A 48,421-nucleotide genomic window follows, 5' to 3' on the forward strand; every position below is an offset into this window, starting at 1 on the left:
AGTAATCGGTTTTTGGGTTTGCAGGTTCCACAGTTTGATCGTGTTGTCTACGCTTGCAGAAGCTAAAGTTTTACCATTGGGACTAAAGGCGACGCTATTGACCGAATTACTATGCCCGGTGAGGGTAGTAATCGGTTTTTGGGTTTGCAGGTTCCACAGTTTGATCGTGTTGTCTACGCTTGCAGAAGCTAAAGTTTTACCATCGGGACTAAAGGCGACGCTATTGACCAAATTGCTATGCCCGGTGAGGGTAGTAATCGGTTTTTGGGTTTGCAGGCTCCACAGTTTGATCGTGTTGTCCCTACTACCAGAAGCCAATGTCTTGCCATCGGGACTAAAGGCGACGCTATTGACCGAATTGCTATGCCCGGTGAGGGTAGTAATCGGTTTTTGGGTTTGCAGGCTCCACAGTTTGATCGTGTTGTCCCTACTACCAGAAGCCAATGTCTTGCCATCGGGACTAAAGGCGACGCTCCTGACCGAATTGCTATGCCCGGTGAGGGTAGTAATCGGTTTTTGGGTTTGCAGGTTCCACAGTTTCAGCGTGTTGTCTAAGCTAGCAGAAGCTAAAGTTTTACCATCTGGGCTAAAGCCAATGCTCAAGATCGGCTGGCTATGCTCTCCCAATGTTGAAAAGAGTTTCCCGGTTTGCAGGTTCCACAGTTTGAGGGTCTTGTCTAAGCTAGCAGAAACTAATGTCTTGCCATCGGGACTAAAGGCTATACTATTGACCCAATTGGTATGCCCAGTGAGGGTAGCGATCGCTTTTTGGGTTTGCAGGTTCCACAGTTTGATGGTGTTGTCTAAGCTAGCAGAAGCTAATGTCTTGCCATCCAAACTAAAGGCTATGCTATTGACCCAATTGGTATGCCCAGTGAGGGTAGTGATAAGCTTTCTGGTTTTCAGGTTCCACAGTTTGATGGTGTTGTCCCTACTACCAGAAGCCAATGTCTTACCGTCCGAGCTAAAGACAATTGTTCTGACCGTATTGCTATGCCCCGTGAAGGTAGTGATGAGTTTTCTAGTTTGCAGGTTCCACAGTTTGATGGTCTTGTCTAAACTAGTAGAAGCTAAAGTTTTACCATCTGGGCTAAAGCCAATGCTCCAGATCGGTTGGCTATGCTCTCCCAATGTTGAAATGAGTTTCCCGGTTTGCAGGTTCCACAGTTTGATGGTCTTGTCTAAGCTAGCAGAAGCTAATGTCTTGCGATCGGGACTAAAAGCAACGCTGACAACCTGATCGGTATGGCCGGTGAAGGTGGTGATGAGTTTCCCGGTTTGCAGATTCCATAGTTTGATAGTCTTGTCACGGCTAGCAGAAGCCAATGTCTTGCCATCTCGACTAAAAGCCACACTCATAACCCCACTGCTATGCCCGGTGAGGGTGGTGATGAGTTTTCCGGTTTGTAGATTCCACAGTTTGATGGTGGTGTCACTGCTACCAGAAGCCAATGTTTTGCCATCAAGGCTAAAACCGACGGTCACGACAAAACCGCTATGCCCAGTGAACATAGTAATGAGCTTTCTAGTTTGGAGATTCCATAGTTTGATGCTTTTGTCACTGCTACCAGAAGCCAAGGTTTTTTGATCGGGACTAAAAGCGACACTCCAGACCCAACCGTTATGGCCTTCCAAAGTATTGCGCTCTTTTACTTGGGAAACTGCTTGTTGCAGCGCCCCTATCACTTCTCCTTTGATGTCTTCTGTAGTCTCGCCTGAAGAATCTAGTTGTTTGAAGCTTTGTCCTGCCTTCAATGCTTCTAAAAGTGATTTAAAGGTCTGCCCGGAAATAAATAATTGATTGGAAAAAGCACTTTCTTGGATGGCGTTCGCTAAAGTTTGGGCTTGAGCGACTTTCTTGAATTGATAACTAGCAAACACAGATGCACCGGCGGCCACTAACACAGCCACCCCAGCAAAAACAGAAGTCGCGATTGTAATATTTCGTGCCTTTTTCTGTGCTTGAGTGAGTGTCTGATTCGCCTCCGTCAACAGTTGATTTGCTTGTCTCTGTGCATCTAACTCTCGTTCAACTTCTTGTTGTTGGAGCTCCCTGCCGGCATTTAAAAACTGATAATCTAAATCGCTCAAACTTTTACCTGCTGCCCAGGTTTGAGCCTCTTGCAATGCCTGACCCCGCAACAACCGCGATTCATCCTGGCACTCAGACTCTATCCAAATTTTAAAACTTTCGCTATATGGTCGGAGATTTGCTAATTGTTTTTCCACCCAATCTCGGTTAAAAACTGCTTGATAAATGGGGTTGTAAACTTTAATTTTTCCCGCTTGCTTAACCACCAAACCTGTTAAGCGTAGTTCCATTTGTTCAGCCGTATCATCAGCATCTATCTCATTGGGTTGTAATATTTGCTGATATAGTCCCAACAGCCGACTGGTCCGTTGATCACTGCGTAAAATTCGATCTCGAATTGTCTTTAAATGCTCGGGTTCATCCTGTCCTTCCCAATTCTTAATTACCTTTTCTTGAACTAAGTTTCCAAGCCACTCATCAGGATTTTCAATTGAGGCATAATTGACACAATTGAGCAGTAATTTACAAACTTTTTGCGTTAAGAATGGCTGTCCGCCCGTCCAATATAACACCGCTTGTAACAATGATTGCGAATTTTCTGCTTGAGTTTCTAACCCCACTGCCAAAGGTTGCGCTTCTGTTAATTGGAAGCCGGCTAACTCAATCGCCCGTCCAATATTAAACGGAGTGCGAAGGTGATTACTAATCAAATCAGAAGGCGCTGCAACCCCTATTAAAGCAAAGGTTAACCGCTTATAGTCTGGTTTGTCTGCGCGTTGGTTGAAACAGTCTCGAATTAGCGTGAAAAAGTCGTCTATATTAAACGGCAAAGCCAATACACTGTCAATTTCATCCACAAATATCACTATAGATTTATCAACAAATTTCAGCAGTACCTCGCCGATAAACTTGCTAAACCGTTGGACGGGAGACACTAAATTGTGATTCGTCCACCATTCATAGGAATCAAAATTATTGTAAAGTTCAAAACTATTCACCAACGAGTCAATAATTCCAAAATACCACTCTTGAGGAGTAATATCTGAAGTCCCAATTGATGTAATATCAACAGCAGCACAGGCAAATCTTTCCTGCTGCAATCTCGCCATTGTCTGCACCCGCAAGCTAGATTTCCCCATCTGTCGCGAGTTAAGAACGTAACAAAACTCGCCCGCTTTTAGTCCATCATAAAAGTCTCGGTCAGCTTGTCTCCTAACATAAGTAGGCGCATCAACAGGTAGGCTACCACCAACTTGATATTCATAAATTGCATCAGCTTTATTATTCATGAACCAACCCCCAAACGGTCTTTAAAATAAAGGCTGTAGAGATTGCACAGGGGAATCACATCATTTCCCCGCAACTTCACTAAACCCATACTGCGAAGTTTAAACGCTAGATTTGCTTCTAATCGTACCGGATGGGAACTAGCAATCACTTGTTTCATGGCGGTTTCTAAATTAGCATCAGCAAGATTCGATAAATGGCGGCGTAAATGATCGCCGTAAATTCCTTCTTCTGTCGGTGCAATGTGTAAAAATTGTTCTAAATTCAAAGAACCACGAGCAATTTCATAGAGAGCTTTTCTTAACAAGTAAGGATGACCGTCTACCATTTGTATCAGCTTTTTTCTGTCACTATCAGACCAATTTAGTTGATGTTTTTGCAGTAAATCATTAATTTGCAGATGACTAAACTCGGGCAATTCAATTGGTAAACCCACATTAAATGGAGACTGGTTAATATTGAGGGGAATATAAACTTCTTTGGAATGGGAGATTACTAAACGCAGTTTTTTCCAAGCTGGTTCGTTTTTCCCTTTTTCATGCCACGCCCGCAGTAAACCAAAGAATTCCTGGGCGACTCCTGGATGCTGAAAAACTTGATCGACTTCATCCAATCCCAAAGTTAATGGTGAGGTAATTGTTGCCAAGAGGTAGCGCTGAAAATAGTTGCCGCATTTTTGTTTGCTCCCCATGCCTTGTTTCCAGTAGTCTGCTACCCGCTCTTCTAAATTTAATACATTGGTAATATCGCCACAAAACCATTGCAACAACTCATCAAGATTGGTGAGGAAACTGCCATCAGCAGATTGAAAATTCAAATAAGCAGTTTGATGCCCCTGTTCCCCAGCGTGGTGTAAAATGCGCTGCAATAAGGAAGTTTTTCCCATTTGGCGGGGGGCTTTCACTCGGATTAAAGCGCCTGGTTTGACAATAGTTTGGTAGCAGTCTGATTCAATGGGAGGCCGATCAATATACAGGGGACAATCTAAACTAACAGAACCTTCTGGGTTGTTTAAGTTGGAAATCGAAATGGGAGCTGGGGCGATCGTCGATCGCGGATATTTCACCACAGGCGGCGACTCCTCAAAGGGATCGCCAACAGAAGCATCTGGCGATCGCCCTGCTGCATCCAACTCAGAAAAATCCGACTTTTTCTTTAATACCGGAGTCAGCTCTTCTGGAATACCAGCCATGCTGATGCTAACGCAACCCAATTTATAGGCAAATTCGATCGACTCCCCCGCCGCCAACGTATCGTAAAAACCTACAGCAAATTCTCGTGCGGCCTTATCTCCCACCGCTTGGTTCATGCCGATCACATAGGGAATGTGACGTGCGATCGCAGCCGCTTGCACTTCTGAATAGCAAGCGTTGAGTATTACGCACTCCACGTACTCCTTAAACGCCTCAAACAAAGCTGCCAAAGCTTTGGCATTTACCAGCTTAATCTGCCCCATGTCATCTTCTAGGGCTAAACCGCTTTCTCCTGCACCATGCCCCGAGAAATGCACAATCTCTGGTTTAAAATCTAATACGGCTCGCTGCATTTCTCTGGGCGTCACCGCCCACTGTTGCTCGAGTTGAAACTTGTCGCGCTTTTTAGAGCGTTGCAACCCCTCTGCAATTTCCTTCGCCTCTTCACCTAACCGCAGCGGAGTGGAGTTTTTCGGGTTTGCGGCCAAAAACAGGAGCGTTTTTTTCTTTCTTGGGGAACTACTCATCAATGGAACCTTCACTAGAGGAGATGCACGATATTAACGAGACTATCCCAGTCAGGGCGAGATATTTCTAGCCTTTACGGTATTTAAGCACAAACATCTTTATTTTTGTTGGTCAGTCAATTGGCAGAAAGGATCGCCCTGACTGAAGCATCACCAATCGCCAAGGCGAGCGCTACTCTCAACTAATCTTTTTAGCTACGTATTCAACAAGTGCGATCGCCTTCCCCTTTTGCAGTCCTATTTCATAAATATCGAGATTCTTTATAGTTTTATTCTCATGCCAGATCCAGGATTTGTTGATGATTATTATTGCCTAAATTAGTACGTAAAATTTTCTATAATTCCGCATTTGTTTAATCCACGCACTCAGAAAAAAAACGGTTTTTTTATCAACTCTGTGGATAACAACAATGATTTATTTTAGTTTACTTAAACAATCATTCAATTCCCCTACCAACCATTCTTTCTCAGCTTGCGGCAAAAATAAGCCAAAACAATAGTTACGTGACTTGGCGCGAATCCCGCAAAAAGTCATCGATTTTTTGAGCAATGGCAGATGAATTCCGCTCAACTTTACCCGCTGAATATCTTGAGGGCTGATTTGAATTGGTCTTGGTCTAGTGAATAGATAATAATCAATCCAACACAAGCAGATCAAAGCATAAAATACGGTAAATATTATTACAGCTATGATTGATATAAATACAAATAGCGGAAATAATTTACCTACCCAGTCGGCTACAGTGTATTTAAACAAGCTAACTGTCGAGTCCAGCGGTACGGGTATCACCCCTAGTAATAAGTGGAAAATTGGAAGGAGCAAAGAGCAGGGAAGTAAAAATTTACAAGTCAGATGAATGAAGTGGAAAAACCCTTTGAGTCTGCTAGGTGAACGATCGGGGTGTATATGGATGAATAACCACCGTTTCGCGTCAATTAAAGTAATTCGGGATTGTGGCGAGCGCTTAAACATTTTTTCGGGATTAATCCCGCTTGGCTGTTCCCCTCGCAGCGCTAATAAAGCATCTTTTGCTGATTGAAATCGATCTTCAACTGCGGGTTCAATTATCTGATCTAACCACTCGGCAAACTCTGTAGAAATAGAGACGCGATCGCGGAATTTTACCTTCAGCTTTTGTCTGGGTAAATCAGATGGAAATTTCTGGGTTAACAGGAAAAGCAGCGTTGTTCCTAATCCATACAAATCTGTTGATAATACAGCTTTTCCTCGAAATTGTTCTGGTGCCATGTAACAGTAGGTTCCGACAACGGTACTGCCTCCAGTAACGGTATGATGGTAAGTATTTTGAACTGCGCCAAAATCAACTAGGAAGACTCGCCCATTTTTTTGCAGAATAATATTTTGGGGTTTAATATCTCGGTGGATTGCAGGAGGTAAGAGCGATTGCAGATAAGCTAGAATTTCTAGCAATTGATAGGCGATATGACGAACTTGAGCTTCATTTGGTTTCCAGCCATTTTCTATCCACTGTGCGAGAGATTTTCCCGGTGCGAGTTGTTGGGCGATATAAAAACAACGATCTTGGGAAGTATCCACTTGAAAGTAGTCAATGTAGCGAGGAATTCCCGGATGATTCAATCCCGATAAAGTTTTTGCTTCTCGTTCAAATAACTCGATTTTCTTCCATTCAGTTGTCAGGCGCAGGGATAAAGCTTTGAGTGCAACTTTTTGATTGCTGTTTAAATCTACAGCAGCATAGGTGATTCCAACTCCACCCTGTCCTAATTTGCCGATTATGCGATATCTTTCAGCAATGATTTTTTCCGATTGTTCTAGTGTTTCCATATTTTTATGCGTGGGGTTATTTGGGATAATTAGTAGGTTGCGCCGCGAGATTTGAGTATTTTGGCTGCTACTTCTCCGTCGGGGTTCCAGTTGGTTTCTGCTATCTTTAGGGGCGTGTCGCCATAGCAGTTTGTAGCGTTGATTGTTGCACCTTTAGCAATCAGTAATTTTAAGATTTCTACAGTGCCATAATGTGCTGCTTTGTGCAGGGGAGTTGTGTCACACTTATCTCTATTATTAACATCTGCACCGTTTTTAATTAGCAGTGTAGCAATATCATTGTGTCCGATCGCGATCGCTTGATACAATGGAGTTTGACCGTTCGCATTTCTAGGGTTAACCCTTGCGCCATTAGCAATTAGCAGTTCAGCGATATCTTGAGTTCCTTGAGCAACAGCAAGATGCAGGGGAGTTTGAAGCAAGTTATTTTTGGCATTAACGAATGCACCTTTGGCAATGAGTTGTTTGGCTACATCCTCAAGTTTGAAATCGAGAGCGATATGCAGTAAAGTTCTGCCTTCTTTGTCTTCACTATTAACATCTGGGTTTTTACTAATTAGCAGCGCCACTGTATCCTGAAGTTTCAGGTCTACGGCGATATCCAGTGGAGTTTTTCTTTGATTATCCTGGATATTAATTTCTGCACCTTTAGCAATCAGCAATTTTAAGATTTCTACAGTGCCATAATGTGCAGCTTTGTGCAGTGGAGTTGTGCCATATCTATCTATATTATTGACATCTGTACCGTTTTTAATGAGCAGTGCAGCAATATCATTGTGTCCGATCGCGATCGCTCGATACAATGGAGTTTGACCGTTCTCATTTCTAACGTTAACCCTTGCACCATTAGCAATTAGCAGTTCAGCGATATCTTGAGATCCTCGATCGACAGCTAGGTGTAACGGAGTATTTCCAGATTTGTCCCTAGCATTGACATCCAACATTAGCAAAGCAGCAACTTCTTTTGTGGTTGCATAGTGCAGTGGAGTTCTTCGAGCGTCATCGCGGATCGCCACATTTGCACCGTCTTTAATTAGATGTTGTACCAACTCCTTAAAACCTATTTGGGCTGCGTTATGTAATAAAGCTGTACTCTTGCCATTTTGGGCATTGTCTTCTTTGATGTTAATTTTTGCGCCTGCGGCGAGTAGTATCTTTGCGATCGCCTTCGATCGCGCCGTATGTAGAGGAGTCAAGCCATTTTTGTTTTTGGCATTGACATCCGCACCTTTAGCAATCAGCAACTTGGCCATTTCAGGCGATCGGGCAAAGAACAGAGGAGTTCCATCAAAATATTGACTTCCTGTCCAGGCGTTAATATCTGCACCTTTAGCAATTAGCGTCTGTGCTACTTTTATGCGATCGGACATAGCAGCGCTGTGTAATGGGGTACCGCCATGTGTACCCTTAGCGTTGACATCTGCACCTTTGGCAATTAACAATTCTGCCACCTCTTTTGAGCCAGCAAAGTGTAGTAAATTCTGACTGCCTATCCTGCTATTGGCACTAATACCAAGATCCAGATAATGCCTAATAGTGTTAGTATCTCCCTGGCTGGCAGCCTCGACAACTGCATCGGGTGTAAATCCAATCCGGTTGAGGATGGGATATTTAAAGTGATTTAAAACAGCAACAGTAGCAATAGCAGCAATTCCTATTTTGAGGCGTTTTTTCCATTGCATCGATCGATCGGATTTAACGCTAACTATTCGAGGATGGCGCAGCAATTCAAGCGCTTCTTTTGCCGAGTTAAAGCGGTTTTCTAAATCTGGCGCGATCGTTTTTCCTAACCAATCGGCAAATGCTGAAGAAATCTGAATTTGAGAGCGAAAATCTTTCTCTAGTATATTTGTTGGTAATTCGGCGGGGGAACGGTGGGTTAGTAAATACAACAAGGTCGCTCCTAAACCATATAAATCTGTTGCAGGTACGGCTTGTCCGAGAAATTGTTCTGGAGCCATATAACCATAGGTTCCAACTACGGTACTTCCTCGCATTAAAGTATTGTAATAAGTGTTTTGCACGGCTCCAAAATCTACTAAGCAGACTGCCCAGTCTTTTTCTTTGTGGGAATCGAACGGCGATTTGAAAACAATATTTTCTGGTTTAATATCCCGGTGGGTCACAGGTGGTGTCTGTGAATGGAGATAAACTAAAATCTCCAAAATTTGTGTGGCAATGCGTTGAATTTCTGGTTCACTAGCGTGCCAGCCATTTTCGACTAAACTGGCTAGAGATTGCCCTTGGGCCAGTTCTTGTACTATATAAAAACAACGGTTATCGGGAGTATCGACATAAAAATAATCCAAATAACGCGGAATTCCCGGATGATTCAATTTTGATAAAACATTGGCTTCTCGTTCAAATAGTTCCAGGACTTTCCAGTCATTCATCTTCTGTAAAGACAAAGCTTTGAGTGCGACTCGCTGGTGTGTTTGGAGGTCAACGGCTTCATAAGTTGTGCTACTACCGCCTTCTCCGAGTAGCTTTTTAATTTGATAGTGTTTGACTAAGTTATGGGGAATTTGTTCAACAATATCCATAGCATTATCCTGTGTTGATGAGTATCAACAAACATTTTGTATTTGGGTTTTAAAAACCCAAACTTTAAAAAATTTATGCAAAGTAAATTGAGTGTTTGAGTATATTTCAAACAAGTCAATAGAAAAGTCAATGACGGACTCTGTATATTTGCTTAAATTTCAATTACCGTATTTCTATGGAGAGCTTACCCAGAATTTTGGAGTGTCATATCACCTTTGGCGAAAATTTACGTACGGGATATTGATCGTAATCGAGCCGATAATTATAGCCGGCGCGATCGTAAATGCCTGCAAGCAATTCCGGCAAATTAACAATAGGTTTTACATCTTCTTCGCGCAAAGGAAGTTGTCGGTCTTTTTGAGATGCTAGCCAACGTTCGTAGGCTTCTCTATCGCCACTTTCTCCCTCTGCGCCCTCTGCGTCCTCTGCGGTTAATCAAAAAAATTAGTGATTTTGAATACAATTCCCGACTCAAGAGCCGCTCGCACTCCTCAATTTTCGATGCGGATCTAAAATTCACCTAAAGTTCGACGCCCTTTGGCAAAACCCTTCCTAAGATAGAAGTTGGGGGACGATCGGTCTTTTAGCCGATTCAGGAGCAAGAGTCAAGGACTCCATCGAACCCAAATCCAGAGCAGCAAGACAGGGAGGACATCAAAATCATGGTAAACGCGCCGACAGGGGAAGCCCGACTGGGCCCGATGGATCAGGTGCAAGCCTTAGACCGCGATTGCACAACCCTATCTCGTCACGTACTCCAGCAACTTCACAGCTTTTCAGCAGATGCTCAAGATCTCAGCGCCCTGATGAATCGCATCGGACTAGCTGCCAAGCTGATCGCAAGGCGGCTCAGCAGAGCGGGATTAATGGCAGATGCCTTGGGGTTTACAGGGGCTACGAACGTGCAGGGAGAATCCGTCAAAAAGATGGATATCTATGCCAATGAAGTGTTTATCTCGGTATTCCAGCAAAGCGGACTTGTCTGCCGCTTGGCTTCGGAGGAAATGGAAAAACCCTACTACATTCCCGAAAACTGTCCGATCGGGCGTTACAGTCTGCTCTACGACCCTATAGACGGTTCTTCCAATCTTGACATCAATCTCAATGTCGGCTCAATATTCAGCATCCGCAAGCAAGAAGGGGACGATGAAGACGGTTCTGCTTCCGACTTGCTGCAACACGGACACAAACAAATCGCGGCCGGCTACGTGCTCTACGGCCCGAGTACCATGCTGGTTTATTCGATCGGTCAGGGTGTTCATTCCTTTACCCTCGATCCCAGTTTGGGCGAGTTCATTCTAGCTAACGAAAACATTAAGGTTCCCGATCGCGGCCCGATTTACAGCGTTAATGAAGGCAACTTCTGGCAGTGGGAGGAATCTTTGAGAGATTACATTCGCTACGTACACCGCAGCGAAGGCTACAGCGCCCGGTACGGCGGGGCTTTGGTGGGAGATTTCCACCGGATTTTATTCCAGGGAGGCGTGTTTTTGTACCCCGGAACGGTGAAAAAACCGGAAGGCAAATTGCGTTTGCTCTACGAATCGGCTCCCTTGGCGTTTTTGATGGAGCAAGCCGGCGGGCGCGCCAGTACGGGAGTTCAAGACATCTTAGACGTTGTGCCGACCAAACTGCACGAGCGATCGCCCTTGATTATCGGCAGTAAAGAAAATGTAGCGATGGTCGAGTCTTTTATTCAAGATCGATCGCGCAATCCTAGAACAGTCCAAGGGTGAAGGAAGAGCGAAGTTCGGCAACGAGCAATGTACGGGATGTAACGGATGTCAGAAAGAGGGAAGAGGGAAGTTCGGCAACGAGCAATGTACGGGATGTAACGGATGTCAGGAAGAAGGAAGAGGGAAGAGGGTTTTAACTTATAACTTTCGACTCCCAATTACCAATTGCCCATTGCCAATTTTCAATTTTCAATTCCCAATTTCCAAGTCCCAATTAACAGCTATCAAATTGTAGGAGTTACAGTAATGACAGCAACGTCAACGAATCACCTGTTAGAAATCAAAGAAATTGGCCAAAGTATCTGGATGGACAATTTGACTCGCGATCTGATCGAGTCCGGCGAACTCAAACAGATGATTGAAAGTAGGGGACTGCGAGGGATTACATCTAATCCGGCTATTTTTGAGAAAGCGATCGCGGGTAATGTGATTTACGACGCGGATATCGAAGCGGGCATCCGGGCGGGTAAATCTGTAATGGAGATTTACGAATCTCTGGTATTTGAAGATATCCGCAACGCTTGCGACATCTTCGCCCCAGTTTACGCAGAGTCGAAGGGTTTGGACGGTTACATTAGCATTGAAGTGCCACCGACGATCGCCAACGATACAGAAAGCACGATTAGCGAAGCCTTGCGCTATTACCAAGCCCTCGGCAAAGAAAACGTGATGATTAAGATTCCGGGAACCGCTCAAGGTTTGCCCGCAGTCGAGCGAGTCATCAGCGAAGGCATTAACGTTAACGTGACTTTACTGTTCTCGGTTGACAGCTACGTCGAAACCTTCTGGGCTTACATTCGCGGTTTAGAAGCGCGGGCGGCTAAAGGTTTGGATGTGAGCAATATTGCTTCCGTTGCCAGTTTCTTCTTGAGCCGGATCGACATCAATGTCGATGGCAAGATTGACGAGAAACTCAAAAATGTCACAGATATTTCCACAAAAGCTAGACTGGAAGCGGTGAAGGGGAAAGTGGCGATCGCCAATGCGAAGATAGCTTACCAGAAGTATAAAGAGATCGTAGCGAGCGATCGCTGGCAAGCTTTAGCGGCAAAAGGAGCCAAAGTGCAGCGCTTGCTGTGGGCTTCCACCAGCACCAAAAACCCCAACTACAGCGATGTCATGTACGTGGATGAACTAATCGGCCCCGACACCGTTAACACTTTGCCACCGAACACCGTGGAAGCTTGTTTCGACCACTGCGATGTCGCACCCCGGATTGAGAACAACGTTGAAGAAGCTTACACCCTGATCGAAAGTCTCAAAGATCCCGACATAGACATCAACTTGGACCAAGTGATGGCAGACTTGCTCATCGACGGGATTGAGAAATTCGTCAATCCGTTCCAATCCCTGATGGATTCCTTGCAAGAGAAAGTCCAGAAGTTGTCGCCCGTCGCTTAGGCAGATATCTGTATCCTGAAAGGCAGAAGCATTTAGGAATCGGAGTAGATAATTATTTGGGTTCTTAAAGGCTGAGTTTTAAATCCTCTCTAGGAATTTTGAGATTAATTGGTGTCAGAGTTCCTAGAGAGCAAAATCATCTGCCTCCTCTAGCAGTATTAAGAATCGATTAACTCTCTCACCCAGCAACTAGCAGAAATGACCGCAAACTATCATGATGTCTTAGCACTGTTAACAGCACTAGAAAAAGGAAAGTAAATGGTAACGCTACTTGAAAATCCACTGCGGGTCGGTTTGCGAAAAGAACGGGTGCCGGAACCACAAATTCTGGTCATCTTCGGAGCTTCTGGGGATCTCACCCAGCGCAAACTGGTACCTGCAATTTATCAGATGAAGCGCGATCGACGCTTGCCACCAGAAACTACCGTGGTGGGAGTAGCCCGCCGCCCTTGGAGTCACGATTACTTCCGAGAGCAAATGCGCGAAGGCATTGAAGAATTTGGCGGCGGCATTGGCAGTGAAGAATTGTGGCAAGATTTCGCTCAAGGTTTGTACTATTGTCCGGGCGACATTGATAACCCCGAAAGCTATCAAAAACTCAAAGCTTTCTTAGCGGAAATCGACGAAGAAAGGAGAACTCGCGGCAATCACATATTTTATCTATCAGTTTCCCCGAACTTTTTCCCAGAAGCAATTAGGCAACTGGGCGATGCTCAAATGCTGGTTGACCCAGCAAAACACCGCTTGGTAATTGAAAAACCCTTCGGCCGCGACTTGAGTTCGGCAAAAGCTCTCAACCGAGTCGTGCAGCAGGTTTGCCAAGAACAGCAAGTTTACCGGATAGACCACTATTTGGGTAAAGAAACTGTTCAGAATTTAATGGTGTTCCGGTTTGCTAACGCGATTTTTGAACCGCTGTGGAATCGGCAATTTGTCGATCACGTACAAATTACAGTTGCAGAAACAGTAGGCGTAGAAGACCGGGCTGGTTACTACGAATCCTCTGGGGCGTTGCGGGATATGCTGCAAAACCACTTGATGCAGATTTTCTGTCTGACGGCGATGGAACCGCCGAACTCGCTCGACGCTGACAGCATCCGCACCGAAAAGATGAAAGTTCTGCAAGCAACTCGCTTGGCAGATTTGAATAACTTGGAGTTCTCAGCGATTCGGGGTCAATATTCCGCAGGTTGGATGAAGGGGAAACCGGTGCCGGGGTATCACGATGAACCGGGGGTTGCTCCCAATTCGACAACGCCGACTTTTGTGGCGATGAAGTTTATGATTGACAACTGGCGCTGGCAGGGAGTGCCTTTCTACCTGCGAACCGGCAAACGGTTGCCGAAAAAAGTTAGCGAAATTGCAATTCAGTTCCGCGAAGTTCCGCTGCTAATCTTTCAGTCCGCGGCCCAACAAACTACTCCTAACGTTTTGACTATGCGCGTGCATCCGAACGAGGGGATTTCGCTGAGGTTTGAGGCGAAAATGCCGGGGCCGGATTTGCGGACGCGGACGGTGGATATGGATTTCAGTTACGGTTCTTCCTTTGGGGTGACATCTTCGGATGCTTACGATCGCCTGTTAATTGATTGTATGCTGGGCGACCAAACTTTGTTTACCCGTTCTGATGAAGTGGAAGAAGCTTGGCGGGTGGTAACGCCGGCGCTGATGGATTGGGAATCGTCCAACGAACAGGAGTTGGTTCCTAAATACGAAGCGGGTACTTGGGAACCGGCGGAAGCAGAACTGCTAATTAACAGAGACGGCCGCAAGTGGCGCAGACTTTAAGAGTCATTAGTCAGGAGTCTTTAGTTTATTGGTCAGGATTAGCCATTATTGATTAGCTAAAAACCAATGACTAAGAACCAATGACTAATGACTAATAACAAATAACAAAGGAGAAAAGATTTATGACGATGACACCGATGAAAGCTCCGCCTCTGGTTTCGCTGCAAAATCCTAAAGATGTGTCGATCGACCAAATAGAGGCCGAATTGAGTCAAATTTGGGAAAGTTACAGAGAATCTGGTTCAAAGGGCGATTCTCCGATCGCTAGTAGGGCAACAACTTTTACTTTTGTAGTCTATGAACCGGAAGAAACTCAGCGGTTATTAGCGGATCTGGGGTTTTACGACGGGCCGGTGGACGGTATTACCGGGCCGATGACGGCATCTAGCATCAGGGCGGCTCAAAAAGCTTACGGGCTGCCGAGAACTGGCAAACCTAACGCTGAATTGCTGGCGACTTTGCGGGAAGAAGTGGCTCATAAAAATTCAAAAGGCGAGGAGATGGGCTCCAGTGGTTTGGGTTCCGGGGGTTCGGGGGTGGCTGATGCGATCGTGGCTGCCAATCCCTGCCGGATTATTGCTCTGTGCCCGACGGCGGGGGAAGATACGGGCGTACAGGCTCAAGTGGCTGCTTATTGCCCGGTTCACAAGCGCACCACTGGCAATCTGATCTGCTGCGAGTATATTACGCTGCGGGGTACGGAAGCTGCTTTGGAACGGGTGAGCGGCATCGTGACGGCGTTGACTATCGCTGATTTGCCGACGCTGCTGTGGTGGAAGGCGAATCCGGATGCCGATCGAGGTTTGTTCCAGCGGCTGGCGACAATTAGCAGTTCTGTGATTGTTGACTCTAGCAGCTTTGCCGAGTCTGAAGCTGAATTGCTGTTGATGCACAGTCTGATCGAGGAGGGAATTCCGATCGCCGATCTCAATTGGCGCCGGCTGGCCGCGTGGCAGGAGTTGGCTGCTGAGGCTTTTGACGCCCCGGAACGTCGCGCTGCGATTCGGGAAATCGATCGGGTGACGATCGATTACGAACAGGACAATTCTACTCAAGCGCTGATGTATTTGGGTTGGCTGGCGAGCCGGCTTCAGTGGCGTCCGGTTGCTTTCAAACAGGAAGAGGGCGATTACCAAATCAAGCGAATTAAATTCGCGGGGCCGGACGAACGGGTTGTCGAAGCCGAGTTGGCTGCTATTCCTACTGCTGATACGGGCGATGTCCCGGGCGATTTGATTGCTCTGCGTTTGAGTTCTACGAACGAGAAGGCTGACTGCGGTACGGTTCTGTGTTCGGAAGTGGGCGGCTGTATGCGGATGGAAACGAAGGGTGGCGCTCAAACCGATCGGTTTAACCAGGTGAGTCCTCTGTTCGATCAGGTGACGGAACAGTTGCTGGGCCAACACTTGCTGAGTTGGGGCCGGGACGTGCTTTACGAAGAAAGTTTGGCAGTGACGGCTCAAATGCTGAAGTTAGCTAAGCGGTAAAAAGAGGGAAGAAGGAAGAAGGAAGAAGGAAGAAGGATTGAGTTAATAGTCAGTGGGGCAGGCAATGTCTGCCCTACTTTTTTAGGAGTTATGAATTTTAAGTTAGGAGTTTTGAATTAATCCTGTTATTTAACTCAAAACTCTAAATTACTTCCCAAAAGCCACTAAATTACCTCTCTTCTTCTCATTCTTCCTTCGCGCCCTAGCGCTTACGCGCGGCTTCGCCTAACGCGTCTTCGCGGTTCGTTAAATATGTATTTTTTGTAACTAATCTAGAACTATGGCTTTAGTAATTGCTGGCGAACGCAGCGGGGCGGGAAAGACGACTGTAACGATCGCCCTTTTAGCTTATTTAATCCGCCGCGGCTTGAATGTTCAATCTTTTAAGGTAGGCCCGGATTACATCGATCCGATGTTTCATGCTTTTGTCACGGGTCGCCCCTGTCGGAATTTAGACGCAATATTAACCTCTGAATCTTATGTAAAAAAGTGTTTTTCTCGTCATATTCAAGATGTCGATTATGCCTTAGTTGAAGGGGTAATGGGTTTATTTGATGGAGTGAGTCGAAAAACTCAGGAATCACGAAGCCACGACACGGATTTTGACACGGATACACGAATTAACTATCGAAAAGAAGAAGGCAATTATGATTTTTCTTTTGCTTCTACGGCTCATGTTGCTTATTTGCTAAATGTGCCGGTATTGTTTGTGATAGATTGCAGCAGGCTCTCTGGTTCTGTGGCTGCGATCGCCCACGGTTTTCGTTCTTTTAACCCTGACCTTAAATTCGCTGGTTTGGTGCTCAATCGGGTGGCGAGCGACCGACATTTGGAACTGCTTCAAGATGCTCTCAAACCGCTCAATTTACCTGTTTTGGGCGTTTTGCGTAGGGATGAGGCTGTTACTATTCCCGATCGACATTTGGGTTTGATTCCTGCTGAGGAGTTGCCGAATCTTCATGCTGCGATCGATAAATTAGCTGATTTGGCTGCTGTTAGTTTTAACTGGGAGCAACTTTTGCCTTTGTTGGCTGCCACTCGAAATGGGGGGGGTGAGGGGTCTGAGCAACTTCCTGGTAGACACAATCTCCCTTACGAAATAGTAACTAAAAAAGATGATGTTGTCAACAGTTTGGGAAAACAATTTGGAGTGAGGATTGCAGTTGCGCGCGATCGGGCTTTTAATTTTTACTATCAGGATAATCTTGATTTGTTGGAAGAGTTGGGTGCGGAGTTAGTATTTTGGAGCCCGCTTGATGATGCTGTTTTTCCTGACAATGTGCAAGGGTTATATTTTGGTGGTGGTTTTCCCGAAGTGTTTGCTCAAAAATTGAGCGGTAATGTTTTAATTCGGGATGCAGTAAGAAGTGCTATTTTTTCGGGAATGCCGACTTATGCGGAGTGCGGCGGTTTGATGTATTTGTGTGATTCTATTGTAGACTTCGATGGCAATTCTTGGGCAGGGGTGGGTGTGTTGGAAACTGCTGCTGCGATGGGAAAGCGTTTGACGCTGGGATACAGAGAAGCTGTGGCGGTGAGGGATAGTTCGGTGTTAACTGCTCTTGATGAGGTTTGGGGACATGAGTTTCATCGATCGCATTTAACTGTGGAACCGAATAACCCAGTTTATCACAGTTGGAGGTATGGGAAGCGGGGGGAAGTTGAGGCGGTTGCTGAAGGTTGGGGAGTTTGTCAGGTACACGCTTCTTATTTGCATTTGCATTGGGGTGCTCGGCCTGATATTCCGGCTCGTTTTTTGCAGCAGTGTGCTGATTTTGATTGTAAGGGTGTTTTGGGCGATCGAACTTAAATAATATTTTTTTAACGAACCGCGAAGACGCGAAGGTCGCTAAGGAAGAGGAACGGCATGATGGGTTATGTCTGTAGCGATTTGGAAGTAAATCAATTAAGTTTTTTGTGGAACAACTCGAAAAGCCTATTCCTGACTGTTCCTAGAGTATAAATCCTGTGATCTTACTATTTATATTAGAATATTTATGACGGATAAAGCTAGGGATGCTGGGATTTATGAGCGAATCAATTTCGACTAAACAGTTATCCGCACAATGGGTGACACCGGAGAATTTTCGGCGTTACGGTCAAGTTATCTTTGCGGCAATTGATGGCAAGTGTTTCGATGCTGAGGATGCTCAGTTAAGTTTGCAAAATGGTATTCCTAGATTTTACATTATGCGGCTGCACGAGAAAGGTCGCAAGTTTGGCAAAATTACGCGGCACGTTCAATGTACTCAGTGTTTGGGTTCTTTGGAGGGGAAGGATTGGTTGATGGCGGTTGCGCCTCCTGGGGATAGCTATAAACCGAGTTTAGAGGATATGGCTGCTTTTCGGATTCCGGGCAATTGTTTTATTAAGTTAGATGTGGGAACTTGGCACGCTGGGCCTTATTTTGATGCGGATTTTGTTGATTTTTACAATCTGGAATTGAGCAATACTAATGTGGTTGACCATTTTACCTTTGATTTGGTGAAAAATCACAATCTGGAGTTTGAGATTGTCTGAGGTTGGCGATTTGTAGTTGCGCTTGATTCGGGGAGATTCTCGTTACAGGTTGGTTTTTTGAGTAAGATTTGTTAACCGCAGAGGGCGCAGAGGACGCAGAGGAGGAGAAGGAGGGGGTTGGCAAGTGATTGGGGAATTCTTTTGGTCTCACTAGGCTGAGTAGCAACTAGGAAGGATCGCGTTTACAAGTGTTAAATTTAGGTGCAATTGTCATGCCTGAGCAAAAGTATAGCATTGTTCTGCGCCAATGTCGTTTGTTAGGTGCGATCGACACTCAAACAGTGGATATCGCCATAGATGGGGACAAAATAGCCGCCGTATCGCCACAGATTCCCGAATTGGGAGAATCCGAAATTGACGTTGGAGGCAAATTAGTTAGTCCTCCTTTTGTGGAGTCGCACATTCATCTCGATTCGGCTTTGACTGCGGGGGAACCGCGATGGAATCAAAGCGGCACTTTGTTCGAGGGAATTCAAATCTGGGGGGAAAGAAAGCAAAGTTTAACTCTGGATGATGTCAAAAAGCGGGCTGTTGAAACTTTAAGGCTGCAAGTGTCTCAAGGGATTTTGTTTGTCAGGAGTCACGCTGATGTTAGCGAACCGACGCTGACTGCTTTGCAAGGAATTTTGGAAGTTCGAGAACAAGTCAAAGATTGGATGACTCTGCAAGTTGTGGCTTTTCCCCAAGACGGGATTTACGGAAGTCCAGAAAATGACAAACTTTTAGAGAAATCTCTGGATATGGGTGCGGATGCTGTGGGCGGGATTCCGCATTATGAGTTGACGCGGGAAGATGGGGTGAAGTCGGTTGAGCGAATTTTTGAACTTGCTGAAAAATACAATAGATTAATAGATGTTCACTGCGATGAAATCGATGATGAACAGTCGAGATTTTTGGAAGTTGTAGCAGCTTGTTCGATTAGAAGCGGGGCTGGTTCGCGGGTGACGGCTAGCCACACGACGGCTTTCGGTTCTTATAACAATGCTTATGCTTTTAAGCTGATGGGAAGTTTGGCAAAATCGGGAATTAATTTTATTGCCAATCCTTTAATTAATATCACCCTGCAAGGCCGCGCTGATACTTATCCCAAACGCCGTGGGGTGACGCGGGTTAAGGAGTTGTGGCAGCAGGGATTGAATGTGAGTTTTGGTCACGACTGCGTGCAAGATCCTTGGTATAGTTTAGGTACGGGAAATATGTTGGATGTCGCTCATATGGCGGTTCATGTTTGTCAGATGACGGGAATGGCTGAGATTGCAGCTTGTTTTAATATGGTCACTGTCAACGGTGCTAAAACTCTCAATCTGGGAGATAATAATTATGGGATAGATGCGGGTAAACCTGCAAATTTGATTGTCTTAGATGCTGAGGATTGTTATGATGCAATTAGAAGGCGCGCTGCGGTTCGGTATGTGATTTCGCGGGGTAAGTTGCTGGCGCAAACTGCACCTGCTAAGATTAGTTTTTATGGTATTTGACAAACAATATTTGAAGCTGTTAAATTGTGAATCAAGGTGCTATCCCCGATGAGAGTCCGAGAAATTTGCAGGAGCAACTTCTGTTGCAAGATGCTAAGGCTGGTAATTTTAGAGCAATTCACGGCGGGCCTGACGATATACTAGGGGATGTTTCCAGATTGGTTGCCCTCTATGGAGGTAATCCCGAAGACTGGTACAAAATAACCAGCATTCAGTCTTTTGTAATTAATGGAGCTTCCGTACAAGTGCACTGGTTTGAAAACGGGGAAATTTTGCAACAAGTTGAATTAAAGTTTAAACGACAATATCCTAAAATAGCACCTAAGAATTTATAGGTAGACAAGTTATGATTGTTCGCTGTATTGCTAACACTGGGGAAGTTCTACCGAAAAATTATATTGATCCGGCCCGAGGTTATACTAAAAAGGTTGAATTGCCGTTGACAGTTGGCAAGGAATATGTTGTTTATGCAATCCGATCGTGGCAGGGAATAGTTTGGTACTATATTTGTGATGATAATTACAGTTATTATCCCATACAGACTCCGGCACCGCTGTTTGAAGTAGTTGATAACCGAGTTTCTAAGTATTGGCAGTTTATGCTTGACCCGAATGGGGTGTTAAGGTTTGCTTTTGAGCAGTGGTTTACTGACCCTTGTTTTTATGATAAGCTAACTGACCAGGAAGAGGCGGAGGTTGAGATTTTTGAGAAGGTTAAGGAATTGATGAATGCTGAGGATTTTACTTTGCCTCCGCTGGATGTTGCCGTTGTGAAGTTGCGGGAAACTGTCAGTGTTTGAGTGGGAAAAGTGCGATAGCAAATTGTGTCTCTACCATCTTGACTCAGATAGCTTAAAATGCTATAAAAGAGGAATAAACCGAATTTTGTTAAAAAAATGAACGAAGAATTTGAAATAAATAAAAAATATCATATACTAGACGGCGAGGATGATGTTTTGTTATTGGATAAAGCTACTTTTACGGTGGGGAGATTTAAAGAGCTAGTCGCTAAGAAGTTTGATTATATACTAAATTATATCGAGGCAGTAGAAAAGGAATCTCGCAATAAATCTATATCTTATTGGATGCAATCTCTGTCGATTAATGAAGAAACAACTATTCAGGCAGGGGAGATAAACTGGAGTTCGCCTCAAGAAGGAATCGATTGTCAAATTCTCAAGATTGGTGCCAAAGGTTGGCAAAAAGGAAAGCTTAAAATAGAAGTTAATAAAAATTTCCAGTCTGTAAAAACCCAGACATCTATAAAGTTTTGTCCTGATGAACCACCAGAGCAAAAATCGCCTTTAGATGATATCAGACAATCAGAGGAATACAAAAAACTGAGCAATAATAACTGATAGCCCGATCGCGATTACAATACAATAATCGATCGCACCTATATCTGAACCTTAGATTTTCAACCGCAGATGAGGGCAGATGTACGCGGATGAACGCTGATGTTTTTTGGGGATGGACTAATGATAAATATAGAAGAATATGTCGATCGCACGGCTGAACTGATAAACTTACCATTAGACCCGGAACATCGTCCAGGCGTTGTGGTAAACTTCGAGAGGATAGCTGCGATCGCCCGACTCGTTACTGAGTTTCCTTTACCCCCAGAAGTAGAAGCCGCGCCGGTGTTTGAACCTTAGTTTTTTAACCGCAGATGAGGGCAGATGAACGCAGATGAACGCAGATGTTTTTTAGATAAGGCTGATGCGGTTGCTACGGCAGCGGCGGTTAAATGTGGTAAGGTTACGGCTACAGTGGCGGTAAATGCTGCTTTGGAACGGATTGCTGTTAAGGATAAAGCTTTTAATTGCTTTACTGCAATCACTGCATCAAGCGCAATCGCAGCAGCCGAAAAAATAGATAATTCGATCGCAAATAACGAAAACCCAGGCCCTTTAGCAGGCGTTCCCTTCGCAGTCAAAAACCTGTTCGACATCGGCGGAATTACTACTTTAGCAGGGTCAACAATCAACGCTGACAATCCTCCGGCTACCCAGGACGCGGCGGTGGTCGCCAGACTCAAACAAGCCGGGGCTGTCCTCGTAGGTACTCTCAACATGGACGAGTACGCCTACGGTTTCGTTACCGAAAACAGCCACTACGGCCCGACTCGCAATCCCCGCGATACTACGCGCATCGCCGGCGGTTCCAGCGGCGGTTCCGCAGCAGCAGTCGCCGCCGGTTTTGTACCCTTCACTCTCGGTTCTGATACTAACGGTTCCATCCGCGTACCGGCTGCTTTGTGTGGTGTCTTTGGGTTTAAGCCTACTTACGGCCGTTTGTCGAGGGCTGGGGCTTATTTATTTTCGAGTAGTTTGGATTGTGTGGGGCCGTTTGGGCGATCGATCAGAGATATGGCGCTGCTGTACGATATCCTGCAAGGCCCGGATTCTCGCGACCCAGTTTGCACTCAACGCCCGCCAGAACTTTGTTCGCCGCAGTTAAATCAAGGTATCGAAGGATTGCGAATTGCTGTTGCTGACGGGTATTTCGCTACAGGGGCCGAAGCGGAAGCAATGGATGCTGTAGAAATAGTTGCTAAAGCCTTGACAAATGTTTTAAATTGTGATATGTGCGTCGAAAAAACAACAAACCCCCCAAAAATAGGGGGGCTTGCAACTGTCACCATACCGGAATCCGATCGCGCCAGGGCTGCGGCATTTATCATTACCGCTTGCGAGGGGGGAAACTTGCATTTAGACAATTTACGATCGCGCCCTCAAGACTTCGATCCTGCCACGCGCGATCGCTTTTTAGCGGGAACCCTGATCCCTGCGACTTGGTACTTGCAAGCCCAGAGATTCAGACAGTGGTACCGCGATCGAATTCGCGAAATATTCCAACACACAGACATCATCCTCGCACCCGCAACCCCGATAGCTGCCCCTGAAATTGGCGTCGAGAAAATGGTAATAGCCGGACAAGAAATCTTAGTGCGTCCCAATCTCGGACTGTTCACCCAACCCCTATCATTTATTGGCTTGCCCGTTCTTTGCGTGCCCGTACAGCGGCCCGGCGCTTTGCCCTTGGGGGTACAAATTATTGGTGCTCCCTACAGCGAAGCGGTGATTCTCCGAGTCGCTGCGGTACTAGAATCGCAAGGCATTATATCTGCCGAATCAATTTAGTGCTAATAATTCTAGGGCTTGTTATTGCGGTGAAAGCGTCTCTTAGTCCTTCTGGCAATAGCTTTGCGCTTCTGCTTTTCCAACGGGGTTTCAAAGTGGCGGTGCTTTCTCATGTCGGGGAAAATACCCGCTTTAGAAACTTGTCGCTTAAACCGTCGCAGGGCTGACTCAATCCCTTCATTTTCGCCTATTACAACTTGGGTCATTATTTCTCCTTAGTGTTTGTCAGATCAAGTTTTATCATATCAAGGTTTTTGGCCGCGCAACCTGTTGAAGGTCGCGCGATCGGCCAAAACCCCAAAATTATAGCAAATCCGCTGCCATCACCGCTCTTGATTCTTTAGTGGCCGCAGGCCGACTTTGTATGTCAATGCGCCAATTATATTCGCGCGGTTCCATCGGTTTGGGCTATCAACTGATTTTCCTGCCGCAGGTAAGCTTGAATAAACGGGTCTAATTCGCCGTTCATTACATCTGCGATGGCGGTTGTTTCCACCCCAGTACGCAAATCCTTGACCATTTGGTATGGGTGAAAAACATAATTGCGAATTTGGTTGCCCCAAGCCGCCTCCACCATATCGCCGCGAATCTCGGCAATTTCCGAAGCCCGCTGTTCCTTAGCAATCACCAACAGCCTAGCCTTAAGTAGTGCCAAAGCTTTTTCCTTATTTTGCAACTGACTGCGTTCTTCTGTGCAGCGGACGGCCAAACCAGTAGGAAGGTGAACGATGCGGACTGCGGTTTCTACCTTGTTAACGTTTTGCCCGCCCTTGCCGCCCGCGCGGGAAGTCGTGATTTCCAAATCTTTTTCGGGAATGTCCAACTGTACGGATCGATCGAGAATTGGCATCACTTCGACGCCAGCAAAACTGGTTTGACGCTTGTCGTTAGCATTAAAAGGCGAAATTCTGACCAAGCGGTGAGTGCCTTTTTCCGATCGCATATAACCGTAAGCGTAGCGGCCGACAATTTCCAAAGAAGCAGATTTAACACCTGCTTCCTCTCCCTCGGAAATTTCCATTAAATGTACTTTGTAACCTTGACTTTCCCCCCAGCGGGTGTACATCCGCAGCAGCATTTCGGCCCAATCTTGAGCATCTGTACCGCCGGCCCCGGCGTTAATTGTCAAAACAGCGCCGCCTTCATCGTAGGGTCCAGATAGTAATTGTTGCAGTTCCCACTGGTCGAGTTCGCGGGTTAACTGAGAAAGACTCGATGAGGCTTCTTGGAACAGGGACTCGTCGGCTTCTAACTCCAGCAGTTCTAAAATAGCTTTAGCATCTTCTAAGCTAGTTTGCCAATTGCTGTATTGTTCTAAGTGAGATTTGAGGTCATTGAGTTCTTGGAGAGTTTCTTGAGCTCGATCTTGGTCGTCCCAAAATGCTGGTTGGGCGCAGATTTGCTCTAAGTCTTGAATTTTGGCTGTAAGTGCGGGGATGTCAAAGATAGTCCTGGGTTGTACCCAGTCGATCGGACAATGTTTCGATATTGTGTTTGATGTCTAGAACTTCCACTGTGAGTTCTCCTAGTTGTGGGGTGTATTTTTAAGTTTAGCTGAAATTTCGACATTTCAGCAACTAATCAGTGTCTCCCTGTCCAAATCAGTGTCGGGCCTTCCTTCTTATAAAGATCGAGCATGAAAACCCCGTGACTTTAGTCCGGGGATGAAAGGCAGAAGGAGGCTTTAGCCTCCCAGTTTCTTTTGTTGGATTTCAGGATTGCGCTGTAGAGTGCAACTATGTAAATCTTTATGAATTATTTGAGGTGTATTAAGCCGATGTTGTTAGTATAAGAAGTATCGTGATTAGGTCGAAGTCATGCTAGTTTTTGAGTTCAAAGCATACGGAAAAAAGCAGCAATTTGACGCTGTAGACGAAGCAATTAGAACAGTACAATTCATCCGAAACAAAGCATTGCGCTTTTGGATGGAGAACGAAAAAGTCGATAAGTATGACTTAAATAAGTACAGCGCTGTTTTAGCTAAAGAATGGACGTTTTGCGATGACTTGAACAGCATGGCTCGACAATCTAGCTCAGAAAGAGCATGGTCGGCAATCTCCCGATTCTACGATAACTGCAAGAAGAAAGTTCCTGGTAAAAAAGGATTCCCGCAATTTCAGAAAGACAACCGCTCGGTTGAATACAAGACTACGGGATGGCGTCTGGCTGACGATCGGAAATCTATCACTTTTACTGACAAAAAAGGAATCGGGAAACTTAAACTGAAAGGAACTCGCGACTTACATTTCTATCAGCGCAGTCAAATTAAGCGAGTGCGCTTAGTCAAACGAGCCGATGAATATTACGTCCAGTTTTGCGTTCAAGTTGACCGTTCCGAAAAGGTTGAAATTACAGGCAGCGCCATCGGGTTAGACGTTGGTTTAAAAGAGTTCTACACAGACTCTAATGGCGTTGCAGTTGATAATCCGCGCTTCCTGGGCAAAGGAGAACGCCGACTAAAGACAGCCCAAAGGCGGCTTTCAAAGCGAGTCAAAGGTTCAGAAAACAGAAAAAAGCTAGAGTGATTCTAGGGAAACGCCACCTCAAAATAAGTAGACAGCGTAAAGATTTTGCTGTGAAATTAGCAAGATGCGTCATCCAGTCAAACGACTGTGTAGTCTATGAAGATTTGAGAATCAAAAACATGGTGAAGAATCACTGCTTAGCTAAATCAATTAACGACGCATCTTGGTATATGTTTCGAGTGTGGATGGAATATTTCGGTAAAGTATTCGGAAGAATTACAATTGCCGTGCCAGCCAATGGAACAAGTCAAGAATGCTCTAGCTGCGGGACAGTTGTCAAGAAAAGTCTGTCAACGCGAACTCACGCTTGTCGGTGTGGGTGGGTAATTGACAGGGATTGGAACGCAGCCAAAAACATCCTAAGTCGGGGATTGAGTACGGCGGGGCACGTCGGAACTTGGATCTTAGATCCGAACGCTTGTGGAGAATTGACCGCTACCGATGTTGAAGTAATTCTGCATCGGCAAGTCGATTGTGCGAATCAAGAATCCCCTCGGCTTTAGCCAGGGGAGTGTCAAATATACTGCGAACCTGTTGAATTGAAAGTTTTACCGCATTCGTGAGCGCATACGTCCAACCTTTTAGAACAGGAAAAACTTTTTGTGAGGTCTTCGCGAAACCAATCTCTGGCGATCGCATCTTTCACCGATTGAGTTCTGAGAGAATTAAAACCATTGCCGTACTTTTCAATTAAAGCCAGCATTTGCGGTCTGTAAGTGTGGTTATAAATAGCGTATTTAGTATGGCTTACCCAACAGCAAGGCCAGAGTTCCGCTTCAAAACTGATGAAAATCTCTTTGCTGGCTTGAGTTTGGCAGCTAATTTCTACATTTCGGTAGTAATTGTTTAGGCTACCAAATTTTTCTACAGCTTGGATAAATTGGTCTCCCTGTGGATTTTTATATTGTTCCAACGATGGGGGTTGGAGTTCTTCGCTGGCTGGCTTTGATGGGACGACCGGAGTTTGAGCTGGTGCTTGAGAGGTTTCGATAGCTATAGCTTGATACCAAGCATAATTAGCTTTTTCTGCTTGCCCCAACTGCGTCAACACTTTAGCTAAATTGCGATAAGCTCCGGCAAAATTTGGTTTAAGCTCGATCGCCTTTTGGTAATAAGCACTAGCTGGCTGCCACTGTTGCTGTTGAGCATAAAGACTGCCGACATTAGCATAAACTTCTGGAAAATTAGGCTGAATTTTAAGTGCCTTGGCGTAACAATCTGCTGCTGCTTGCATCTTCCCCAAACCTTGAACAGCATTGCCTAAAGTTTTCCATGCTGCTGCAAAATTAGGTTGAATTTTTAGGGCTTGTTGGCTGGCTGCGATCGCCTCTGAGAGCTGTCCTTGTTTCAAACATTGCTCAGCTTGTTGCTGCAACCCAACAGCCGTCTGTGTTTGATTTTGAGGGGCTGACGCATTAGTTGTGGCTGGTTGGTTGGGGCGATCGCTTTTACCCTCTACCTGAGAGTTTTCTGCCTTCTGAGGCGGTTGATTTGCGGACTCTTTGTCATAAATCTCTTTCGCCACAAAACGAGAGGTAGCTTTTGGTACAAACTCGACAAATCCTAGTTGTTGGGCTAAATCCCGCGCTGCTTCTACTTGGTGCTGGTTGTGTTCAAATATCAGGTAATGCCAGACAGCTTTTCCGCCAGCTTGGATAAAGGCATTAACCGACTGCATTATCCTGTCCCAGTTGGTATTTTGGCGGTAGATGCTGTTAGTATCCGCCAAGCCGTCGATACTAAAAATTACGCGATCGTGTTCTCCTGTCATCGCCTTTGCCAGGGCTTGCCACCAGTCGGGATTGCGTCCGCTACCATTTGTGTACAGGCTGATATGAGGAACTCCCATGCGGTGCAAATACTCGATCGCCGGAATTGTTGTATTGCTAGTCATAGCATCGCCGTAGTTGCCACACATATACACCAAATCCAACTGAGAGCAAAACTCTTGTGGGAAAATTCTCTCAATATCCTCCATCTTTAATTCTGCCCCCGGCAAAATCGGGTTGCCGGTGCGGGGGCACTGGGGACAAGCTGCATTGCACCTGGAGGTAATTTCTACGCTGACTCTCCTGATATCTTCATATTTTAAGTACATGAGTTTTCCCCGATTAATTTGTGATTAATATTGAAATCGCGATCGACACAATTAGATAGCAAGAGTTTTGATTGAGTGATTAAAAAGTACAATTATACCTTATGTCTGTCCGCTGTGAACATGGTATAAGTTTTTTGTATGAGGGACAGAGGAGGCGAGGACTACTATCTTGATTCCAAATCTTAATTAAAAAAAAACCGCGGCTGGATGTCGATCGAGCCGCGGTTTTTTTAAGCTAAAGTTTCAATTAATCGCGGCTGTTGATAGCAATCAGCAGGCGCAGAATGAAAATGAACAAGTTGATGTAGGTTAAGTACATCGACAGAGCGGCGGGCAAATACTGGTCGTCGCGGTAGCTGCGGGGTAATATGTAAAAATCGACGATCGCAGCGCCGGCAAATATAAACACGCCGATGCCAGAAATGCCAATTTCCAACCAGGTTGGGGTGTAGACGCCAAATAGAGAGAGCAGAAACTGACCGCCAACGACGACTAACAAAGCAATCACACCTAAACTGATAGTTTTGGTGAGCGCCATGCCGTCTTCTTCAGAAAGGTTGGAGCCAATTTGGCGGGCGGCGATAAAGGTAATGCCGCAGCCGAGAGCCGCAAAAGCGATGCCGGAGATGCCGACGCCTTGGGTTCTGAGGGCTGTAAATACCAATCCGCTGAGGGTGTAGCCGGAAAGCAGACTGTAGGTTGCCAGCAGGGGCAAAGCGGTGTTTTTGTTGCCTTGTTCGGCGGCACCGCGGGCGATGAAGAAGAGAATCAATTCTACGACGATCGCAGCAATGAAGGTGGGAAAGAAGATCCCAGGATAGTTGCGGATCACTCCCAGGCCCCCGTAGGTGCCGACAGCAGTTAAGACAAGTCCGCCGCCCACGAAGGGGAGAGCGTTGGAGATGACGTTGGGGCCTACCAGCGCGTGGTTTTTGGCCTCGCGCACGGCTTCGCGGAAATTGCTAGTGTTACTCACGAGGATTTACCTAATTTTGGCTGAGAATTGCTATCTATCATTTTGACAGCTTTACACTGTGTTTGCAAAACTTGAAAGAGTTTAAAGATTTGATAAAGAATGGGGGTGAAATCACTCCAAAGCAGGGATCGATTGTTTATAATCGACTGCGTACAGGTCTGTGCCGTGTCGCTGTCTCGCACTGTTGCGCGTCGTGGCAAAGCTATAATTGAGTTTAAAGGGCGGGCGCTATCTGCAGCCAGGGGCGAGCTTAAAGTCAATCAAATCGCAGATAGCGAATGTAAATCAATTTTGGATTGGGGATTTACGATTGGGGATTAAGGAGTCTATGCTAGAGGCAGGGGCCACAGTTGATTTTAGGTTTTTGATTTGCAACTTATTTCAAACTAGGGACCTGAAACTTCAATAATCTAAAATCTAAAATCTAAAATCTAAAATCGGTTCCGTTAATTGCTAAGGTAGCTCAGACAGAGGATACCCATAAAATTAATGAATAGATCGAGTTATATCTACAAACTGCTAAAGAGGTAATGTCCAATGCCCACCTTTTTTGATCGCAAATTATTGCCACCTACAGCCGGAATATTATTGGCTGCCGCTGCCGTTATTTCCGGTGGTCAAGCTGCTGTTGCAGCTAATGTCGGAGCCGTTGCTACCGCTACTTCAGGGCAGGGTTCAGAACATTTGCTGCTGGCTGATAATATCGCTCAACTCCCCCAAGGTACAACTTCTTCAACCCCCAACCGGGGGACGGCAAACCGCGTACCTCTGCCCGTAAGAATTCCTGAGCCTTCGACGGTGGTAGGGTTGGGTTTAGTTGCGGGTTCGCTGGCGCTGACTCGCCGGAGAGTGAGAGTTAAAAATTAGACTTTTGGCAAAAAGTCTAATTTTTGGATTTTTAACCGCAGATAAACGGAGATCAACGCAGATAAATGCGGGTATCAGGATTTTAGCCGATCGCGTCGCGCAGAGCATTTTTAGTCATAGCTGCGATCGACTGTTCGGTAGCTTTGGGCAAGTGATAGTATTTCCCTCCAGAAGTCTTGGCCAATTCCTTCGCAAAGCCAGTCGAAATAAACTTGCTCTCGGTATCAATTACCAGCAACTGCATTCCCAACCCACGAATTTTGGCAGCAATTTCTAACAATTCCTGCTTAATATCAGGCTTTTCTCCATCTACAATCGGTTCGCCCAAAGAACGAGCCAAAGGAATATTGCCGCGTCCGTCAGTAATGGCGACAATCGCAACTTGACCGATATCTCCAGACTGACGCGCGTTGACTCCCACCCGCACTGCTTGAGTCAAACCGTGGGCCAGGGGAGAACCGCCTCCGCAGGGCAACCGTTCCAAACGCTTGCGGGCCAAGGCTATCGAACGAGTCGGCGGTAGCAGCACTTCTGCTTGTTCCCCGCGAAAGGGAATCAGAGCAACTTGGTCGCGGCTTTGATAAGCTTCTGTGAGTAGCTGCATGACTGCGCCTTTGGCCGACTGCATCCGGTTGAGGGCCATCGAACCCGAAGCATCGACGACAAAGACGACTAAAGCTCCAGCTTTTCTAGCCAAGCGCTTCGCCCGAATGTCTCCCTGTTCCACAAATACACGGCGCTCAACCCCTCCTTGCCCCCCCTTGCTAAGAGGGGGTTGACTCGCCTCTTGCCCCCCCTTGCTAAGGGGGGGTTGGGGGGGGTTAGAATTCCTGTCGCGGCGGGCTTTTTGGTAGGGTGCGGCGGCTCTGAGGGTGGCGTCAACGGCGATGCGGCGGACGGGGCCTTTGGGCAATACCGGCTTGACATAACGGCCTCTATCTTCCGAGAAAATGGTGCTTCTGCTGCCCGATTTGCCTTGGCGGCTGGCAGCTTGGGCGAAGAAAAGCACGCTGGGGTCGAGAATTACGCCTTCGGGGTCGAAGAGAAATTCTTCGGGAATGGTATCTTTTTCTGGTTCTTCTTCAGGTTCTGGGTTGTCTTCATCCTCTTGGTCTTCTTCGTCTTCTTGCTCGTTTTCTGGTTCGTCTTGTTCTTGTTCTGACTGCTTTTGGGGAGGCGGTGGGGGGGGAGGAGGAGGAGAGTTTTCGTCGTCTGGGGGAGTTTGGATGATGGTGGCGCGGGGTACGATGACTAATTCTACGGCGCGGCGCAGGTCTTCGGCGTTAACTTCTGTGCGTCCCTCGATGGCGGCGGCAGCTTTGGCGACGCGGACTGCGAATATTTCGGCCCGGTGTCCTTGAACGCCGCCCCGGATGGCTTCTTCTACTAGGTAGGCAATTTGTTCGCGTTTAATGCTGACATCTTTGAGCCATTCTCTGGCTAGGATGATTTGGGTTTTGAGGTGGTCGGTGTCTTCGCTGTATTGATTGAGAAAGTCTTGGGGAGAGCTGGAGTAGGATAAAGCTTGTTCTACTGCATAGACTCTTTCTTCTATTTCGAGTGCTGCGTCGGCTGAAAGTACGATCGCGATGCGATCGAGCAAATGTTCTCTCAGCGGCCCTTCTTCGGGGTTGTAGGTGGCGATAAATAGAGGTTTGCAGGGGTGTTGGAAGCTAATGCCTTCGCGCTCTATTTGGTTGCGCCCTTCGGTTAATACTGTTAGCAATTGGTTGGAAATGTTGTCATCGAGGAGGTTGATTTCGTCAACATAAAGTACGCCTCGATTTGCTTGGGCTAAGAGTCCGGGTTGAAATACGGTTTGGCCGAATTTTACTGATTGTTCGACATCGACTGAACCTAAAAGTCTGTCTTCCGTGACACCCAAAGGAATTTGAATGAATGGTGTGGGAATTATTTCAGTAGTTAAGGAATTAGTATCGGTGGTGTGGGTATCTTGCCCGCCATTTTCTGGTAACAAGCCTGATGCTTGTTCTGGAAGAATATCATTAGGTTCGGCGTTGCAAAAAGACTCTTTAACAATTTCAATGGGTGGCAGTAATGAGTGCAAGGCGCGGGCCATTACTGATTTTGCTGTGCCGCGGCGGCCTGCGATCGCAACTCCTCCCAATCCGGGATCTACTGCTGCTAACAGCAGGGCTAATTTGATTGCTTCTTGCCCGACTACGGCGGTGAGGGGAAAGGCTGTGGTGGAAGGGCTCAGGTTGGCTGCGGGCATAGGATTTTCGGATGTAAAAATTTGAACTTAATGTTTAGCTTACTTCTTGGAGTATTTTAACTTCTTGCGGCAGAATCACGGTAAAAGTTGAGCCGACTCCTATTTGTGATACTAACTCGATTTTGCCTTGCAGCAGCGTGACGAGCCGCGATACTATTGCTAATCCCAGACCAGTGCTTTCGGTGGGAAAGAGCTGTTTGCCGGCTTCTCCTGCTTGAAAGAAGGGGTCAAAGATGCGCTTTGTATCTTCGGGGGCAATGCCAATGCCGGTATCTGTAATTGCGATCGCCCACTTTCCGTCTCCAGCAGGGTGGCAACTTAATTCGATGCTACCAGATTCTGTATAGCGAATGGCATTGCTCACCAGGTTGGTCAGAATTTGTTGCAGCCGCTGTGCGTCAGCGATTACTTGTCTTGGGGCGCAGTCGCTGGTAACAGTGAGCTTTAATCCTTTAGCATCAGCAATTGGCTGCATCATTTCTACTACGGTGTTAATTACAGATTGTACATTAGTGGGCCGCAGGTTAAGTTTAATTTTTCCGGCCTCGGCGCGAGAAATTTCTAGTGTGTCATTAATCATGCGAAGCAAGTGTCTGCCGTTACGCAATACTCGCTCGATGTGTTCGATGCCGGGGAGAGTATCTTTGACTTCAGATTGCCATTTTTCTTTTCGCAGAAATAGTTCGGAATAACCAATAATTGAGTTGAGAGGAGTTTTAAGTTCGTGAGCCAAATGGTAGACGTTTTCTTGATGGACGCTGACCAGGCGAGAGAGTTCTTGATTGGTGAGTTGTAACTGAGTTTGGATTTGTTGAAGTTCCTGCAGCCTCTGAGCAACGTAGCTGTTGAAACACTGGGCAATTGCTTCGTCTACTACGGCATCTATCAGCCTAAAAGCTCTGAATACGTCGGCGGTGGTTCCTGCTAGCAATTCTGATTCTAACTGCGAGAATATTACTTGACGCAATAAGTGGTATTCCCGGGCTACTTCGGCAGCATCGTAGCCTTGTTCGGCTCTGAGAAATCCGTGATCTAAACTGGCTTCAATTAATAGTTTTATTTCGCTGTTTTGATATTGGGAAAGCACTGTGGCCATCGCCTCCAGCAGGTGAGGTATGTGATTTTCGATTGCTGAGTGCGGTAAGGCGTCAGCGCTTTCAATTTTCCGATCCTGACGCACTGCTTCAATCCAGTTCTGGACGATAATATCGGTTTTTTCGGCGAGCACTTGGCTGTAGTCCATAATGTCTGCGTGGGGGTTGAGTTTGGCAGAGATTGCCCATGCTTCATTGTAGTTGAGCGATCGCCCGATCGCCATACCAAACTTCGGGCGATCGCGACCCTGCCGAAAGAAGTAGTTTTGAGGTGATTTTTTCCCTGTGCCGGAGAGTTCTTGATGAGCCGCTCCCAGCTTGTTGCTGCCAAAATCAGCACTTAAATTTATTGACAGAAGAGCCAGGAAGTAGTATATTCACTCGAACCGAGACTTTTTAATTTTTAAGTTTTATTATTTTCAGGGGACTAAATGGAAAACGTGCAAGCTGTGATTGCTGCAACAACATTTATATGTGTAATTTTCTTAATAATTACAGAATGGATACACCTCACAGTTGCGGCATTTCTGGGAGCGGTGATTCTGGTTTTTACCCACGTGATGACGTTAAACAACGCGATCGAATATATCGGTCGGAGTCACGCCACGCTGGGCTTATTTTTCGGAGTCATGGTAATGGTGAGAGCCTTTGAGCCTACCAAAGTATTTGAATACTTGGCAACTCAAATTGTGCTTTTGGCTAAAGGCAAAGGCAAAAATCTCTTGCTGGGTATTGTCGCAATTACTACGCCAATTTGTTCTGTTTTGCCCAATGCCACGACAGTCATGCTGCTAGCACCATTAATTCCGCCAATGGCAGAAGAAGTCGGTGTAGATTTTGTGCCGTTACTGATTTTAATGGTATTTGTAGCTAACAGCTCGGGACTGCTGACAATCGTGGGCGATCCGGCCACATTCATTGTCGGCGATGCTATTAACATGAGCTTTACAGATTACCTGGTAAAGTTAAGTTTGGGCGGGGCGATCGCATTAGCAGTTATATTAGTTATGTTGCCTTGGCTGTGGAGCGAAATTTGGCACAAGAACTTAGACGATTTGGAACATTTGCCCCACCCAACAATTAATCACCCGCGAGTCTTAGCAGTGGGCGGTGTAATTATAGCTTTCGTGCTGACATTTTTTGTAATAGGAGAGTCTCTGCCCGTGCCTATTTCACCGGCAGCGGTTGCTTTGTTGGGGGCTGCTTTGGCAATGCTTTTAGCTCACCATTCCCAAATTGATTCTGTTAATAATATTTTGCGGGATTTAGATTGGAGCACCCTGCTATTTTTTATGTCTATCTTTGTGCTAATTGGCGGTTTAGAAAAAACAGGAGTTATCGGCAGTATATCTGGAATATTAGCAGTAATTTTAGGTAAGAATATTTTTCTGGGTTCTTTAGTTTTGTTATTTTTTGTGGGTTTGATGTCGAGCGTGGTGCCAAATATTCCGTTGGTAGTAGCGATGGTGCCGCTGCTAAAACAGTATGTAGTCAATATCGGACTCGCACCAGCAGAGGTGCTGGCTCCGGATTTTGCAGGGCAGTTTCCACCTGCTGTGCTGCCGCTTTTTTATGCGATGATGTACGGAGCAACTTTAGGCGGAAACGGCACTTTGGTAGGAGCTTCTTCTAATATAGTCGCGGCGGGAATTTCTGAACTGCACGGGCGCCGAATTTCTTTTCAAACTTTTCTGCGTTACGGGCTGCCTGTGATGGCGGTGCAATTAATAACTGCGGCTATTTATGTAACTCTTCGGTTTCTGATTTGAAGAAGTCATTAGTTGGCAGTTGGCAGTTGGCAGTTGGCAGTCAACAGTCAACAGCCAACAGTTAACAGTAATCTAAACTCCATCCAATTCTAAGGGAAAAATTACAGTGAAGGAGGAGCCAACTCCTACTTGAGAAACTAATTCGATTTTACCTTGCAAGAGCTTGACTAATCGAGAGACAATTGCTAGCCCTAACCCGGTACTGTCAGGAATGCCACAGTTCAGGGAGTTGTCGGCTCGAAAGTAGGGTTGAAAAATCCGCTCGCAGTCTTCAGGAGCAATACCAATTCCTGTATCTGAGACCGTTACTGTCCAATATTTATCTGGCAAAAGTTCGCTTTTTATTGTAACAGTACCGGCTTTGGTGTAGCGAATGGCGTTGCTCGCCAAGTTGGTGATAATTTGCTGCAAGCGCAAGCAATCTGTCACCACTAGATCGTCTGAGAGATGGCACTCAACAGCTATCTCTAAACCTTTGGCTTTCGCTAGAGGCTCGATTATTTCAACAACAGTGGCGATTACATCTGGCAGTCTGATTGGAGCTAGCTGTAACTTTATTTGTCCGGCTTCGCACCGCGAAATTTCCAGAGTATCGTTGATCAATCTCAGCAACAGCCGGCCACTGTTGAGGACTCTATCAATATGCCCTATATTGGGAACAGAACCTTTAATTTCGGAATAGTTTTGTTGCTGGCGCAAAAACAAATCTGAGTAGCCGATAATAGAGGTGAGGGGCGTTTTTAATTCGTGAGCTAAGTGAGATAAGTTCTCTTGATTGGCGCGAACTAAGCGAGTCAGTTCTTGATTTGTAAGTTGCAATTGGTTTTGCAAATCCTTGAGTTCTTGGAATCTTTCCTGGGTAAAGGTTTGGAAACATTTAGCAATTACTTCGTCGAGCGCCGTGTCAATTAACCGGTAAGCTCTGCTGACTTCTGCTGCAGAGGCTTTTAACAATTCTGGCTCTAAAGCCTCGAAAGTTACCCAGCGCAGCAAGCGGTATTCTCGCGCAATTTCCTCGGCGTCGTAGCCTTGTTTTGCCCTGAGAGTTCCGTGTTCTAAACTTTTTTCTACGAGTGTGCGAATGTCGCTCTCTTGGGATTGGGAAAGCATAGTTACGATCGCTTGCAGTACCATTGGAACGCTGTCGCGCACGCCATTGTAGGTGAGTTCTTTAGCGGTTTCGAGTTGATCGTCGGATCGTACAGCTTCGATCCAGTTTTGTATAATTATGTCGATTCGATCTTGCAGCGCGAGGCTAAAGTCTCTCATGGCTCAAGTAGAGAAATAAGTGGGCGATCGCATTTTATCTCTCTAAGCTAGTTTAATAATTAACTTTTTGAATAGTTTGTCAACTTTTGGGCTTCGCCGATCGGTAATAGCTACTCCTAAAGACCTATTGACAATATAATACGCTCGTGCGATTTTAAGTTAAATTGGCTTAAAACGTCAAGCCTAATCCAGCAATGCGCGCTCAGACCAAGCGTGTGGCTGGAGCGGAGGAACCTATTTTCGGGGCTAATTTCTTCAGAATTAAAAAGCAAAGTTAAAAATTGCCAAATTTGAGTGTAATTTTGGATTTTGAAATCTAAGGAGAAGGACATCTTTCAGTCCTAGCCCGTCAGCTAACTTCGCAGGCATTGAGAAGAGACTGAAAAGCCAAATTTCTGAAAAAGATTGTTTGCCTTCGTCAGTGTCTCAGGTTGGTATTGTTCAAAATTTTTGTACCTGCCCTGACTCTGAAGGAGATTGAAATGTTCATACAGCTTAATTTATCTGCGATCGCACTTGCATGAGTTGCAACGTGGAAGCGGGTAAAACCCGTTGTCATCCGAGATGCAGTTTTGTTGCCGGCGGCTGGTTTTGACTGCACGGGCGCCGGATTTCTTTTCAAACTTTTCTGCGTTACGGGCTGCCTGTGATGGCCGTGCAAAATAACTGCGGCTATTTATGTAACTCTTCGGTTTCAGATTGGAACAAGTCATTAGTCATTAGTCATTGGGCAGTGGGCAGTGGGCATTGGGGATTGGGCATTGGGCATTGGGCATTAGTTATCGGTCATTAGTCATTAGTTAACAGTCATTAGTCATTAGTTAACAGTCAACAGTCAACAGCCAACAGTTAACAGTAATCTAAACTCCATCCAATTCTAAGGGAAAAATTACAGTAAAAGAGGAGCCAACTCCTACTTCAGAAACTAATTCGATTTTACCTTGCAAGAGGTTGACTAATCGAACGACAATTGCTAGCCCTAAGCCGGTAGTGTCAGGAATGCTAGAACCCAGGGAGCTGTTGGCTCGAAAATAGGGTTGAAAAATTCGATCGCAGTCTTCTGAAGCAATGCCAATTCCTGTATCGCTGATGCAGAGACTCCACTGTTCGTCTGACAATAATTCGGTTTTTATGGTAATAGTACCAGCTTGGGTGTAGCGGATGGCGTTGCTCGTCAAGTTGGTGATAATTTGCTGCAAGCGCAAGTAATCTGTCATAACTTGATCGAGAAGCGGAGTGCAGTCAACGACTATCTCTAAATTTTTTTCTTTAGCCAAAGGCTCGATTATTTCGACAACAGTCCCGATCGCCGATCGCACATTTGTAGCAGTTAGCTGCAATTTTATGCGGCCCGCGTCGTAGCGCGAGATTTCGAGAGTATCGTTAATTAATCTAAGTAAGCGTCTGCCGTTGCTGAGGACTTTATCAATATGTGCCAAATTGGGAACAGAATCTCTAATTGGAGAACTGTTTCTTTGGCGCAAAAACAATTCTGAGTAACCAATAATAGAGGTGAGGGGAGTTTTCAATTCGTGAGCTAAGTGAGATAGATTCTCTTGACTGGCGCGAACTAAGCGAGTCAGCTCTTGATTTGTAAGTTGCAAGTGGTTTTGCAACTCCTGTAGTTCTTGGAATCTTGCCTGGGTATAGGTTTGGAAACAATCAGCAATTGCTTCGTCGATAGCACTGTCAATTAAGCGGTAAGCTCGGCTCACTTCAGCGCCCGAGCCTTTTACCAATTCTGGCTCTAAAGCATCGAAAATTACCCTCCGCAGCAAGCGGTATTCCCGCGCAATTTCTTGGGCATCGTAACCTTGTTTTGCCCTGACAGTCCCGTGCTGTAAACTTTCTTCTATGACTGTCCCAGTGTCGCTGTCTTCTGATTGGGACAGCATAGTTACCATCGCTTGCAGTACGATGGGAAGGCTGTCGCACACGGAATCGTAGGTGAGTTGTTTGGCGGTTTGGATTTGCTCCTCGGCGCGAACCGCTTCGATCCAGTTTTGGGTAATTAGGTCAATTTTATCTTGTAGCGCTTGGCTAAAATCAATCATGGCCCTTAATATATAAATCAAGTCAGCGATCGCATTTTATCTCTCTAGGTTAGTTTAATAATTAAATTTTTTAATAGTTTGTCAACTTTTTTTGGGCTTCGCCGAGCGCTAATAGCTACTTCTAAAGACATATTGACAAAATTAAATGGTCGTGCTAGCTTAAGTTAAATTGGCTTAAAACGTCAAGCCTAATCCATCAATGCGCGATCGAACCAAGCGATCAAACCAAGCGTGTAGCTGGAGCGGAGGAACCAATTTTCGGGGCGAATCTCGACAGAATTATAAAGCAAAGTTAAAAATTTCTAAATTGCCAAATTTAAGTGTAATTTTTGATTTTGAAATCTAAAGAGAAGGACATCTCTCAGTCCTAGCCCGTCAGCTAACTTCGCAGGCATTGAGAAGAGACTGAAAAGCCAAATGTTCTGAAAAAGATTGTTTGGCTTCGTCAGTGTCTCAGGTTGGTATTGTTCAAGATTCTTGTACCTGCCCTGACTCTGAAGGAGATTGAAATGTTCATACAGCTTAATTTATCTGCGATCGCACTTGCAGGAGTTGCAACGTGGAAGCGTGTAAAACCCGTTGTCATCCGAGATGCTGTTTTGTTACCTGCTGCGGGTTTTTTGGGAATTCTTGGCTTGTGGTGGATTGTTGCCAGCTTCAAAAGCGATTTGATTCCCACTCCCTATCAGGCGTTTATAGCTAATTTAGATTACATATTGCATCCATTTTATCAGCGCGGGCCTGGAGATTTAGGCATTGGCTGGCTGCTGCTAGCGAGTTTGCGACGGGTGTTGGTGGGATTTTTCCTGGGCGCAGCAGTGGCGATTCCCGTGGGATTTACGATCGGGATGTCGAAACCGGCAATGATGGCGCTCAATCCGCTGATTCAAATCTTTAAACCCGTGTCGCCGCTAGCGTGGCTGCCGATAGCTTTATCGATTTTTAATTTAGCAGAGCCGTCGGCAATTTTTGTCATATTCATCACGTCTTTGTGGCCGACAATTATCAACACTGCTTTGGGAGTTTCTAGCGTTTCCCAGGATTATCTGGATGTGGCGCAAGTGTTGGAAATGCCCCGCTGGAGGCGGATTACCAAAATAATTTGGCCGGCGAGTTTGCCATACGTTTTTACAGGTTTGCGGATTAGTTTGGGGATTGCTTGGCTGGTGATTGTGGCGGTGGAAATGCTGACAGGCGGTGTGGGAATTGGCTTTTTTGTCTGGGATGAGTGGAGCCGTTTGAATCTGAGCTCGGTATTTTTAGCGGTGTTGGTAATTGGCATAACTGGATTGTTGCTCGACGCTGCTGTTGACAAAGTTCAGGAGTTGGTAACGCATCGATCAATCATTAATCATTAGTCATTAGTCAATTGGCAGTTGTTAGGCAAGCAGTTGCCTGTTGTCAACAGTTAACAGTCAACAGTCAACAATCAACAGTTAACAGTCAACATTTAACAGTCATTAGTCAAATTAAATATGAGTGATAAGTTTTCCAATGAATGGAACCGCCGAGAGTTTTTGCAAGGAATGGGAGCGGCGGCGGCGGGAATGGCTTTATCTGGTTGTGGAATTAGCGCGGATCGATCGGCAAAAGGACTCACGGAAGAAGCCTCAGCCGTAAAGCCGGTTGTCGATTCCCGAACCTTAGAAAAACCAAATTTAACCGTAGGATACGTGCCGGTTAACGATTGTGCACCATTTGCGATCGCCTGGAAAAAAGGCTTTTTCCGCAAATACGGTTTAAACGTCACACTCAACCGCGAAGCAAGCTGGGCAACCTCTCGCGATGGCGTCATCTTCGGCCGCCTCGACGCCTCCCCAGTCGTATCCGGCGCCGTCACAAACGCCCGAGTTGGCGCCGAAGGAGCGCGCCACGCACCCCTGTGCGCGGCAATGACAATTCACCGCCACGGCAACGCCATGACGATGAACAAAGCTATGTGGGATTCCGGTTTGCGCCCGTGGCACGAATACAACGGCAATTTGGAAGAATTTGGCAAACAATTTCGAGCCTTTTTTGACAGTCAGCCGTCGGAAAACAGGGTTTGGGCAGTGGTTCTGAGTTCTGCTATTTACGAATACTTTGTCCGCTACATATCGGCGGCTGCCGGTGTCGATCCGTTCAAAGAATTTCGGGTAATTATTGTGCCGCCGCCGCAGATGGTAACGAACATCAGGATTGGCGCCATGCAGGCTTACATGGTGGCCGAACCTTGGAATACGCGGGCAATTCAAGGCAATTTGGGAGTGGGTTTTACCTTCGTGCAAGGCAAGGAAGTTTGGCTGGGACATCCCGATCGCCTTTTGGGAGTAATGGAATCATTCATTAACGAAAATCCTAAGACTTATTACTCGCTGGTTAAGGCAATGGTGGAAGCTTGTCAGTATTGCAGCAAGCCGGAAAATCGCAGTGAAATATCGGAGCTGCTGACTGAGCGATCGTTTACGGGGGCGAGACCGAAAAAAGGCGCGATCGACAAATTTACGCGACCGGCAATAGTTGGCGACTACAACTATGGAGGGTTTGACGAAAAAGATCGCACCCTACGATCGGAAGATGCAACTATTTTCTATGACATTCCTAAGAACTTACCTCAAATACCCGGAAATCATTCAACATTTATGTGGCAGTCTCAGAGTATTTGGTTGATGACTCAAGCCGCTCGCTGGGGACAGATTAAGGAGGTGCCAAAAAATGCTGAGGAATTAGCTAAAAAAGCTTGGAGAACCGACCTTTACCGCAAGATTGTTGCCGAAATGGGGATCGATTGTCCCCAGGAGGATTACCAAGTGGAACCTGCGGAACTTTTCATTGATAAAAAGGCATTCGATCCTAGCGATCCGGTGGGTTATTTGAATAGTTTTGAAATTCGAGCCAACCGCCCTCAGTCTTTTTTTCAGTCTTAATGTTTGACATCTTGCGCTTTTCCGACCGTCCCCCCAGGGACCTAAGTCCCTGGCTAATAGCTAAAGTCGGTTGAAACAGACTAAAATATTTTAGAAATTACGCAACCGTAAGGAAATCAAATTAACACTTTACTACTTTTTAGGAGAATACCGTGACTCAATACTTTTCTACTTCTATCGAAGCCAGCAGCCAAGTCCAGAAGCACCCTGAATTTCTGGAAATTAACAACTTGTTCAAGTCGTATAAAAGTGCGGAAGGTAGCGAATTTAGCGTCTTGGAAAATATCAATTTAAGTATTGGAGAAAACGAATATATTTCGGTAATCGGTCACTCGGGTTGCGGCAAATCAACGCTGCTAAAAATAGTGGCAGGTTTGGAAAAACAGAGCGCGGGAATGGTGACACTGGAAGGAAAAGAAATTCGCAAACCTGGTGCCGATCGCATGATGGTATTTCAGCACTACGGATTGCTGCCGTGGCTGACGGTGCGGGAAAATATTCGGCTGGCAGTTGATGAAGTTTTGCGAAGTCTTAGCCGCCCGGAGAAGATTAGTCTTGTCAACGAACACCTAGCAATGGTAAACTTAACGGCAGCAGCCGATAAATATCCAGACGAAATTTCAGGAGGCATGAAACAGCGGGTTGGGATTGCGCGAGCTTTGGCGATTCGACCGAAAATGTTATTAATGGACGAACCGTTTGGAGCGCTGGATGCTCTAACTCGCGGCAAGTTGCAGAAACAGGTGCTGGATATTTGGGAAAATCACAGACAAGCTGCAATGATGATTACTCACGATGTGGATGAAGCTATTTATATGTCCGATCGCATTGTGCTGATGACAAACGGCCCGGCTGCGACGATAGGTGAAGTTTTGTCAGTGCCGTTTGCGCGTCCGCGCGATCGCCAAGAGTTGCGGGAATCGAAGGAGTATTACGAAATCCGCAACTATGCTTTGAATTTTCTCGATCGCTACTTTACTCAAGACGAATAACACCCGACGGATCGACATAACAATTTACTTAAGAGAGGTTAAGCCTGTGAATCTCAAAACAATGTTAGCGCGTTTTGAAAGTGCATTGGGATACCAAAATTTAGCAGAAGAAATGGTATTGCTGCCGGAGCCAACCTTACCAGTTTCTAAGAAATCCAAATCCCCAAAACAGGCAAAAACTATCAATTTTATTGTCGGTTACAACAGTTCTCCCCAAAGTCAAATAGCTCTCGATATTACCCTTTGGATGGCGCATCAAACTCGTTTCGTAACAACTAAAGAAGTCACGGTTCAAGTCGTCTACGTGATCGACGAATCGCCCAAAAATTACCGCGAAGATACTTGCAAAGTTGCTGTAGCAAATGCCTTGGCTGCACAGCAGAAAGTGTCTGATTTAGAGGAAACATTCGCCCTTAGTTGTGCAGCGCCTGCGCTCGCTTTACCAACCGAAATTCCATTGGTATCCGAGCAAAAAAATTGGGTAGATCCGCATTATTTCCAAGCAATTTACGGTCAAAATAATGAGTACGAGGTAGCAGATAAGTTGCTGTGGCAAGCGCGCTGTTTGGCTGAGGAGTGGCGCGGTTTATTCAAAGCTCATTTACGCATCGGGGGGGTTGCTACAGAACTGAGAAAGGTGGTTGAATTAGAGTCAGCAAATTTACTGTTCTTGGGCTGTGGTTCTGCCAACCATCGGCTGGTTAGGGAACTAGGCAATAATTTTCCCTGCTGCGTACTCGGGATTCCTTCGGCACTCAGCTATCACATGGATGTTCAGCCTGAAGAAAATTTGAGCAAGTTACAGTTGGCGACTACTATACCTGCACGTTAAACTTCTTCGCTCGTTGGGGCAGAATTTAATTATGTAAGGTGCGCTAGGCGCACCCTAGGACTATAATTGGCGCGCCCAACCTTTTTTTGCGTAAGTTCTATACCGATCAAAAATTAAAAATGGTTTTCTCGCTCGAAGTCCTAATTATGAGACAATTAGGACTTTTTTTGATTGTGGAGATTCTCAAAATTCTAGTCAAGGAAAATTATCGGAACTTATCTGACCGTAGACAATTCGTTAACTAATTTTATCCTTCCCCTGCACACAGAACGCAGCAGCCGATCGATCGAGCGTTTGTCTTCCTCAGTCAAATTTTCGTCAAAAATAGCAGCCATCAAACCATACCTATCGGCTAGAGTAATGTAGCCATTTTGATTCACTTCGGCAAACAGCTCGCCCAAAGCAGATGGAATCAGGTGGACAGGAGTTTGCATAGTAATTGACTCTCTACGCGACGATCGGGCGATCGGGCGTTTCTGCCGCAACAAAAGGCGATCGCACTATAAAAATTTATAGCTGTATTGCCTTTAAACGTGTGACAATAAACAGCAAAATTTGTGAAGTAAATCACATTTAAAATTGGCAAATTATGAGATAGCTTGCAGGTGCGTTTTACGGAAGACCGAGCAACTGCAAACTTGATGTTTTCTAAAGATTGAAAATCACCACTTCCTCCACAGGTTCAGCCAACTCAAACTTAAACACCCGGGAATAGAAATAGAATTCGCCGTCAAGAGTTCTTTTGATATTTTCAGCGCGGCGAAAACCGTGGTGTTCCCCTTCATAAGCAACATAAGCAACCGGCAAACCTTTAGCTTTCAATATCTCTACCATCATTTCCGCTTGATTGGGCGGAACCACTTTATCTTCTAATCCTTGAAAAAAGATAACGGGACAAGATAAACGTTCGGCGGAATGAATAGGCGAACGAGCCACATACAAATCTTTTCTTTCAGGATAAGGCCCGATCAATCCATTCAGATAGCGTGCTTCAAACTTGTGAGTATCCGTGGCCAAAGCTTCCAAATCGCTAACTCCATAATAGCTCGCACCAGCTTTAAACACATCGCGGAAAGTAAGAGCGCACAGAGTAGTGTACCCACCTGCGCTGCCTCCGGCGATCGCCATTCTTTCGCCATCAACTAAACCCTTTTCAGCTAAATATTTAGCACCATTAGCGCAGTCGTCAACATCGACAATTCCCCAACTATCTTGCAGTCTTTTTCTGTATTCTCTGCCGTAACCAGTGCTACCCCCGTAATTAACATCGAGCACGGCAAAACCGCGACTCGTCCAATATTGAATTTTCAAATTCATGCTGCTAGAAGTAGCAGCAGTGGGGCCGCCGTGACTTTTGACCACAAGCGGCGGTTTTTCACCCGCAGGTGCTGCGAAATCTTGATTTTTCGGGGGATAGAAGAAACCGAAAGCAGTCAAATTGTTTTCCGTGGGGAATTCAATTGGTTCCGGTACAGAAAGATAACCCGGATTGATGCTTAAATTGCTCGATTGGCGCAAGATTTCTAGTTTATTTGTTGCTAGATTTAGTTGGACAATAGCAGTAGATTCAGTCGGCGAACCTGCCAGAAAAACAACTGTTTCTCCCCGCCCTTTGACAGACGAAATATCAGTGTAAGGCGTCTCAATTGTTGTCAACTGCTTTGTCGTTAAATCGAGACTCGCTAAATGCCACTGGCCTTGCTGAGTGTAGGTGCAAATAATTTTGCTTTCCGAGACAATGGCATAAGTAGACATTCCAAAAACCCACTGAGGAAGTCCGAATTCAGCCGCCATCTCGCACAAGCTGGTTTCTATCTCTGCTTCCCCCCTTACCAAGGAGGGATTGAGGGGGGTTCTAGATTGCCAGCGGTAGAAATTCCACCAGTTAGACTTGTCAGAAACAAAATACAAAACTCCATCGGGCGACCATTCCGGTTGAAAAATCGACTCATCAACCCCGCCAGCAACTAAGTATTTTTCCCCTAAAGAACCGTCAGCATTAATTTCTGCTACCCACAATTCTGTGCCATCCCACGGCATATTTGGATGGTTCCAACAAATCCAGGAAAGTTGAGAACCGTCTGGACTCAAACGAGGGGAAGCATAAAAATCATTGCCCTGAATTAAGATTTGAATATCTTCGCCGTTATCTAAATTAATGCTAACAATAGTATTGACAGGTTCGCCCTCACCTGCATGGTCTTCGCGCACGCAAATCAGGCGATTTCTTTGCTTGTCAACTATCGCATCTGCATAGCAAGAATTAGCAGTAGGTGTCAGAGGTTCTGGTTGAGAATTTAATGTTTGAGTATAAATACGTTGGTCGGCAAAATGAGAAAAATAGACAACACCGCCAGCAACTGCAAAAGCAGCGCCGCCGTATTCGTTAACGCGAGTGCGAACATTAAAAGGATGCGGTGTCACGTCGCTGATTTTACCCTCAGGAGTGCGCCGCACGAGGACGCTTCTTCCCGCTTCCGAAGGCCTTCCCTCAACCCAGTAAATATCATCGCCGTCAATAGCAATTTGTCCGAGTCCGACCGTTCCAGAAACAATTAAATCGGAAGAAATAGGCGATTTCCAAGAGCCGTAAGGTGATACTTTATTCATATAGTTGAGGCAGTTGTGTTTCTCGCACAAAAAAATTAATATTTGTACTTTACACTACTTCAGTCACCGGGGAAGCAAAATGTCAAAAAAACTCGTACTCATGGATCACGACGGTGCAGTTGACGACTATCTCTCAGTCGTGTTGCTAATGACAATGGAGGAAGTCGAAACTCTGGGAGTAATTGTAACTCCTGCGGACTGCTACATTCAACCGGCTGTGAGTGCAACGCGCAAAATCCTCGATTTGATGGGGCGTTCAGAAGTTCCAGTGGCTGCGAGTACGGTGCGGGGACTGAATCCATTTCCGGTGTTATTTCGGCGAGATTCCTTTGCAGTCGATCGACTTCCCATTCTAAATGAAAAAGGAACCATTGACACGCCGTTAATATCAGAACCCGGACAAAACTTTATGGTGCGAGTTTTGCAAGATGCCGTTGCACCAGTCACATTAATGGTAACGGGGCCGTTAACAACTGTAGCGCAAGCTTTAGATATCGCGCCAGAAATTGAAAGCAAAATTCAAGAAATTGTCTGGATGGGAGGCGCCCTCAATGTTACGGGCAATGTTAGCAAAGATATGGAACCCGGACAAGATATGTCGGCGGAATGGAATGCTTACTGGGACCCGATAGCAATCGATAGAATTTGGCAAACCCAAATTCCCGTTGTCATGTGTCCTTTAGATATCACTAATAATGTACCGCTGACTGTAGAATTTTCCAATCTCTTAGCAAGACAGCGCCAATATCCAATTTCCGACTTAGCAGGACAGTGTTATGCCCTAGCAATATCTCAAGATTACTATTTTTGGGACATTTTGGCAACGGCTTATTTAGCGCATCCAGAATTTTACAAACTGCGAGAATGGGAAACAGAAATCATTACCAAAGGCATCAGCCAAGGACGCACCAAACTTAAAAGTGGAGGGCGAAAAATTCAAGCAATGCATACAGTAGACACCGCCAAATTTTACGATTACATATTACAACAGTGGGCAAGGTAAAAGTCACCATATCTGCTAGGGACGAGTGCGCCAAATTTCCGTAAAAAATCCGCCCTGACGCGAATATTTACCTTCTCTTCTCTTCCCTCTCTTCCTCTGCGCCCTCTGCGCCCTCTGCGGTAAAAAAAAATCTCATCTCAAAAATGCAAAACATCAAAAAATGCTGCCAATTCTCTCAATTATCCCCTTAGCCCAAACACCTCCCGCACCTCAAGAAATAGTTCAAATTCAAGAAGTGCGACCTCTCCCCGGACAGTTGGATAACATACCAGTATTTAACAGCAACAGTCCAGAAGTAGTGCTGCAAGAAGGAATTTTGCTTTCGACATTTCCCCCGGATGGTAAAAGATTTCCGGCTGCACATTTAAACTTTCCGTTTCAAGGACGTTTCGACATATTTGCCCACCACATAGCCCGCGCACCTTCGCCGGAAGATTTGCGAACATTGTATCAAGGAGTAATTGTTTACAACCCGGGCAATAAACCAGTAAAATTAGATATATTGCAAGCTGCTAGTTATCTCAGTCAGCCCGATGCACCTTTTATTGAATTGCCGCCACAAGTCGATAATTCAAACAGTAATATTTACGCCGGGCCGGGAAGCCGCGCTGTGAATGATATTCTCAGAGGAAGGAGACAGTCAGACTTTGGGCCGGGGTTAATTATTCCACCGCGAAAAAGCCAACTGTTGATGAATCATCCGATACCGGTGCGGGGATTGGTACCGCCGCTAAACGGTCGATCGACCTTGATGCGGTTACGCAGCGATGGTAGAGTCTATGTTGCCAGTCTGGCGATGTTTGCCCGAGTTGATTCAGAGGAAAACGGACAGGGAAACGAGCGATCGCCCAACTTAGCAGAATGGCAAAACTTATTAGACAATGGTAATATAGCCGGGCCGCGCGATCGAGCTCCCACACCGCCAGAAATCACCGAAGGCCAACTAATTTACGGCCGAGTTGCCGGTGTAGCATTAGGTTCAGAATGGCGAGCACTTCTCTCAGACAACCCCGCCACCTCAAACCTAGCAATTCCCCAACCCGGAACAGCATTTTCCTACCCATTAAGCAGCCTCCCGCGCGGAATGCTGGGTACAAATCAAGTGCAAAGTGCGAGGATGCTAGTCCGCTACCAAGATACAGCATACCGCGCCCACGGCAATTACGGAATTCAATACAGTCTCAGCTTGCCGCTGTACAATTCTACCAGCAACAACCAAACTGTAACTGTCACCATTCAAACTCCAATTAAGACAGACAAATTAACTTCAGGAGGACTTAGTTTTTTAGAACCTCCGGCACCTCAAACTTTTTTTAGGGGAACGGTCAGAGTGCGCTATACTGATGACAATAAAGTGCCTCAAACTCGGTACGTGCATTTAGTGCAGCGGCGGAGACAGCAGGGAGAACCTTTGGTAAAATTAGAGATGAAATCAGGAGAAAAGCGACTTGTAGAAGTGGATTTTATTTATCCGCCCGATTCGTCGCCGCCACAAGTTTTGACCGTGAAAACAAATTAAATTTTAGCGGCTGCTACGGGTAGGCAGACGCCTACAAAGACAATGCGTAATTAACCAGATGTGTTTTTATTTTTGCGCTGCGCGGAATTGATTTGTCTCTAGTTGCTATCGGCAAAAAAAAGATGAACTTATCAAAAAATTTCTGGATTGTTGCTTGTTTTGTGTACGTTTTAATTCTTCTCAGTATCATGCTTTTAGCAGGTACGGGGAAATTAGTCAACTTTCCTCTCGCTCATCCGCCTTATGACAAACTAGGCCACTTTATTTTGTACGGAATAGCATCTTTTCTGTGCCCGAGAGCAACTGGCAAAAAAAATATCAATTTGTTTAATTATTCAATTCCTTTCGGGCCCGCAATTTTTACCCTGTTCACTGCTGCGGAAGAATTGCTGCAAGGGATTTTACCAAATCGCAGTGCTAGTATTGAAGATTTTTTATTTAGTTTTTGCGGGATTGCAGTTTTTTATTGGATTGGAGAAGTTTGGGATAGAAAAAAAGGGCATTGATGATATAGAAGGAAGAAGGAAGAAGGAAAAAGGAAGAAGGAAAAAGGAAGAAAGAAGAAGGAAGTTTCTAGAGTGCACAATGCGAACCGGTTGACGAGTGTCAGCCACTTTTTTTTACTGGTGACTTTGCGCGCACGGGTAAAGAGATACAGCAAATTCCATGTAAATGTGGTACACTACATTCAGTACATCAGCAGAAAAAATGAAAGCTTATTCGCTCGAG

38 protein-coding genes, 1 pseudogene and 2 riboswitches are annotated in these 48,421 nt (G+C 45.7%); of the genes and pseudogenes, 23 read left to right on the forward strand and 16 right to left on the reverse strand.

Features of this window, described 5'->3' with window-relative positions; genetic code table 11:
- The 5 genes from QUA57_RS16445 to QUA57_RS16465 form a co-directional block, all read right to left on the reverse strand.
- On the reverse strand, nt 1-3,321 hold a 3,321-nt coding region (locus tag QUA57_RS16445), incomplete at its 3' end, for a WD40 domain-containing protein (protein ID WP_333062246.1).
- A complete protein-coding gene (locus QUA57_RS16450; RefSeq protein ID WP_333062247.1) occupies nt 3,318-5,039 on the reverse strand; it encodes an AAA-like domain-containing protein in 1,722 nt (573 codons plus the stop codon). The genes QUA57_RS16450 and QUA57_RS16445, both read right to left, overlap by 4 nt.
- Before the next feature lie 415 nt (nt 5,040-5,454).
- Nucleotides 5,455-6,846, reverse strand: coding sequence for a serine/threonine-protein kinase (locus QUA57_RS16455; RefSeq protein WP_333062249.1), 1,392 nt, complete (start codon nt 6,844-6,846; stop codon nt 5,455-5,457).
- Between the two features lie 29 nt (nt 6,847-6,875).
- Complete coding sequence (locus QUA57_RS16460) at nt 6,876-9,389, reverse strand: ankyrin repeat domain-containing protein (protein ID WP_333062251.1); 2,514 nt, start codon at nt 9,387-9,389, stop codon at nt 6,876-6,878.
- Between the two features lie 205 nt (nt 9,390-9,594).
- Nucleotides 9,595-9,729 carry a DUF4058 family protein gene (locus tag QUA57_RS16465; protein ID WP_333062253.1) on the reverse strand — a complete coding sequence of 45 codons (135 nt, stop codon included), beginning with the start codon at nt 9,727-9,729 and terminating at the stop codon, nt 9,595-9,597.
- A gap of 323 nt (nt 9,730-10,052) precedes the next feature.
- Here QUA57_RS16465 and fbp point away from each other — a divergent pair, with 323 nt between their 5' ends.
- The 13 genes from fbp to QUA57_RS16530 all read left to right on the forward strand — a co-directional run bounded on the left by fbp (nt 10,053) and on the right by QUA57_RS16530 (nt 22,942).
- A complete protein-coding gene (gene fbp / locus QUA57_RS16470) occupies nt 10,053-11,126 on the forward strand; it encodes a class 1 fructose-bisphosphatase (protein ID WP_333062254.1) in 1,074 nt (357 codons plus the stop codon).
- Nucleotides 11,123-11,263: a hypothetical protein gene (locus tag QUA57_RS16475; RefSeq protein WP_333062255.1), complete on the forward strand. Its 141-nt coding sequence runs from the start codon at nt 11,123-11,125 to the stop codon at nt 11,261-11,263. Before fbp ends, QUA57_RS16475 begins: the two co-directional genes overlap by 4 nt.
- Before the next feature lie 109 nt (nt 11,264-11,372).
- Nucleotides 11,373-12,527 carry a transaldolase gene (tal, locus tag QUA57_RS16480; protein WP_333062257.1) on the forward strand — a complete coding sequence of 385 codons (1,155 nt, stop codon included), beginning with the start codon at nt 11,373-11,375 and terminating at the stop codon, nt 12,525-12,527.
- Between the two features lie 258 nt (nt 12,528-12,785).
- Nucleotides 12,786-14,315: a glucose-6-phosphate dehydrogenase gene (gene zwf / locus QUA57_RS16485; RefSeq protein WP_333062258.1), complete on the forward strand. Its 1,530-nt coding sequence runs from the start codon at nt 12,786-12,788 to the stop codon at nt 14,313-14,315.
- Between the two features lie 122 nt (nt 14,316-14,437).
- Nucleotides 14,438-15,802 carry a glucose-6-phosphate dehydrogenase assembly protein OpcA gene (gene opcA / locus QUA57_RS16490; RefSeq protein WP_333062259.1) on the forward strand — a complete coding sequence of 455 codons (1,365 nt, stop codon included), beginning with the start codon at nt 14,438-14,440 and terminating at the stop codon, nt 15,800-15,802.
- A 280-nt stretch (nt 15,803-16,082) separates the two neighbouring features.
- On the forward strand, nt 16,083-17,612 hold the full coding sequence (locus QUA57_RS16495; protein WP_333062260.1) for a cobyrinate a,c-diamide synthase: 1,530 nt from the start codon (nt 16,083-16,085) through the stop codon (nt 17,610-17,612).
- 218 nt (nt 17,613-17,830) lie between these two features.
- Complete coding sequence (locus QUA57_RS16500; RefSeq protein ID WP_333062261.1) at nt 17,831-18,322, forward strand: ureidoglycolate lyase; 492 nt, start codon at nt 17,831-17,833, stop codon at nt 18,320-18,322.
- Between the two features lie 212 nt (nt 18,323-18,534).
- A complete protein-coding gene (gene codA / locus QUA57_RS16505; protein WP_333062262.1) occupies nt 18,535-19,800 on the forward strand; it encodes a cytosine deaminase in 1,266 nt (421 codons plus the stop codon).
- A 26-nt stretch (nt 19,801-19,826) separates the two neighbouring features.
- A complete protein-coding gene (locus tag QUA57_RS16510) occupies nt 19,827-20,135 on the forward strand; it encodes a hypothetical protein (protein WP_333062264.1) in 309 nt (102 codons plus the stop codon).
- A gap of 11 nt (nt 20,136-20,146) precedes the next feature.
- Nucleotides 20,147-20,599, forward strand: coding sequence for a hypothetical protein (locus QUA57_RS16515; RefSeq protein WP_333062265.1), 453 nt, complete (start codon nt 20,147-20,149; stop codon nt 20,597-20,599).
- A gap of 96 nt (nt 20,600-20,695) precedes the next feature.
- Complete coding sequence (locus tag QUA57_RS16520) at nt 20,696-21,157, forward strand: KGK domain-containing protein (protein ID WP_333062266.1); 462 nt, start codon at nt 20,696-20,698, stop codon at nt 21,155-21,157.
- Nucleotides 21,158-21,277: 120 nt separating this feature from the next.
- Nucleotides 21,278-21,454, forward strand: coding sequence for a DUF4089 domain-containing protein (locus tag QUA57_RS16525; RefSeq protein WP_333062268.1), 177 nt, complete (start codon nt 21,278-21,280; stop codon nt 21,452-21,454).
- A 24-nt stretch (nt 21,455-21,478) separates the two neighbouring features.
- Complete coding sequence (locus tag QUA57_RS16530) at nt 21,479-22,942, forward strand: AtzE family amidohydrolase (protein WP_333062270.1); 1,464 nt, start codon at nt 21,479-21,481, stop codon at nt 22,940-22,942.
- Between the two features lie 11 nt (nt 22,943-22,953).
- Here QUA57_RS16530 and rpsU read toward each other — a convergent pair whose 3' ends face one another.
- Both rpsU and prfB read right to left on the reverse strand, forming a co-directional pair.
- A complete protein-coding gene (rpsU, locus tag QUA57_RS16535; RefSeq protein ID WP_006632476.1) occupies nt 22,954-23,148 on the reverse strand; it encodes a 30S ribosomal protein S21 in 195 nt (64 codons plus the stop codon).
- Between the two features lie 173 nt (nt 23,149-23,321).
- A protein-coding gene (gene prfB, locus QUA57_RS16540) for a peptide chain release factor 2 (protein WP_333062271.1) occupies nt 23,322-24,456 on the reverse strand; the annotation gives its coding sequence in 2 pieces (ribosomal slippage) (nt 23,322-24,383 and nt 24,385-24,456; 1,134 coding nt in all).
- A 303-nt stretch (nt 24,457-24,759) separates the two neighbouring features.
- On the opposite strand from prfB, the pseudogene QUA57_RS16545 reads away from it, so the two are divergent.
- Nucleotides 24,760-25,970, forward strand: a pseudogene (locus tag QUA57_RS16545) (RNA-guided endonuclease InsQ/TnpB family protein).
- An 11-nt stretch (nt 25,971-25,981) separates the two neighbouring features.
- On the opposite strand, the gene QUA57_RS16550 reads toward QUA57_RS16545, so the two are convergent.
- Both QUA57_RS16550 and QUA57_RS16555 read right to left on the reverse strand, forming a co-directional pair.
- Nucleotides 25,982-27,565, reverse strand: coding sequence for a tetratricopeptide repeat protein (locus tag QUA57_RS16550; RefSeq protein WP_333062272.1), 1,584 nt, complete (start codon nt 27,563-27,565; stop codon nt 25,982-25,984).
- A 247-nt stretch (nt 27,566-27,812) separates the two neighbouring features.
- A complete protein-coding gene (locus QUA57_RS16555) occupies nt 27,813-28,541 on the reverse strand; it encodes a Bax inhibitor-1 family protein (protein ID WP_333038293.1) in 729 nt (242 codons plus the stop codon).
- Between the two features lie 537 nt (nt 28,542-29,078).
- Between QUA57_RS16555 and QUA57_RS16560 the strand changes: the two genes are divergently transcribed.
- Nucleotides 29,079-29,408, forward strand: coding sequence for a PEP-CTERM sorting domain-containing protein (locus tag QUA57_RS16560; protein ID WP_333062273.1), 330 nt, complete (start codon nt 29,079-29,081; stop codon nt 29,406-29,408).
- Between the two features lie 82 nt (nt 29,409-29,490).
- On the opposite strand, the gene QUA57_RS16565 is transcribed toward QUA57_RS16560, so the two are convergent.
- A complete protein-coding gene (locus QUA57_RS16565) occupies nt 29,491-31,644 on the reverse strand; it encodes a VWA domain-containing protein (protein WP_333062275.1) in 2,154 nt (717 codons plus the stop codon).
- A gap of 34 nt (nt 31,645-31,678) precedes the next feature.
- Complete coding sequence (locus QUA57_RS16570; protein WP_333062276.1) at nt 31,679-32,962, reverse strand: HAMP domain-containing sensor histidine kinase; 1,284 nt, start codon at nt 32,960-32,962, stop codon at nt 31,679-31,681.
- A 207-nt stretch (nt 32,963-33,169) separates the two neighbouring features.
- Between QUA57_RS16570 and QUA57_RS16575 the strand changes: the two genes are divergently transcribed.
- Nucleotides 33,170-34,507 (forward strand): ArsB/NhaD family transporter, encoded by a 1,338-nt coding sequence (locus QUA57_RS16575; protein ID WP_333062277.1) that lies wholly within the window; start codon nt 33,170-33,172, stop codon nt 34,505-34,507.
- Nucleotides 34,508-34,579: 72 nt separating this feature from the next.
- Here QUA57_RS16575 and QUA57_RS16580 read toward each other — a convergent pair whose 3' ends face one another.
- The 3 genes from QUA57_RS16580 to QUA57_RS16590 all read right to left on the reverse strand — a co-directional run bounded on the left by QUA57_RS16580 (nt 34,580) and on the right by QUA57_RS16590 (nt 37,830).
- Complete coding sequence (locus tag QUA57_RS16580; protein WP_333062278.1) at nt 34,580-35,776, reverse strand: sensor histidine kinase; 1,197 nt, start codon at nt 35,774-35,776, stop codon at nt 34,580-34,582.
- A 170-nt stretch (nt 35,777-35,946) separates the two neighbouring features.
- A riboswitch (cyclic di-AMP (ydaO/yuaA leader) is annotated at nt 35,947-36,159 on the forward strand.
- 35 nt (nt 36,160-36,194) lie between these two features.
- Nucleotides 36,195-36,398, reverse strand: a complete 204-nt coding sequence (locus QUA57_RS16585) for a hypothetical protein (RefSeq protein ID WP_333062280.1) — start codon at nt 36,396-36,398, stop codon at nt 36,195-36,197.
- A 238-nt stretch (nt 36,399-36,636) separates the two neighbouring features.
- Complete coding sequence (locus QUA57_RS16590) at nt 36,637-37,830, reverse strand: sensor histidine kinase (protein WP_333062281.1); 1,194 nt, start codon at nt 37,828-37,830, stop codon at nt 36,637-36,639.
- 213 nt (nt 37,831-38,043) lie between these two features.
- Nucleotides 38,044-38,239: riboswitch (cyclic di-AMP (ydaO/yuaA leader) on the forward strand.
- A gap of 100 nt (nt 38,240-38,339) precedes the next feature.
- Between QUA57_RS16590 and ntrB the strand changes: the two genes are divergently transcribed.
- The 4 genes from ntrB (at nt 38,340) to QUA57_RS16610 (ending at nt 42,560) form a co-directional block, all read left to right on the forward strand.
- Nucleotides 38,340-39,188, forward strand: a complete 849-nt coding sequence (gene ntrB, locus QUA57_RS16595; protein ID WP_333062283.1) for a nitrate ABC transporter permease — start codon at nt 38,340-38,342, stop codon at nt 39,186-39,188.
- Nucleotides 39,189-39,305: 117 nt separating this feature from the next.
- Nucleotides 39,306-40,736, forward strand: coding sequence for an ABC transporter substrate-binding protein (locus QUA57_RS16600; RefSeq protein WP_333062284.1), 1,431 nt, complete (start codon nt 39,306-39,308; stop codon nt 40,734-40,736).
- A gap of 152 nt (nt 40,737-40,888) precedes the next feature.
- Complete coding sequence (locus QUA57_RS16605) at nt 40,889-41,728, forward strand: nitrate ABC transporter ATP-binding protein (protein WP_333062287.1); 840 nt, start codon at nt 40,889-40,891, stop codon at nt 41,726-41,728.
- 46 nt (nt 41,729-41,774) lie between these two features.
- Nucleotides 41,775-42,560, forward strand: coding sequence for a universal stress protein (locus QUA57_RS16610; protein WP_333062289.1), 786 nt, complete (start codon nt 41,775-41,777; stop codon nt 42,558-42,560).
- A 215-nt stretch (nt 42,561-42,775) separates the two neighbouring features.
- On the opposite strand, the gene QUA57_RS16615 is transcribed toward QUA57_RS16610, so the two are convergent.
- Nucleotides 42,776-42,994, reverse strand: a complete 219-nt coding sequence (locus QUA57_RS16615; protein ID WP_333062291.1) for a hypothetical protein — start codon at nt 42,992-42,994, stop codon at nt 42,776-42,778.
- Between the two features lie 214 nt (nt 42,995-43,208).
- Nucleotides 43,209-45,170, reverse strand: a complete 1,962-nt coding sequence (locus QUA57_RS16620; protein ID WP_333062293.1) for a S9 family peptidase — start codon at nt 45,168-45,170, stop codon at nt 43,209-43,211.
- A 79-nt stretch (nt 45,171-45,249) separates the two neighbouring features.
- Between QUA57_RS16620 and QUA57_RS16625 the strand changes: the two genes are divergently transcribed.
- From QUA57_RS16625 to QUA57_RS16635, 3 genes are all read left to right on the forward strand, one after another.
- Nucleotides 45,250-46,173, forward strand: coding sequence for a nucleoside hydrolase (locus QUA57_RS16625; RefSeq protein ID WP_333062295.1), 924 nt, complete (start codon nt 45,250-45,252; stop codon nt 46,171-46,173).
- Nucleotides 46,174-46,333: 160 nt separating this feature from the next.
- Nucleotides 46,334-47,692, forward strand: a complete 1,359-nt coding sequence (locus QUA57_RS16630) for a DUF3370 domain-containing protein (protein ID WP_333062297.1) — start codon at nt 46,334-46,336, stop codon at nt 47,690-47,692.
- Between the two features lie 122 nt (nt 47,693-47,814).
- Nucleotides 47,815-48,198, forward strand: a complete 384-nt coding sequence (locus QUA57_RS16635) for a VanZ family protein (RefSeq protein ID WP_333062298.1) — start codon at nt 47,815-47,817, stop codon at nt 48,196-48,198.
- Nucleotides 48,199-48,421 lie beyond the last annotated feature (223 nt).

The organism is Microcoleus sp. Pol7_B2, assembly GCF_036701035.1.
GTDB lineage: Bacteria > Cyanobacteriota > Cyanobacteriia > Cyanobacteriales > Microcoleaceae > Microcoleus.

What these genes read in the sequence shown, in the direction of transcription:
- QUA57_RS16575 (WP_333062277.1), top strand. Translation starts at nt 33,170, where the DNA reads ATGGAAAACGTGCAAGCTGTGATTGCTGCAACAACATTTATATGTGTA.
- opcA (WP_333062259.1), top strand. Translation starts at nt 14,438, where the DNA reads ATGACGATGACACCGATGAAAGCTCCGCCTCTGGTTTCGCTGCAAAAT.
- QUA57_RS16630 (WP_333062297.1), top strand. Translation starts at nt 46,334, where the DNA reads ATGCTGCCAATTCTCTCAATTATCCCCTTAGCCCAAACACCTCCCGCA.
- QUA57_RS16515 (WP_333062265.1), top strand. Translation starts at nt 20,147, where the DNA reads ATGATTGTTCGCTGTATTGCTAACACTGGGGAAGTTCTACCGAAAAAT.
- QUA57_RS16455 (WP_333062249.1), bottom strand. Translation starts at nt 6,846, where the DNA reads ATGGAAACACTAGAACAATCGGAAAAAATCATTGCTGAAAGATATCGC.
- codA (WP_333062262.1), top strand. Translation starts at nt 18,535, where the DNA reads ATGCCTGAGCAAAAGTATAGCATTGTTCTGCGCCAATGTCGTTTGTTA.
- QUA57_RS16500 (WP_333062261.1), top strand. Translation starts at nt 17,831, where the DNA reads ATGAGCGAATCAATTTCGACTAAACAGTTATCCGCACAATGGGTGACA.
- QUA57_RS16570 (WP_333062276.1), bottom strand. Translation starts at nt 32,962, where the DNA reads ATGGCGATCGGGCGATCGCTCAACTACAATGAAGCATGGGCAATCTCT.
- QUA57_RS16460 (WP_333062251.1), bottom strand. Translation starts at nt 9,389, where the DNA reads ATGGATATTGTTGAACAAATTCCCCATAACTTAGTCAAACACTATCAA.
- QUA57_RS16450 (WP_333062247.1), bottom strand. Translation starts at nt 5,039, where the DNA reads ATGAGTAGTTCCCCAAGAAAGAAAAAAACGCTCCTGTTTTTGGCCGCA.
- ntrB (WP_333062283.1), top strand. Translation starts at nt 38,340, where the DNA reads ATGTTCATACAGCTTAATTTATCTGCGATCGCACTTGCAGGAGTTGCA.
- QUA57_RS16580 (WP_333062278.1), bottom strand. Translation starts at nt 35,776, where the DNA reads ATGAGAGACTTTAGCCTCGCGCTGCAAGATCGAATCGACATAATTATA.
- QUA57_RS16520 (WP_333062266.1), top strand. Translation starts at nt 20,696, where the DNA reads ATGAACGAAGAATTTGAAATAAATAAAAAATATCATATACTAGACGGC.
- QUA57_RS16495 (WP_333062260.1), top strand. Translation starts at nt 16,083, where the DNA reads ATGGCTTTAGTAATTGCTGGCGAACGCAGCGGGGCGGGAAAGACGACT.
- QUA57_RS16620 (WP_333062293.1), bottom strand. Translation starts at nt 45,170, where the DNA reads ATGAATAAAGTATCACCTTACGGCTCTTGGAAATCGCCTATTTCTTCC.
- QUA57_RS16625 (WP_333062295.1), top strand. Translation starts at nt 45,250, where the DNA reads ATGTCAAAAAAACTCGTACTCATGGATCACGACGGTGCAGTTGACGAC.
- rpsU (WP_006632476.1), bottom strand. Translation starts at nt 23,148, where the DNA reads ATGACCCAAGTTGTAATAGGCGAAAATGAAGGGATTGAGTCAGCCCTG.
- QUA57_RS16635 (WP_333062298.1), top strand. Translation starts at nt 47,815, where the DNA reads ATGAACTTATCAAAAAATTTCTGGATTGTTGCTTGTTTTGTGTACGTT.
- QUA57_RS16565 (WP_333062275.1), bottom strand. Translation starts at nt 31,644, where the DNA reads ATGCCCGCAGCCAACCTGAGCCCTTCCACCACAGCCTTTCCCCTCACC.
- tal (WP_333062257.1), top strand. Translation starts at nt 11,373, where the DNA reads ATGACAGCAACGTCAACGAATCACCTGTTAGAAATCAAAGAAATTGGC.
- zwf (WP_333062258.1), top strand. Translation starts at nt 12,786, where the DNA reads ATGGTAACGCTACTTGAAAATCCACTGCGGGTCGGTTTGCGAAAAGAA.
- fbp (WP_333062254.1), top strand. Translation starts at nt 10,053, where the DNA reads ATGGTAAACGCGCCGACAGGGGAAGCCCGACTGGGCCCGATGGATCAG.
- QUA57_RS16530 (WP_333062270.1), top strand. Translation starts at nt 21,479, where the DNA reads ATGAACGCAGATGAACGCAGATGTTTTTTAGATAAGGCTGATGCGGTT.
- QUA57_RS16550 (WP_333062272.1), bottom strand. Translation starts at nt 27,565, where the DNA reads ATGTACTTAAAATATGAAGATATCAGGAGAGTCAGCGTAGAAATTACC.
- QUA57_RS16590 (WP_333062281.1), bottom strand. Translation starts at nt 37,830, where the DNA reads ATGATTGATTTTAGCCAAGCGCTACAAGATAAAATTGACCTAATTACC.
- QUA57_RS16600 (WP_333062284.1), top strand. Translation starts at nt 39,306, where the DNA reads ATGAGTGATAAGTTTTCCAATGAATGGAACCGCCGAGAGTTTTTGCAA.
- QUA57_RS16560 (WP_333062273.1), top strand. Translation starts at nt 29,079, where the DNA reads ATGCCCACCTTTTTTGATCGCAAATTATTGCCACCTACAGCCGGAATA.
- QUA57_RS16615 (WP_333062291.1), bottom strand. Translation starts at nt 42,994, where the DNA reads ATGCAAACTCCTGTCCACCTGATTCCATCTGCTTTGGGCGAGCTGTTT.
- QUA57_RS16525 (WP_333062268.1), top strand. Translation starts at nt 21,278, where the DNA reads ATGATAAATATAGAAGAATATGTCGATCGCACGGCTGAACTGATAAAC.